At 72.1% G+C, this 53,735-nt stretch carries 61 protein-coding genes (1 of these 61 running past the window's edge); 42 read left to right on the top strand and 19 right to left on the bottom strand.

The features are described 5' to 3' along the window. From MFF56_RS26795 to MFF56_RS26770, 6 genes are all read left to right on the top strand, one after another. Positions 1-225 carry the final stretch of an acyl-CoA dehydrogenase family protein gene (locus MFF56_RS26795; protein WP_066923620.1) on the top strand. It extends 1,518 nt beyond the left edge of the window, so only the last 225 of its 1,743 coding nucleotides appear in the window; the start codon falls outside the window, past its left edge; the stop codon is at positions 223-225. Positions 226-268: 43 nt separating this feature from the next. Continuing rightward, positions 269-1,033: an enoyl-CoA hydratase-related protein gene (locus tag MFF56_RS26790; RefSeq protein WP_238231774.1), complete on the top strand. Its 765-nt coding sequence runs from the start codon at positions 269-271 to the stop codon at positions 1,031-1,033. Positions 1,034-1,041: 8 nt separating this feature from the next. Next, positions 1,042-1,893, top strand: coding sequence for an SDR family NAD(P)-dependent oxidoreductase (locus MFF56_RS26785; protein WP_066927228.1), 852 nt, complete (start codon positions 1,042-1,044; stop codon positions 1,891-1,893). A 272-nt stretch (positions 1,894-2,165) separates the two neighbouring features. Then, positions 2,166-3,026: an SDR family oxidoreductase gene (locus MFF56_RS26780; protein WP_066920291.1), complete on the top strand. Its 861-nt coding sequence runs from the start codon at positions 2,166-2,168 to the stop codon at positions 3,024-3,026. Between the two features lie 23 nt (positions 3,027-3,049). Further along, positions 3,050-4,054, top strand: a complete 1,005-nt coding sequence (locus MFF56_RS26775; protein WP_066920293.1) for a magnesium transporter CorA family protein — start codon at positions 3,050-3,052, stop codon at positions 4,052-4,054. Positions 4,055-4,058: 4 nt separating this feature from the next. Next, complete coding sequence (locus MFF56_RS26770) at positions 4,059-4,823, top strand: SOS response-associated peptidase (RefSeq protein WP_066920294.1); 765 nt, start codon at positions 4,059-4,061, stop codon at positions 4,821-4,823. Positions 4,824-4,850: 27 nt separating this feature from the next. Here MFF56_RS26770 and MFF56_RS26765 read toward each other — a convergent pair whose 3' ends face one another. Continuing rightward, positions 4,851-5,057 carry a translation initiation factor IF-2 gene (locus MFF56_RS26765; RefSeq protein ID WP_066920296.1) on the bottom strand — a complete coding sequence of 69 codons (207 nt, stop codon included), beginning with the start codon at positions 5,055-5,057 and terminating at the stop codon, positions 4,851-4,853. Positions 5,058-5,163: 106 nt separating this feature from the next. Here MFF56_RS26765 and MFF56_RS26760 point away from each other — a divergent pair, with 106 nt between their 5' ends. Both MFF56_RS26760 and MFF56_RS26755 read left to right on the top strand, forming a co-directional pair. Further along, positions 5,164-6,501, top strand: coding sequence for an aminotransferase-like domain-containing protein (locus MFF56_RS26760; RefSeq protein ID WP_066920298.1), 1,338 nt, complete (start codon positions 5,164-5,166; stop codon positions 6,499-6,501). A gap of 226 nt (positions 6,502-6,727) precedes the next feature. Then, positions 6,728-8,419: a methyl-accepting chemotaxis protein gene (locus MFF56_RS26755; RefSeq protein WP_238231773.1), complete on the top strand. Its 1,692-nt coding sequence runs from the start codon at positions 6,728-6,730 to the stop codon at positions 8,417-8,419. 38 nt (positions 8,420-8,457) lie between these two features. Here MFF56_RS26755 and MFF56_RS26750 read toward each other — a convergent pair whose 3' ends face one another. Next, positions 8,458-9,141 carry an HAD family hydrolase gene (locus tag MFF56_RS26750; RefSeq protein WP_082772908.1) on the bottom strand — a complete coding sequence of 228 codons (684 nt, stop codon included), beginning with the start codon at positions 9,139-9,141 and terminating at the stop codon, positions 8,458-8,460. A 160-nt stretch (positions 9,142-9,301) separates the two neighbouring features. Between MFF56_RS26750 and MFF56_RS26745 the strand changes: the two genes are divergently transcribed. From MFF56_RS26745 to MFF56_RS26710, 8 genes are all read left to right on the top strand, one after another. Then, positions 9,302-9,769: a hypothetical protein gene (locus MFF56_RS26745; RefSeq protein WP_066919826.1), complete on the top strand. Its 468-nt coding sequence runs from the start codon at positions 9,302-9,304 to the stop codon at positions 9,767-9,769. 140 nt (positions 9,770-9,909) lie between these two features. Beyond that, positions 9,910-10,623, top strand: a complete 714-nt coding sequence (rpiA, locus tag MFF56_RS26740) for a ribose-5-phosphate isomerase RpiA (RefSeq protein ID WP_238231771.1) — start codon at positions 9,910-9,912, stop codon at positions 10,621-10,623. A 44-nt stretch (positions 10,624-10,667) separates the two neighbouring features. Further along, complete coding sequence (locus MFF56_RS26735) at positions 10,668-11,207, top strand: DUF2059 domain-containing protein (protein WP_066927478.1); 540 nt, start codon at positions 10,668-10,670, stop codon at positions 11,205-11,207. A 78-nt stretch (positions 11,208-11,285) separates the two neighbouring features. Then, on the top strand, positions 11,286-12,422 hold the full coding sequence (locus MFF56_RS26730) for an O-antigen ligase family protein (RefSeq protein WP_066927480.1): 1,137 nt from the start codon (positions 11,286-11,288) through the stop codon (positions 12,420-12,422). Beyond that, entirely contained in the window at positions 12,419-13,801 is a 1,383-nt protein-coding gene (gor, locus tag MFF56_RS26725; RefSeq protein WP_066927473.1) for a glutathione-disulfide reductase, read from the top strand. Before MFF56_RS26730 ends, gor begins: the two co-directional genes overlap by 4 nt. 54 nt (positions 13,802-13,855) lie before the next feature. Next, positions 13,856-14,179, top strand: coding sequence for an RNA polymerase sigma factor region1.1 domain-containing protein (locus tag MFF56_RS26720; RefSeq protein WP_066927476.1), 324 nt, complete (start codon positions 13,856-13,858; stop codon positions 14,177-14,179). Between the two features lie 954 nt (positions 14,180-15,133). Continuing rightward, positions 15,134-15,832, top strand: coding sequence for a YidB family protein (locus MFF56_RS26715; RefSeq protein ID WP_238231769.1), 699 nt, complete (start codon positions 15,134-15,136; stop codon positions 15,830-15,832). 272 nt (positions 15,833-16,104) lie between these two features. Next, complete coding sequence (locus tag MFF56_RS26710; protein ID WP_238231767.1) at positions 16,105-17,595, top strand: RNA-directed DNA polymerase; 1,491 nt, start codon at positions 16,105-16,107, stop codon at positions 17,593-17,595. An 8-nt stretch (positions 17,596-17,603) separates the two neighbouring features. Here MFF56_RS26710 and fabF read toward each other — a convergent pair whose 3' ends face one another. The 4 genes from fabF to fabD all read right to left on the bottom strand — a co-directional run bounded on the left by fabF (position 17,604) and on the right by fabD (position 21,229). Beyond that, complete coding sequence (gene fabF / locus MFF56_RS26705; protein ID WP_238231765.1) at positions 17,604-18,863, bottom strand: beta-ketoacyl-ACP synthase II; 1,260 nt, start codon at positions 18,861-18,863, stop codon at positions 17,604-17,606. A gap of 94 nt (positions 18,864-18,957) precedes the next feature. Continuing rightward, complete coding sequence (locus MFF56_RS26700; protein ID WP_066926221.1) at positions 18,958-19,197, bottom strand: acyl carrier protein; 240 nt, start codon at positions 19,195-19,197, stop codon at positions 18,958-18,960. Between the two features lie 347 nt (positions 19,198-19,544). Next, positions 19,545-20,282 carry a 3-oxoacyl-[acyl-carrier-protein] reductase gene (gene fabG / locus MFF56_RS26695; RefSeq protein ID WP_066926224.1) on the bottom strand — a complete coding sequence of 246 codons (738 nt, stop codon included), beginning with the start codon at positions 20,280-20,282 and terminating at the stop codon, positions 19,545-19,547. 11 nt (positions 20,283-20,293) lie between these two features. Then, positions 20,294-21,229, bottom strand: coding sequence for an ACP S-malonyltransferase (gene fabD / locus MFF56_RS26690; RefSeq protein ID WP_066926227.1), 936 nt, complete (start codon positions 21,227-21,229; stop codon positions 20,294-20,296). Between the two features lie 251 nt (positions 21,230-21,480). Between fabD and rpoZ the strand changes: the two genes are divergently transcribed. The 6 genes from rpoZ (at position 21,481) to MFF56_RS26660 (ending at position 28,813) form a co-directional block, all read left to right on the top strand. Beyond that, on the top strand, positions 21,481-21,894 hold the full coding sequence (gene rpoZ, locus MFF56_RS26685) for a DNA-directed RNA polymerase subunit omega (protein WP_066926230.1): 414 nt from the start codon (positions 21,481-21,483) through the stop codon (positions 21,892-21,894). Positions 21,895-22,018: 124 nt separating this feature from the next. Beyond that, a complete protein-coding gene (locus MFF56_RS26680) occupies positions 22,019-23,101 on the top strand; it encodes an acyltransferase family protein (RefSeq protein WP_066926233.1) in 1,083 nt (360 codons plus the stop codon). A gap of 128 nt (positions 23,102-23,229) precedes the next feature. Then, entirely contained in the window at positions 23,230-25,461 is a 2,232-nt protein-coding gene (locus tag MFF56_RS26675) for a RelA/SpoT family protein (RefSeq protein ID WP_066926236.1), read from the top strand. Positions 25,462-25,777: 316 nt separating this feature from the next. Beyond that, the gene (locus MFF56_RS26670; protein WP_066926270.1) at positions 25,778-26,497 is read left to right on the top strand and encodes a response regulator; all 720 of its coding nucleotides are present in this window, start codon (positions 25,778-25,780) and stop codon (positions 26,495-26,497) included. Then, complete coding sequence (locus tag MFF56_RS26665; RefSeq protein WP_066926239.1) at positions 26,494-27,891, top strand: ATP-binding protein; 1,398 nt, start codon at positions 26,494-26,496, stop codon at positions 27,889-27,891. The genes MFF56_RS26670 and MFF56_RS26665 overlap by 4 nt, the downstream gene beginning before the upstream one ends. 52 nt (positions 27,892-27,943) lie before the next feature. After that, on the top strand, positions 27,944-28,813 hold the full coding sequence (locus MFF56_RS26660) for an NAD(P)-dependent oxidoreductase (RefSeq protein WP_066926242.1): 870 nt from the start codon (positions 27,944-27,946) through the stop codon (positions 28,811-28,813). A 7-nt stretch (positions 28,814-28,820) separates the two neighbouring features. Here the strand turns inward: MFF56_RS26660 and MFF56_RS26655 are convergent, their stop codons facing one another. The 4 genes from MFF56_RS26655 to MFF56_RS26640 all read right to left on the bottom strand — a co-directional run bounded on the left by MFF56_RS26655 (position 28,821) and on the right by MFF56_RS26640 (position 30,650). Then, positions 28,821-29,078 carry a YlcI/YnfO family protein gene (locus MFF56_RS26655; RefSeq protein WP_066926245.1) on the bottom strand — a complete coding sequence of 86 codons (258 nt, stop codon included), beginning with the start codon at positions 29,076-29,078 and terminating at the stop codon, positions 28,821-28,823. Further along, a complete protein-coding gene (locus MFF56_RS26650) occupies positions 29,078-29,485 on the bottom strand; it encodes a putative toxin-antitoxin system toxin component, PIN family (RefSeq protein ID WP_238231780.1) in 408 nt (135 codons plus the stop codon). Before MFF56_RS26650 ends, MFF56_RS26655 begins: the two co-directional genes overlap by 1 nt. 66 nt (positions 29,486-29,551) lie before the next feature. Then, entirely contained in the window at positions 29,552-30,058 is a 507-nt protein-coding gene (locus MFF56_RS26645) for an MmcB family DNA repair protein (protein WP_066926252.1), read from the bottom strand. 70 nt (positions 30,059-30,128) lie between these two features. Further along, positions 30,129-30,650, bottom strand: coding sequence for a DedA family protein (locus tag MFF56_RS26640; RefSeq protein WP_066926256.1), 522 nt, complete (start codon positions 30,648-30,650; stop codon positions 30,129-30,131). Between the two features lie 138 nt (positions 30,651-30,788). On the opposite strand from MFF56_RS26640, the gene pdxY reads away from it, so the two are divergent. The 4 genes from pdxY (at position 30,789) to MFF56_RS26620 (ending at position 34,207) form a co-directional block, all read left to right on the top strand. Continuing rightward, positions 30,789-31,637 (top strand): pyridoxal kinase PdxY, encoded by an 849-nt coding sequence (gene pdxY, locus MFF56_RS26635; RefSeq protein ID WP_066926273.1) that lies wholly within the window; start codon positions 30,789-30,791, stop codon positions 31,635-31,637. A 48-nt stretch (positions 31,638-31,685) separates the two neighbouring features. Further along, positions 31,686-32,573 carry a PhzF family phenazine biosynthesis protein gene (locus tag MFF56_RS26630; RefSeq protein ID WP_197430718.1) on the top strand — a complete coding sequence of 296 codons (888 nt, stop codon included), beginning with the start codon at positions 31,686-31,688 and terminating at the stop codon, positions 32,571-32,573. Further along, the gene (locus tag MFF56_RS26625; protein ID WP_066926262.1) at positions 32,566-33,318 is read left to right on the top strand and encodes an NUDIX hydrolase; all 753 of its coding nucleotides are present in this window, start codon (positions 32,566-32,568) and stop codon (positions 33,316-33,318) included. Before MFF56_RS26630 ends, MFF56_RS26625 begins: the two co-directional genes overlap by 8 nt. A gap of 91 nt (positions 33,319-33,409) precedes the next feature. Further along, positions 33,410-34,207 carry a 3-hydroxybutyrate dehydrogenase gene (locus tag MFF56_RS26620; protein ID WP_066926265.1) on the top strand — a complete coding sequence of 266 codons (798 nt, stop codon included), beginning with the start codon at positions 33,410-33,412 and terminating at the stop codon, positions 34,205-34,207. A gap of 72 nt (positions 34,208-34,279) precedes the next feature. On the opposite strand, the gene MFF56_RS26615 is transcribed toward MFF56_RS26620, so the two are convergent. The 3 genes from MFF56_RS26615 to meaB form a co-directional block, all read right to left on the bottom strand. After that, the gene (locus tag MFF56_RS26615; RefSeq protein WP_238231762.1) at positions 34,280-34,624 is read right to left on the bottom strand and encodes a CsbD family protein; all 345 of its coding nucleotides are present in this window, start codon (positions 34,622-34,624) and stop codon (positions 34,280-34,282) included. Between the two features lie 130 nt (positions 34,625-34,754). Then, positions 34,755-35,384 (bottom strand): pyroglutamyl-peptidase I family protein, encoded by a 630-nt coding sequence (locus MFF56_RS26610; RefSeq protein WP_066921278.1) that lies wholly within the window; start codon positions 35,382-35,384, stop codon positions 34,755-34,757. Next, positions 35,381-36,370, bottom strand: coding sequence for a methylmalonyl Co-A mutase-associated GTPase MeaB (gene meaB / locus MFF56_RS26605; protein ID WP_066921276.1), 990 nt, complete (start codon positions 36,368-36,370; stop codon positions 35,381-35,383). The genes MFF56_RS26610 and meaB overlap by 4 nt, the downstream gene beginning before the upstream one ends. Before the next feature lie 204 nt (positions 36,371-36,574). Between meaB and MFF56_RS26600 the strand changes: the two genes are divergently transcribed. The 3 genes from MFF56_RS26600 (at position 36,575) to MFF56_RS26590 (ending at position 38,725) form a co-directional block, all read left to right on the top strand. After that, entirely contained in the window at positions 36,575-37,609 is a 1,035-nt protein-coding gene (locus tag MFF56_RS26600) for an alpha/beta hydrolase (protein ID WP_066921274.1), read from the top strand. Between the two features lie 166 nt (positions 37,610-37,775). Continuing rightward, positions 37,776-38,126 carry a glutamine amidotransferase gene (locus tag MFF56_RS26595; protein WP_066921272.1) on the top strand — a complete coding sequence of 117 codons (351 nt, stop codon included), beginning with the start codon at positions 37,776-37,778 and terminating at the stop codon, positions 38,124-38,126. A gap of 86 nt (positions 38,127-38,212) precedes the next feature. Beyond that, positions 38,213-38,725 carry a DUF533 domain-containing protein gene (locus MFF56_RS26590; protein ID WP_066921270.1) on the top strand — a complete coding sequence of 171 codons (513 nt, stop codon included), beginning with the start codon at positions 38,213-38,215 and terminating at the stop codon, positions 38,723-38,725. A 14-nt stretch (positions 38,726-38,739) separates the two neighbouring features. On the opposite strand, the gene MFF56_RS26585 is transcribed toward MFF56_RS26590, so the two are convergent. The 3 genes from MFF56_RS26585 to MFF56_RS26575 all read right to left on the bottom strand — a co-directional run bounded on the left by MFF56_RS26585 (position 38,740) and on the right by MFF56_RS26575 (position 42,140). Further along, on the bottom strand, positions 38,740-39,921 hold the full coding sequence (locus tag MFF56_RS26585; protein ID WP_066921268.1) for a pyridoxal phosphate-dependent aminotransferase: 1,182 nt from the start codon (positions 39,919-39,921) through the stop codon (positions 38,740-38,742). A 50-nt stretch (positions 39,922-39,971) separates the two neighbouring features. Then, the gene (locus tag MFF56_RS26580) at positions 39,972-40,163 is read right to left on the bottom strand and encodes a hypothetical protein (RefSeq protein WP_066921266.1); all 192 of its coding nucleotides are present in this window, start codon (positions 40,161-40,163) and stop codon (positions 39,972-39,974) included. A gap of 567 nt (positions 40,164-40,730) precedes the next feature. Further along, complete coding sequence (locus tag MFF56_RS26575; protein WP_066922114.1) at positions 40,731-42,140, bottom strand: ATP-binding protein; 1,410 nt, start codon at positions 42,138-42,140, stop codon at positions 40,731-40,733. 293 nt (positions 42,141-42,433) lie between these two features. Between MFF56_RS26575 and ribH the strand changes: the two genes are divergently transcribed. The 3 genes from ribH to thiL all read left to right on the top strand — a co-directional run bounded on the left by ribH (position 42,434) and on the right by thiL (position 44,389). Beyond that, positions 42,434-42,922: a 6,7-dimethyl-8-ribityllumazine synthase gene (gene ribH, locus MFF56_RS26570; protein WP_066922112.1), complete on the top strand. Its 489-nt coding sequence runs from the start codon at positions 42,434-42,436 to the stop codon at positions 42,920-42,922. 64 nt (positions 42,923-42,986) lie between these two features. Continuing rightward, positions 42,987-43,397 carry a transcription antitermination factor NusB gene (gene nusB, locus MFF56_RS26565; protein ID WP_066922118.1) on the top strand — a complete coding sequence of 137 codons (411 nt, stop codon included), beginning with the start codon at positions 42,987-42,989 and terminating at the stop codon, positions 43,395-43,397. Next, positions 43,394-44,389, top strand: a complete 996-nt coding sequence (thiL, locus tag MFF56_RS26560; RefSeq protein ID WP_066922110.1) for a thiamine-phosphate kinase — start codon at positions 43,394-43,396, stop codon at positions 44,387-44,389. The genes nusB and thiL overlap by 4 nt, the downstream gene beginning before the upstream one ends. Positions 44,390-44,496: 107 nt before the next feature. Here the strand turns inward: thiL and MFF56_RS26555 are convergent, their stop codons facing one another. Further along, a complete protein-coding gene (locus MFF56_RS26555; RefSeq protein ID WP_066922109.1) occupies positions 44,497-44,994 on the bottom strand; it encodes an outer membrane protein assembly factor BamE in 498 nt (165 codons plus the stop codon). A gap of 169 nt (positions 44,995-45,163) precedes the next feature. Between MFF56_RS26555 and MFF56_RS26550 the strand changes: the two genes are divergently transcribed. From MFF56_RS26550 to MFF56_RS26530, 5 genes are all read left to right on the top strand, one after another. Further along, positions 45,164-45,733: a ubiquinol-cytochrome C chaperone family protein gene (locus MFF56_RS26550; protein WP_066922107.1), complete on the top strand. Its 570-nt coding sequence runs from the start codon at positions 45,164-45,166 to the stop codon at positions 45,731-45,733. After that, on the top strand, positions 45,730-46,239 hold the full coding sequence (locus MFF56_RS26545) for a YceD family protein (RefSeq protein WP_066922105.1): 510 nt from the start codon (positions 45,730-45,732) through the stop codon (positions 46,237-46,239). The genes MFF56_RS26550 and MFF56_RS26545 overlap by 4 nt, the downstream gene beginning before the upstream one ends. A gap of 229 nt (positions 46,240-46,468) precedes the next feature. Further along, on the top strand, positions 46,469-47,506 hold the full coding sequence (gene plsX / locus MFF56_RS26540; RefSeq protein WP_066922103.1) for a phosphate acyltransferase PlsX: 1,038 nt from the start codon (positions 46,469-46,471) through the stop codon (positions 47,504-47,506). 160 nt (positions 47,507-47,666) lie between these two features. Then, positions 47,667-48,641, top strand: a complete 975-nt coding sequence (locus MFF56_RS26535; RefSeq protein ID WP_066922101.1) for a beta-ketoacyl-ACP synthase III — start codon at positions 47,667-47,669, stop codon at positions 48,639-48,641. A 129-nt stretch (positions 48,642-48,770) separates the two neighbouring features. Continuing rightward, positions 48,771-49,100, top strand: coding sequence for an integration host factor subunit alpha (locus tag MFF56_RS26530; RefSeq protein ID WP_066922099.1), 330 nt, complete (start codon positions 48,771-48,773; stop codon positions 49,098-49,100). A 20-nt stretch (positions 49,101-49,120) separates the two neighbouring features. Here the strand turns inward: MFF56_RS26530 and MFF56_RS26525 are convergent, their stop codons facing one another. Then, the gene (locus MFF56_RS26525; protein WP_066922097.1) at positions 49,121-49,408 is read right to left on the bottom strand and encodes a hypothetical protein; all 288 of its coding nucleotides are present in this window, start codon (positions 49,406-49,408) and stop codon (positions 49,121-49,123) included. 147 nt (positions 49,409-49,555) lie between these two features. Between MFF56_RS26525 and MFF56_RS26520 the strand changes: the two genes are divergently transcribed. The 5 genes from MFF56_RS26520 (at position 49,556) to MFF56_RS26500 (ending at position 53,302) form a co-directional block, all read left to right on the top strand. Continuing rightward, positions 49,556-49,879: a DUF2293 domain-containing protein gene (locus tag MFF56_RS26520; RefSeq protein WP_238231760.1), complete on the top strand. Its 324-nt coding sequence runs from the start codon at positions 49,556-49,558 to the stop codon at positions 49,877-49,879. A gap of 66 nt (positions 49,880-49,945) precedes the next feature. Then, entirely contained in the window at positions 49,946-50,155 is a 210-nt protein-coding gene (locus MFF56_RS26515; RefSeq protein ID WP_066922095.1) for a TOBE domain-containing protein, read from the top strand. A gap of 92 nt (positions 50,156-50,247) precedes the next feature. Continuing rightward, a complete protein-coding gene (gene tsaD, locus MFF56_RS26510) occupies positions 50,248-51,300 on the top strand; it encodes a tRNA (adenosine(37)-N6)-threonylcarbamoyltransferase complex transferase subunit TsaD (protein WP_066922093.1) in 1,053 nt (350 codons plus the stop codon). Positions 51,301-51,368: 68 nt separating this feature from the next. Continuing rightward, on the top strand, positions 51,369-52,310 hold the full coding sequence (locus MFF56_RS26505) for a GNAT family N-acetyltransferase (RefSeq protein ID WP_238231779.1): 942 nt from the start codon (positions 51,369-51,371) through the stop codon (positions 52,308-52,310). Continuing rightward, on the top strand, positions 52,307-53,302 hold the full coding sequence (locus MFF56_RS26500; protein ID WP_238231758.1) for an NAD(P)H-dependent glycerol-3-phosphate dehydrogenase: 996 nt from the start codon (positions 52,307-52,309) through the stop codon (positions 53,300-53,302). The genes MFF56_RS26505 and MFF56_RS26500 overlap by 4 nt, the downstream gene beginning before the upstream one ends. Positions 53,303-53,395: 93 nt before the next feature. On the opposite strand, the gene MFF56_RS26495 is transcribed toward MFF56_RS26500, so the two are convergent. Beyond that, positions 53,396-53,735, bottom strand: a 340-nt coding sequence (locus tag MFF56_RS26495; protein WP_283207446.1) for a transketolase C-terminal domain-containing protein, incomplete at its 5' end; no start/stop codon positions are given.

The raw sequence follows: 53,735 nt of genomic DNA, 5'->3' as shown, positions 1-53,735 counted from the left end.
CTGCGCCTGTTCGGCCTCGTCCAGGGCGCGGCCTGCCTCGCCACGGCCGCGCTCGCGGCCCGCTCAGGCCTGGCCTCCGGCGAGACCGATCCGGCCCACCGGGCGCGCATCGCGCTCGCCCGCTTCTTCGCCGAGAACCTGCTGCCGGCGGCCTCCGGCCTCGAGGTCGAGGTGATCGACGGCGGCGCCTTCGTGGACGAGGCCGCCCTGGTCCTGTCCCAGTGAAGTCCTGTCCCAGTGATGTCCCGGCGCAGCGAGTGAGGGTGCGATGACCGATCATGTCCGCATCGAGGATCTGGAGGGCGGCGTCCGCCTCGTCACCCTGGACCGGCCCGAGAAGAAGAACGCGCTGACCGGCGCCATGTACGACGCGATGCGCGGCGCGCTGGAAGAGGCGGACGCCTCCGAGGCCGTCGGCGCGGTGGTCTTCGCCGGCCAGCCCGGCGCCTTCACGGCCGGCAACGACATCGCCGACTTCGTCGCCCGCGCGCAACAGACCTCCGGCGAGGCGCCCGCGCTCCGCTTTATCCGGCACCTCGCCCGCACCCGGACGCCGATGGTCGCGGCGGTGGACGGCGTCGCGGTCGGCATCGGCACGACCCTGACGCTGCACTGCGACCTCGTCTACGCGAGCCCGGCGGCGCGCTTCCGCACACCCTTCGTGGAGCTCGGCCTCGTGCCGGAGGCGGCCTCGAGCTACCTGCTGCCGCGTCGGGTCGGGCGGCTCAAGGCCACCGAGATCCTCCTGCTGTCCGAGATGTTCGGGGCCGATCAGGCCGAGGCTCTGGGCCTGGTCAACGCCGTGATGCCCTCCGACATGCTGGTTGAGCACGCGCTCGCCCAGGCTGCCCGCCTCGCCGCCCTGCCGCGCGGCGCGCTCCAGGCGGCCCGGGCGCTGATCCGAGGTGATCAGGCCGAGGTCGACGCCGCGCTCCAGGCCGAGGCCGAGGCCTTCGGCCGTCAGCTGCGCTCGGAGGAGGCGCAGGCCGCCTTCCGGGCCTTCCTCGACCGCGCCAAGCCCGCCTCCACGTGAGCGGGCGCGTGAGCGGGCCGGACCTCACGGGGCGGGTCTGCCTCGTCGCGGGCGCCTCGCGGGGCGTCGGGCGGGGCATCGCGCGCGGGCTCGGCGAGGCCGGGGCGACCGTGATCGTCACGGCGCGCTCCAGCGAGACCGGGCCGCGCACCGAGATGCGCCCGGAGGCGATCGAGGACACCGCCCGAGAGGTGGACGCGGCGGGCGGCGAGGGCCACCACTATCTCTGCGATCACCAGAGCGAGCGTGCCGTGGACGAGCTGGTGCGCTGGACGCTGCGCCGCTTCGGCCGGATCGACGTGGCGGTGTCGAGCGTCTGGGGCGGCAACGAGGGCTACGACGGCGCGCGCTACCCCGACGGGGCGGGCTGGGGCACGCCGTTCTGGCGCCGCTCGGCGGAACCCTATCTGGGATTCCTGCAGACCGGACCGCTGGCGGCGCTGCTCCTCGCTCGCGCGGTCGCACCCGCGATGGTCTCGGCCCGCTCCGGCCTGCTCGCGCTGGTCTCGTTCGACACGGCGGACGGTTACCTCGGCGACGTGTTCTACGATTCGGCCAAGGCGGCCACCAATCGGCTCGCGCTGGCCTTCGCGGCGGAACTTGCGCCCCACGGCGTCACCGTCCTCGGCCTGTCGCCGGGTTTCGTGGCGACGGAGCGGGTGCGCGACCTCGGGCAGGCGGGGCTGGCGACGGAGAGCCCGCTCTACGCGGGTCGCGCGCTCGCGGCGCTGGCCGCCGATCCGGAGGTCGCCGCGCACCGGGGCGCAGTGCTGCACGCGGCCGACCTCGCTCGCCGCTACGGCTTCACCGACGCGGACGGCACGCAGCCGGAGCGGTTTAGGATCGGTGAGGGGGGGTGATGGCAGTGGAGACGAGCGCGACGCCCTCCCTCCCCTCTCTGCGGGGGAGGGTGGCCCCCGAAGGGGGTCGGTCGGGACAAAGTCCCGCAGAGAGGGGACCCCAGTTTCCGGCACGGGGGCGGCCCGCATGAAGGGCACCGCCCAATCCTGCACCGTCGCTCCCCTCTCCCGACCCGGCCTGACGGCCGGCCCACCCTTCCCCGCAGAGGGGGGAGCTTCGTGCTTTGCCGTGTTGAGCCCCGTACACGAGAACACCTGACCCGGAGGATACGATGAGCGGCACGCTTGGCGGTAAAACCCTGTTCATCACCGGCGCCTCGCGCGGCATCGGCCTCGCCATCGGCCTGCGGGCCGCGTGCGACGGCGCGAACGTGGCGATCGCCGCCAAGACGGCCGAGCCGCACCCGAAGCTGGAGGGCACGATCTACAGCGCCGCCGACGCCATCGAGCGGGCCGGCGGCCGGGCGCTCCCGCTCGTCGTGGACGTGCGCGACGAGGAGGCGGTGCAGGGCGCCCTCGAGCGGACGGCGCAGCATTTCGGCGGCCTCGACATCGTGGTCAACAATGCCAGCGCGATCTCGCTGACCCCGACGCCGCAGACGGAGATGAAGCGCTTCGACCTGATGCACCAGATCAACACGCGCGGGACCTACATGGTCTCGAAATACGCGATCGCCCATCTGGAGAAGTCCGAGAACCCCCACATCCTGATGCTGTCGCCGCCCCTCGACATGGCGGAGCAGTGGTTTGCCCCCCACCTCGCCTACACGATGGCGAAGTTCGGCATGTCGCTCTGCGTGCTCGGCCTCGCGGGCGAGCTGCGCCGGAAAGGCATCGCGGTGAACGCGCTCTGGCCGCGCACCACCATCGCGACCGCCGCGATCGAGAACCTGCTCGGCGGCGAGGCGATCATGCGGGCGAGCCGCACGCCCGAGATCATGGCGGACGCCGCCCACGCCTTGTTCCTGAAGGACGCGCGGGCGCATACCGGGCAGTTCCTGATCGACGACACCTTCCTGGCGGGCGAGGGCGTCACGGACTTTTCAAAATACCGCGTCACACCCGGGATACCCCTTGCGCCGGACTTCTTCGTGCCGGATGCGAGCCCACCCCCTCCCGGCGCGCTCGACTGAGCCGCCCGACCCCTGAGCCCCGCGTGATCTTCATCCACCAGCCGGTCACCGGTACCGGCCAGACGCAGCTCGAGCGCCGCGCCCTCGAACTCCAGGACCCCATCCCCGACGACACGGTCTGGCTCGATCTCGTCCGCCCGAGCCGCGAGGAGGAGCTGAAGGTCGAGGGGTTCTCCGGGATCGAGGTTCCGACCCGCGAGGAGATGAAGGACATCGAGCCCTCCGAACTGCTCTACGTGGAGGACGGGGCGCGCTACATGACGGGCCGCGTGCTCTCGAAGGTGAGCGATTCCGACGAGCCGGGGCTTGCCGGCATCACCTTCGTGCTGCGCGGCAACCGGCTCGTCACCGTGCGCTACGAGGAGCCGCAGGCCTTCCGGATGTACACGCAGCGCGCCGGCCGGGCGACCGGCAACGGGCCGACGAGCGTGGTCTCGGGCGAGTCGATCCTGGCCGGGCTGATCGAGGCGGTGATCGACCGGGCGGCGGACGTGCTCCAGCTCCAGGGCGAGCGCATCGACCGGCTCTCCCGCAAGATCTTCGAGGAGCAGGATGACCCCTCCGCCCGCAACACGGCCCTGCAGGAGACCCTGCGGGCGCTCGGGCGCCACAACGACCTGATCTCGAAGCAGCGCGAGAGCCTCGTCTCGATGGAGCGCATCCTGCTCTCGCTGTCGGCGACCTACCGCACCAACAAGGCGCCCCGGGAACTCCGCGAGGACGTGCGCTCGACCCTGCGCGACCTGCAGTCGCTCGAGGAGCACGCCACCTTCCTGTCGACCAAGATCAACTTCCTGCTCGACGCCACCCTCGGACTCGTGAACCTCGAGCAGAACAACATCATCAAGCTGTTCTCGGTCATGGCGGTGGTGTTCATGCCCCCGACCCTGATCGCCTCGATCTACGGCATGAACTTCAAGACGATGCCGGAGCTCGACCTGCCCTTCGGCTACCCGATGGCGGTGGTGATGATGATCGTGGCTGCCGTCCTGCCCTACGCCTTCTTCCGCTGGAAGCGCTGGCTCTAGGCCGATGTGCGGGCGCTTCTTCATCGCGCAGGCGCCGGAGGTGTTCGCCGAGGCCTACGGCTACCCGGAGCGCCCGAATTTCCCGGCCCGCTACAACGTGGCGCCGACCCAGCCCGTGCCGGTGGTGCTGCACGAGAACGGCGGGCGCCACTTCCGGCTGGTGCGCTGGGGGTTCTGGCCGGGCTGGCTGAAGGACCCGAAGGGCTTCCCGCTCGTCATCAACGCCCGGGTCGAGACCGTGCTGGAGAAGGCGACCTTCCGCGGCGCGATCCGGCATCGGCGGTGCGTCTTCCTGGCCGACGGCTTCTACGAGTGGCGCCGTGAGGGCACGGGCCGCGCGGCCACCAAGACGCCCTTCCTGATCCGCCGGGCCGACGGGGCGCCGATGGCCTTGGCCGGCCTCTGGGAGGCCTGGATGGGCGCCGACGGCTCCGAGATCGACACCGCCGCCATCGTCACCACGGGCGCGAACGGCACGCTCGCGGCGATCCACGACCGGATGCCGGCGATCCTGGCGCCCGATCAGGTGGAAGGCTGGCTCGACGCGCGCACGACCGACGCGGGCGGCGCCGCCGCGCTCTGCCGCCCCTGCCCGGACGCGTGGCTGCGGATGGACCCGGTGAGTCCGCGGGTCAACGACGCGCGCAACGACGATGCCGGACTGATCGAGCCCGTGGCGCGGCCGCGGGCGGGGACGCCCGAGCCCGGCGGGCCCTCCGCTTCGAGGCCGCGCTCCTCCGACGAGGACGGGCAGGGGAGCCTGTTCTGAGAGCGGATCACGGTCGCCGGTGGGGCGTCAGCCCTGCCAGAACGGCTTGATCATCTCGGCGCGCAGGCGGAACGGGTCGAGGCCGGCCTCGCGGACCTGATCCGGGTGCAGTGCGGCGAGCGCCCGCCGGGCGCGGATGCGGCCGAGCCAGAGGCGCAGCAGCCCGGCGCGGGCGGATTCCGCGCGCTCGGGACGGGTTCGCGCGCAGGACGGGGACAGGGACGTGACGGCCATGGCCGATACTCCGTTCGGGGGTCAGGGCAGTCCGGCCGGGATTGCGCGGGCAGGATTGATCCGATACGCATATCGGATCAATCGAAACATTGACCTCGGAGCAATTATGGGGGCGGCCGATTTCCGGGACGTGGCCGACGCCGTGGCGGCGGAGATCGCCGCGGGCGCCCTCAGACCCGGCGACCGCCTGCCGCCGCAGCGGGACTTCGCCTACCGGCGCGGCATCGCGGTCTCCACGGCGAGCCGCGTCTACGCGGAACTCGCCCGGCGCGGCCTGGTGACGGGCGAGGTCGGGCGCGGCACCTACGTGCGCTCCGACCTGAACGGCCCGGGACCGATCCAGCCGGAGCCGCCGCCCGCCGCGATCGATCTCCAGCGCACGCATTCCCGTCTGCCCGAGCAGGAGGCAATGCTGGTCGAGACCTTGGCGGCGTTGGCACGCGCGGGCGCGGCTGAGGCGGCCTTGACGCATTTCGGCCCGGCCGGCACGCCCGTCGCCCGCCGGATCGCTGCCGCCTTCCTGGCGCGGGACGGCTACGCGCCGGACCCGGAGGGCCTGCTCTTCACCGGCAACGGGCGGCAGGCGCTGGCCGCCGCGCTCGCCGCGCTGGCGCCGCCCGGCGAGCGCATCGGCTGCGAGCCGCTGACCTACCCGGTCGCGAAGGGCATCGCCGCCCGCCTCGGCATCGCGCTGGTGCCGTTGGCGATGGATTCGGAGGGCGTGCGGCCCGAGTCGATCCTGCAGGTGCACCGCGCAACGCCGCTCTCCGGACTCTACCTGCAGCCGACGCTGCAGAACCCGCTCGGCGCCACCATGGGGCCGGGCCGGCGCGCCGAGATCGCCGCGGTGCTGGCCCGGACCGGGCTCACGGCGATCGAGGACACGGTCTACGGCTTTCTCTCCGACGCCCGGCCGATCGCGGGGCTCGCGCCCGCCCGCACGATCCTGATCGACAGCCTCTCGAAGCGGGTGATGCCGGGGCTGACGATCGGGCTCGTCGCGAGCCCGCCCGACCTCGTGGACCGGCTCGCGGCCTCGGTCCGGCAGGGGGGCTGGTCTGCCATGGGCCTGCCGCTCGCCGCGGGCGTGCGGTGGATGGGCGACGGATCGGCCGCGCGCCTCGTCGCGGCCAAGCGGGCGGACGCGGCGGCGCGGCAGGTGATCGCCCGCGCGAGCCTCGCGGGCCTCGCGGTCGCCGGAGATGCATCGGCCTACCATCTCTGGCTGGAACTGCCCGAGACGTGGCGGGCCGAGGCCTTCGCGGCGGCTGCGCTCCGCCGCGGCATCGCGCTGATCCCGGCCGCGTCCTTCGCGGTCAATCCGGGGCATGCCCCGAACGCGGTGCGGCTCGCCCTGGCGGTCCCGCCGCGCGAGGCCCTGGCGCGCGCCCTCGACGACCTGCGCCGCCTCGCGCTCGCCGGGGACGACCACGCGGTCGAATAGAGTTCGGTACTGGATCCGGGGTCGCGAGAGGTTGGCGGGATCAGGATCGCAAGAGCATTTTTTGTCCAGCCGGAGAAGTCCGGAGGAATTGACATGAAATCGGCGGCGAACCGAATGAATCCGCGTCCGGATCTCGGTATTTGCTCGTCGTCTGTCCAGTAGGTCTTAAGATGTCATTAAGTCCGGATCGGCCAGAAACATCCGGTACGAACCGGAATCCACGCTCATGCCGCGCCTGTCAAACATCAAGATCCTGCCCAAGCTCGCCAGCGTCATCGTTCTCATCGGCGTGATCGTGGGAGGATGCGTCTGGTACGCGCAGTCGCGCATGAGCCAGATCGACGACGCCTACAGCCTGTTCATCGTTCGCGAGGCCAAGGCGGTGGCCACCTCGCGCCGGGTCAACCGGTACGTGTTCGAGCTCAACTACTGGGTCTACCGCGTCATCGCCGAGACCGACGCGGCGCAAATGCAGGCCGCCAACCGGGGCTTCGATGCGGCCCTGCCCGCGCTGAAGACCGCTCTCGCCGAACTCCCCGAGCAGGCGCCGACCTTCGCCCGGCGGGTCGCCGAGCAGACGGGCCGCATCGAGCGGTTCGTGACGGAGGTGAGCGAGGTGCGCCGCCTCGGCACCCTCAACCGGAACGCCGAGGCGCTCGATCTCGTGCACGGCGCCATCGATCCGACCTTCTCCGCCCTGGTGCAGGAAGGTGCCAAGCTGACCGACGACATCGCGACATACATGGAGAACGGCTCGAACGGCCTGACCGATCAGACCAACGCCACCCGCCTGACCCTGATGATGTTCAGCGCGCTCGGCATGGTGATCGGTCTCCTCGCCGCGGCTCTGGTGGCGATGAACGGAATCACGCGCCCGCTCGGCAACCTGGTCTCCGTGCTCCAGCGGATGGCGCGAGGCGAGACCGAGGCGGAGATCCGCGAGGCCGCGCGCGGGGACGAGATCGGCGCGGTGGGCCGGGCGGTCGAGGGGATCAAGGCGATGGTGGCGCGCAAGGCCGCCGAGGAGGCCGAGGTCAGGCAGCGCGCCGACGAGGTCGCGGCGGCCGAGCGCCGCCGCACGATGATCGAGCTGGCCGACGGCTTCGAGCGCGCGGTCGGCGGCATCGTCGGCACCGTTTCCTCCTCCGCGACCGAGCTGCAGGCCACCGCCCAGCAGATGACGGCGACCGCGGCCGAGACGGCCTCGCAGTCCACCACCGTCGCGGCCGCGGCCGAGGAGGCCGCCTCGAACGTCGGCACGGTGGCGGCGGCGGCCGAGGAACTCGGCGCCTCGGTGCAGGAGATCGGCCGCCAGGTGCGGGGCTCGGCGGATCTCGCCCAGGGCGCCGTCGGCGAGGCCGACCAGACCGCCGCCCTCGTCCAGGCGCTGCGGGCGACCTCGGCCCGGATCGGCGACATGGTCGGCCTGATCTCCAACATTGCCTCGCAGACGAACCTCCTGGCGCTCAACGCGACCATCGAGGCGGCGCGCGCCGGCGAGGCCGGCCGCGGCTTCGCGGTGGTGGCCGCCGAGGTGAAGGCGCTGGCCTCCCAGACGGCCAGGGCGACCGACGAGATCGCCGGCCAGATCGGCGAGATCCAGGGCGTGACGGATCGGGCGGTCTCGGCCATCGGCGCGATCACCGGGCGCATCCGCGAGATCAGCGGTGTCGCCGCGAGCATCGCGGCGGCTGTCGAGCAGCAGGGGGCGGCGACGCAGGAGATCGTGCGCAACGTGGCGCAGGCCGCGGGCGGAACGGATGAGGTGACGCGCAACGTCGCGGGCGTGGCGCAGGCCTCGGAGGAGACGGGCGCGGCGGCCAGCCAGGTGCTCTCGGCGGCCTCCGAGCTGTCGCGCCAGTCCGAGCATCTAGGCGCCGAGGTCGGACGCTTCCTCGCCACCGTGCGGGCCGCTTGAGGGCGGCGGGCGGGGGGCCGCCCGGGGGATCGCGCCCGTCAGGCGGCCTTGCGCGGCAGCAGCGCCTCGACGGCGCCGACGAGGTCGGCGAAGTGCGAGATGACCCGGTCCGGGCCGAGCTCCTCGACCGGCGTGTCGGTGTAGCCGAAGGTCACGGCCACCACCGGCACGCCCGCGGCCTTCGCGGCGTCGATGTCGGCGCGCGAATCGCCCACCATCACGGCGCGTGCGGGGTCGCCCCCGGCCCGCTCGATGGTGAGCGTGATGTGGCGCGGATCGGGCTTGTGGAACGGGAAGGTCTCGCGTCCGCAGATCGCCGCGAAGCGCTCCGCGATGCCGAGCTTTTCCAGGAGATCGACCGCCAGGCCCTCGACCTTGTTGGTGCACACGGCCAGCCGGAAGCCGTCCGCCTCCAGCCGGTCGAGCGTCTCGACGAGGCCCGGATAGAGGTAGGATTCCCGGCAGATGTTCCGGCCGTAATGCTCGATGAAGTCGAGGAAGAGCTGGTCGTGCCGCTCGGGCGCGAGGGGCGCGCCGGCCGCCGCGAAGCCGCGCGCGATCAGCGCCTTGGCGCCCGCGCCGATCAGGTCGCGCGCGCCGTCGAGCGGCAGCTCCGGCAGGCCCTCGCGGGTGAGGAGCGCGTTCAGGGTGCCGATCAGGTCGCCGGCCGTCTCGGCGAGCGTTCCGTCGAGGTCGAACACGGCGATCGGGGGAAGGGACATGGGCGCTCTCGGGCTTCGCGGGTGCGCCATCGCTAGCGGCGCGGCGCTCCGGCGGCAACCTGGAGACGGGCCGACCCGCGCCAGGCCTCCGCGCCGCGGGCGCCCCACTCGTGCCCGAAATCCCCACGACACGAGGTCTCCCGTCTCGAGATCCGGCTCCATGACCCGTCGCGTCCCGCTCGCCCTCCTCCTCTGCCTCTCCGCCATCGGCCTCTCGACGCGGGCCTCGGCCGCCGCCTACGAGTTCGTCCCGGCGCCCCAGGCCGACCTCAACCGGATGTACCGGGTCGACAAGGTCACGGGCGAGGTTACCTCCTGCCAGTACGGCCTGCAGGAGAGCGGCGGCGGCATCGGCCTCACCGTCTGCTTCGCGGCCGGCGAGGGTGCAGGGCCGCAGGTGCCCTCCGAGTACGGGCTCGTGGCCACCCGCCACACCCGCGAGGCCGGCGTGTTCCGGGTCAACTACCGCACCGGCGAGATGAGCATCTGCTTCGTGCTGGTGAAGAAGGAGCAGGTGGTCTGCACCCAGCAGGCCAACCCGCCGGCCGAGTCCGCCGGGGATGCGGCCCCCGCCGCCCCGGGGCGCGCGGGCGCGGGCGCTACGCCGCCGCAGGGCGGACGTCCCTGACGCCGCCGCCCGGACGAAGCCCGAGACGTGTCGTTCGACGGCCGTTCCGATCCCGGCGCGGCCGTGCTAGGGCCCCGGCGACTCGAACCGTGCCTGGGATTGCCGCCGATGACCCGCCCCCGCCCCGCCGGAGCCCGACGTTGAGCGGGCCGGACCTGCGCCGCGCCGCCGCCGCGCGCGCCCTCGACCTCGTCGAGCCGGGCATGAAGCTCGGGCTCGGCACCGGCTCGACGGCCGCCGCCTTCGTCGCCCTGCTCGGCGCGCGCGTGCGCGACGGGCTCGACGTGGTCGGCGTGCCGACCTCGGAGGCGACCCGGATCCAGGCCGAGGCCGAGGGCATCCCGCTCGCCACCCTCGACGAGATCCCGCAGCTCGATCTCACGATCGACGGCGCCGACGAGGTCGATGGGCAGCTCCGCCTGATCAAGGGCGGCGGCGCGGCGCTGCTGCGCGAGAAGATCGTGGCCTTCGCCAGCACCCGCATGGTGGTGATCGCGGACGCCGCCAAGCGCGTCGCCACGCTCGGCGCCTTCCCGCTGCCGATCGAGGTGAACCCCTTCGGCCGCACCGCCACCCGCGTCGCCGTCGAGGCGGCGATCGCCCGGACCGGATGCACCGGTGAGGTGCGGCTCCGCCTCGCCCCCGATGGCGCGCCGCTCGTCACCGACGGCGGCCACCACATCCTCGACGCCCATCTCGGCGCGATCCACGATCCCGAGGCGCTGTCGGCGGCCCTCTGGGCGGTGCCGGGGGTGGTCGAGCACGGCCTGTTCCTCGGTCTCGCCACCGCCGCGATCCTCGCCGAGGACCGGGCGGGCCAGGCGCACGTCACCGTGCTGGGCCGGATCGGCTGAGCGCGCCCCCGGCCATGCACGCGATTCTCTTCCGGAAGGCTCCCATGACACGCCGCCTCGCCGCCGCCCTGGCGTTCCTTGCCGTCGCTCTGCCGAGTGCTGCCCCTGCCCAGGCGCAGAAGCCCGCCGCGCCCGCGGCGAAGCCGGCCGCGGCCCAGCCCGCCCCGAACGCCAACCACCTCGCGCTCGCCCGCGAGGTGATGCTCTCGTCGGGCATCGCGCGCTCGTTCGATTCGATCATCCCGGCCTTCGCGGACCAGATCCGCCAGCAGGCGGTCACCCGGCCGGAACTCGCCAAGGACCTCGACGAGGTGCTGGCCGCGCTCCAGCCCGAGATGGAGCTTCAGAAGCAGCGCATGGTCGACACGGCGGCCAAGATCTACGCCGACAAGCTCACCGAGGCGGAGTTGAAGGACATCGCGGCCTTCTTCCGCTCGCCCGCCGGCAAGCGCTACGTCGAGTCCCAGCCCGCCGTGCTCGACGAGATGGTGCAGGCCATGCAGAACTGGACCCAGGAGGTCTCCGAGTACGTGATGGTGCGGGTGCGCGCGGAGCTGGGCAAGCGCGGCCACCAGCTCCAGTAGCCGGTGACGCCTCCCGGTCCGCTCGCGGCCCGCCTCTACGGCGCGGGCGGCGCCGCGCTCGCGCTCGTTCCGCTGGCGATGGCGCTGGCCAACCGCTCCAGCCCGGTCCTCGTCGCGGTGGCGGCGCTTCTCTTCCTGGCCGGCCGGCTCGCCGAGGATGCGGCGGGCACGGCGCGCGACCTCGTGGCGGCCCTGCGCGCGGCGCCGGGCCTCGCCGTGCTGGCGCTGCTGGCCTGGGCGCTCGCCTCCTTCGCCTGGACGCCGTTCCCGGCCGTCTCGCTGCGCGCCCTCTCCGAGTTCGCGCCGACGCTTTTGGCCGCCTTCCTGCTCGCGCGGCTCGCGCCCGGACGGATCCCGGCCTTCGCCGGCCCGCTCGCCTGCCTGTCGCTCGCCCTGGCGGCGCTGATCATCGGGGCCAGCCTCGCCACCGATCTGCGCGTCCAGGCCTGGCTCGGGCAGCGCGACGCCGCCTTCGTGTTCAACCGCCCGGCCATGACCCTGGTGCTGCTCGCCGGCCCCGTCGCGCTGGTTCTGTGGCGGCGCGGGCGGCGCGTCCTCGCGGCTCTGGCGCTCGCCCTCGCGATGGTCGGCGCGCTGCGCTCGATCAGCGGCGCCGCCGCGATGGGTCTCTTCGCCGGCCTCGCCATGGCGGCGCTCGCCGCCGCGCTGCCCCGGCGGGTGGCGATGGGCCTCGCCGGCCTCGGCCTCGGGCTCGCCGTGGCCCTGGCCCCCGTCGAGGGCGATCTCTTGGAGCGGCTGATGCCGGAGGCGGCCCACGCGCGGCTGGTGCAATCCTCCTCCCGCGCCCGCGTCGCCATCGCGCGGAGCTTCGGGGCGGCGGTCGCCGCCGATCCGTGGCGCGGGGCGGGCTTCGGCGTGGCGCCGCGCTTCGCCGAGACGCCCGTCGCCGCGCGCATCGAGCCGGAGCTTCGGCCGATGCTGGCGGTCGGCCACCCGCACAACACGTTCCTCCAAGTCTGGGCCGAACTCGGGCTCGTCGGCGCGGTGTTGCTGGCGCTGGCCCTCTTCCTGTCCCTGCGCCCGGTCGTGGCCCTCTCCCGGCCCGAGGCGGCGGCCGCGCTCGGCCTCGCGGCGGCGGCGGCGGCGATCGCCTTCGTGGAGCACAACGCCTGGGCGGCGTGGTGGACGGCGTCGCTCGGCGCTGCCATCACGTGGCTGCGCGAGGCCACGAGAACCCGGAGCGGACCCGCATGAGCGACTTCGACTGCGACCTCTTCGTCATCGGCGGCGGCTCGGGCGGGGTGCGGGCGGCGCGGATCGCGGCCGGCTACGGCGCCCGGGTGCGGCTCGCCGAGGAGTACCGGGTCGGCGGCACCTGCGTGATCCGCGGCTGCGTGCCCAAGAAGCTGATGGTCTATGCGGGCCGCTTCGCGGACGAGTTCGAGGACGCGGCGGGCTTCGGCTGGAGCGTGGAGAAACCCCGCTTCGACTGGTCGGTGCTCAAACAGCGCCGCGACGCCGAGGTGACGCGGCTGGAGGGCATCTACGACGCCAACCTCATCCGCGCCGGGGTCGAGATCCACCCCGAGCGCGCCGTGATCGAGGACCCGCACACGGTCCGCCTCGTCGGCTCGGACCGGCGCGTCACGGCGGGCCACATCCTCGTGGCGGTGGGCGCCCACCCGGTGAAGGAGCCGGCGATCCCCGGGGGCGAGCTCGGCATCACCTCGAACGAAGTGTTCGAGCTGGAATCGTTGCCCGAGCGCATCCTCGTCGTCGGCGGCGGCTACATCGCGGTGGAGTTCGCGGGCGTCTTCGCGGCCCTCGGCTCGCGGACCACCCTGCTGCACCGGGGCGCCAAGCTGCTGCGCGGCTTCGACGAGGAGGTGCGCGACGCGCTCGGCGAAGCCTACGCCCAGCGCATGGACCTGCGCCTCGGCCGCACGCTCCAGCGACTGGAGCGGGCGGAGGGCGGCATCCGCGCCACCCTCGACGACGGCGCGAGCCTCGTGGTCGATCAGGTGCTCGTTGCTACGGGGCGCCGCCCGAACGTCGCCGGGCTCGGGCTGGAGCGGGTCGGCATCGACCTCGACGCGGCCGGCGCGATCCCGGTCGATGCGTGGTCGCAGACCCGCGTGCCCTCGATCTACGCGGTCGGCGACGTCACCAACCGGGCGAACCTCACCCCGATCGCGATCCGCGAGGGCCACGCCTTCGCCGACACGGTGTTCGGGGCCAAGCCCTCGTGCGTCGATCACCGCCTGATCCCGACCGCGGTGTTCTCCACGCCCGAGATCGGCGTGGTCGGCCACAACGAGGACACGGCGCGGGCCTGCTACGGCGCCATCGACGTCTACCGCGCCGCCTTCCGGCCCATGAAGGCGACGCTGTCGGGCCGGCAGGAGCGCGTCCTGATGAAGGTGCTGGTCGAGCCCGAGAGCGACCGGGTGGTCGGCGTCCACGTCGTCGGGCACGATGCGGGCGAGATCATCCAGGCGGTCGGCATCGCGGTCACGATGGGGGCGACCAAGGCCGATTTCGACCGCACCGTCGCGGTCCACCCCACGGCGTCGGAGGAACTCGTCACCATGCGGGTGCCCGCGGTGACGAAGCGCCCGGTCGGCGTCGGCTAGCCGGCGTCGCGCGCGGGACTCGACGCGGGGCGGGCGCGGTCTAGATCAGCCCGCATGGGCAAGCGGCCGACCAAGAAGGACCAGCCGGATCGGGACGACGCGCACGCGCGTCGCCAGGCGATCATCGACGGCCTGCTCGAATCGGCGCTCCGCCCCGCCTTCACCTACCGCCTGCCGAGCCTCGACGCGCTGCCCGCCGACATCCGCCGGGCGGTGGACGCGCTGCTCGCCAAGGCCGAGCGCCAGCGCAGCCGCGCCCTGACCTACGAGGATCTGGAGGAGGCGCTGCCCCCGCGCGACGTCTCGGCGGAGGACCTCGAGGCGATCTTCTGGATTCTGGCCGAGCACGGCATCGAGGTCGAGGACGGCGAGGGCTGAGGGCCCACGCGGGTTCGGCCCCGCGCGCGGTGAGCGCCGGAGGCATGGCCGAGAGGGAGACGCGGGACGCCGCGGAACCCAAGACGATGTGCGTACGGATACCGAGTTCCCCGGCGTCCCGCGGATGCGGGGGGCGACGGGCGCCCGGTCGCATCCGGCTTTGCGTCGCGGTTTCTTGTCTACCCGCCTGCATCGACCCCGATCTCGGTGGCCCCGGTATCGCGGTTCGCGCCCCGATCCGGAATCCGCCTCGGCAGACTTCACGCGTCCTGCACCGGACCTCGTAGTGGGCCCGGCATCGGTTCCTACGACCTGTGCAGGCCGGACTATCGGCGCCGTCCCGTTGTGGTCCGGGCTACGCGCCGAGAACGGCCCTGAGTCGCGCAGAGGCGCCCGGGGCACCGGCTGACCGGCCGGTGACGCGGGAACCGCCGCGCTGCCCTGCGGCCCCCTCCGGCGGTCATCCGGACGAGGCTCCCTGCTGCGGCACCGCGGCGGGAGGCAGGACCCGCCGCGATGCCGGGGCAGCGCGCGGGGAGGTGTGTACGCGGTTTGTTCTTGCGTGTCAAGACTTTTGTCTTAAATGAGGCGCGCGGTCCCCGCCCCCTCTCCGGCTCCCTCTCCCATAGGGAGAGGGTTGGGGTGAGGGGTATGACCTCACAGACTTGAGCACGACATCGACGCGCGTTCAGAGCAGCGCTTCGTCCTGAAGCCTCATACCCCTCACCCGGCTTTCTGCGAAAGCAGACCTCTCCCTATGGGAGAGGGGACCCGCGCCTCAGGCGGCAGCGAGGCGCAGACCGCCCTCTGCGATTCCCCTGCGCAGAGCGGGGAGGGGGGAGCCGCGCGGGTGCCACGCAACCCCGCGCCCGACCGGGCCGTTAACCAGCCCGAAGCCCGGCGGCGCTCTCGCCCCGGACGCGCCCGGCACGCAAACGTCCGCAGGAGAACGCCATGGGTCTGCTCGATACGGTGATCGGCGGGGTGCTGGGTCAGGTGCTCGGCGGCGGCAGAAGCGGTCAGTCCGGCGGGTCCGCCGGGTCGGCGATGTCGCCGATCGTGAAGGCGCTGCTGATGCTGCTGCTGGCCAAGGGCGCGAGCGGCGGCTTCGGCGACATCTTCGGGCGCGGGCACCAGGGCGAGCCCGGGCCGGAGGCCGACCGTAGCGGCGGCGCCGGTCCCTACGGGCGCGACGGCGACAGGGGCGGCTCCGGCTCCGGCGGCTGGGACCAGGAGGGCGGCCGCCGCGACGCGCCGCTGCCGCCCGGCGATTTCAGCGACCTCTCCGGCATGCTGGACGGCCCCGGCGGGTCCCCGGATCGCGCGCCCGGCGCCGGCCCCTACGCCCATCTCGACCGCGAGCCCGGCGACCGGCCCGATCTCGGCGGCCTCGACGGCCTGATCGAGGGGTTCCGCCGCGGCGGCCTCGGCGACGTGATCGAGTCGTGGATCGGCCACGGCCAGAACCGCCCCGTCCAGCCCAACCAGCTCGCCGACGCGCTCGGCCCCGACACGCTCGGCACCCTGGAGCGCGCCACGGGGATGAACCGCGACACGCTGCTCACCCAACTCGCCCAGGTTCTCCCCGAGGTGATCAACGGCCTCACGCCGCAGGGGCGGGTGCCGGGGGAGGGGGAGCGTCGGGGGTGGTGAACCCAGGCATTCGGGCCGCAGCCACCGGAACACCTAGGAGTATACCCCGCGCTTGATCATAATTGTTGAAAAGTCAGACTTGTGAGTCCTATCGCCTTGGATCGCCAGTGGCCGCAGCATACGATATCTAAGGTTGTGTTTGTGCTGGTTTCCTAATGTCGCCTCGAAGTGCGGTTCGCGTTCTACGTCATATCACAAAGAACGGATTAGACGACGTCTTTATTTCTCCAGCATTCTCGTCAAATGCTGAGACGAGTATGCTAAAGGATAAAGTGTTCCGCAAGCGTTTAGTTCAATGTTGCAGACAAACAATCGAATCGCCCAGGCTTTGGCAGGTTGGGTCTTCTTATAAGTTCTCCATCCCCAAGACGCCATATTCATATCGGAATGTCGATTGGATAGACTTCGAAGATATAGTCCGGTATACTGGGCTGGTTTTTGAAATAGCTCCTACGATTGAAGCTCAGCGAATTCCTGCAGCGTCTGACGTAGTTTTTTCTTACCGCTTCTCAAAGCATGGATACGTAATAGATAAGCGCTACAATTACAAATCATTTCGAGAAAAATCTAGTATTCTGAGCAAACAAAGCCCGTTCAGAGTAAAAATAAACACTGACATTTCCAATTTCTACGATAGATTAAACCTCCATAGGCTGGAGAGTAGTCTGGCAAGCTTGGGCTGTGGAAGCAAGTATGTTTCCTGCCTGAATGAACTTCTTTTCTTTTGGGCGGATCGCAATTCATTCGGCTTACCTGTTGGATGCGACGCGAGCCGCTTCTTGGCTGAAGCTGCTTTGATTCCTGTAGATAGAGCTCTTCAGCGAGAGGGTATAAAATTTGTTAGATTTGTCGACGATTATCGGATTTTTGCGAAGTCGTTTTCTCAAGCGCACGCGTATTTAAATATATTGATTCAAGAATTAGATAAAGAGTCTTTGTTTATCAATACATCAAAGACGACTTTTATCGACTTGGAACAGCATCGTACTGAACCATCTGAGGAGCCGCAGAAGGCTGCTTTCGATCCAGAGGATGAAGATGCTCGGGTTGAAGAAAAAACCTTCGTGACTGTCGGATATATTTCCAAGCTAATAAAAACTTATCGATATCCTGGCAGAGAGCAAATAAAAAGGTATAAGAACGAAGTCTTGACGGACCTTAAGAACAAAACCTTAAATTCTCGTCCGGACAATCTCGAAGAAAATATCAGATATTTTGTGCGGTGTTTTATTTACAATGATAGCCGAGAGATTATCGATCTCATTGATGTGATCGATCGCTATGTGCACTCACTCACGTACATTGTCGATGCATTGATAAAAGAGGAGGGCCGCTTCAGCGATAGCGAAGTCGAGCTCTTATCTAAAGCATTCTGCGAAATGTATGAAAAATATGCTAGATCTCCGTTTTTTGATTTGGCAATATTGAGACTTCTCTGCCACGGCCGCTATCAAAGTTTGGACTTTGTTAGGAGAACTTTTGATGGACTTAAGTTGAGCACGAACCCTATATTTTTGAGAGAATTTATACTTAGAACGAGAGATATAGCGGATAGAGAAATGTTGTTATCTTTTCGCCGTCTTTACTCAAAAGTGAGTCTTCCGGTCCGCCGAGCGATATTTCACGTCATCGAAAAAAGCGATAAGCTTCTAGACGGCGAAAAATATGCATGGTTCAAGCAGGTTCATAAATCGGAGGCCGACCATTACTTGAAAGTGATGGCCGGTGTTAGATTGGGTTCCCGCTCCAAACAAAAAGCATAAATTGACAATCAAACCCGCCGCATCACCAGCGAAGCATTCGTCCCACCAAACCCAAACGAGTTCGACAGCGCCACATCCACCCGCTTCCGCTTCGCCTCGTGCGGCACGAGGTCGATCTGCGTCTCGACGCTCGGGTTGTCGAGGTTGAGCGTCGGCGGGAGCACGCCGTCGCGGATGGTGAGGATCGAAAAAATCGCCTCGACCGCGCCGGCGGCGCCGAGCAGGTGGCCGATGGCCGACTTGGTGGAGGACATCGAGGCCTTGGCCGCGGCATCGCCGAGCAGCCGCTCGACGGCCTTCAGCTCTAGCTCGTCGCCCATCGGCGTCGAGGTGCCGTGGGCGTTGATGTAGTCGATCTCTCCGGGCGCGATGCCGGCCCGCTTCACTGCCGCCGTCATGCAGCGGAAGGCGCCGTCGCCGTCCGGCGAGGGCGAGGTGATGTGGTAGGCGTCGCCCGAGAGGCCGTAGCCGACGATCTCGGCGTAGATCTTGGCGCCGCGCGCACGCGCGTGCTCGTACTCCTCCAGCACGACGACGCCCGCGCCCTCGCCCATGACGAAGCCGTCGCGGCCGCTGTCGTAGGGGCGGGACGCCCGGGTCGGCTCGTCGTTGTAGCCGGTGGAGAGCGCCCGGCAGGCGGCGAAGCCCGCGAGCGAGAGGCGGTTGACCGGCGATTCGGCGCCGCCCGCCACCATCACGTCGGCGTCGCCGAAGGCGATCAGCCGGGCCGCGTCGCCGATGGCGTGCGCGCCCGTGGAGCAGGCGGTGACGACCGCGTGGTTCGGGCCCTTGAGGCCGTGGGCGATCGAGATCTGGCCCGAGGCCAGGTTGATGATGCGGCCCGGGATGAAGAACGGGGAGACCCGGCGCGGGCCCTTCTCGTGCAGCGTGATCGAGGCGTCGTAGATGCCGCCGATGCCGCCGATGCCCGAGCCGACGAGCACGCCGGTGGCGCACTGGTCCTCGTGCGAGGTCGGGTGCCAGTCGGCGTCGTCGAGCGCCTGGTGGGCGGCGGCGATCGCGTAGACGATGAACGGATCGACCTTCCGCTGCTCCTTCACCTCCATGTAGGCGTCGGGGTTGAAGGTGCCGTCCGTGCCGTCGCCGAGCGGGATCTGGCAGGCGATCTTGCAGGCGAGATCCTCGGTCTCGAAGGAGGTGACCTTGGCCGCCCCGCTGTCGCCCGCGATCAGACGGCTCCAGACGTGCTCGACACCGCTGCCGAGCGGCGTGACCATGCCCAGACCCGTGACGACCACCCGCCGCATCGCACTATCCCGTTTGCCACACTCAGAAACGAATAACGGCGCGCGGGGCGTTTGGCCCCGTCCGCGCCGCGTTTTTTGGGTCGAGCCCGGCGCCTCAGGCGGCCGAGTTCTTCTCCAGGAACTTCACCGCGTCGCCGACCGTCTGGATGGTCTCGGCGGCGTCGTCCGGGATCTCGACGTTGAACTCCTCCTCGAAGGCCATGACCAGCTCGACGGTGTCGAGGCTGTCGGCGCCGAGGTCGTCGATGAAGTTGGCACCCTCGACCACCTTCTCGGGCTCGACGCCCAGGTGCTCGACGACGATCTTCTTCACGCGCTCAGCGATATCGCTCATCGTTTCCGGTCCTCGTCTTCTTGATCTGATCGTCGTGTTGCTGGTGAAGGCGTTTCGGGCCGTAACCGACCCTACCGAACCGGTCGAGCGTTGCGCGAGCCGCCCCAAGCCGGTCGCGCGCCGTCCCGTCGCTCGCGGGGTTTGTCTTGGACTGTTAACCCGCGGAGCCGTCAACCCCCCATGCCCGGCGGACGGGGTGTTAACACAGCGTTCCCGCCCTGGCGAGGGGCGGTTCAGCAGGCGTTCATCTCCCCAATATCCACAAGGGGGACAAGGCGTTGCGGGGATGCATCACACCCGCGCCGTCACACCATCGCCGTCACACCATCGCCGTCACACCATCGCCGTCACACCATCGCCATGCCGCCGTTGACGTGGAGATTGTGCCCCGTGACGTAGGCCGCCTCGTCGGAGGCGAGATAGACCACCGCCGCGCCGATCTCCTGGCCCGTGCCGAGCCGGCCCGCGGGCACGCGGCCGAGGATGCCCTCGCGCTGCTTGTCGTTGAGCACGTCGGTCATCGGCGAGGTGATGAAGCCGGGGCTGACGCAGTTCACCGTGACGTTGCGGGAGGCGACTTCCGCGGCCAGCGCCTTGGTGAGGCCCACCAAGCCGGCCTTCGCCGCCGCGTAGTTGGCCTGGCCCGGATTGCCCGTGGTGCCCACCACCGAGCCGATGTTGACGATGCGGCCCGCTCTCCGGCGCATCATGCCCTTCAGCGCCGCGCGCGAGAGCCGGAAGGCCGCCGTCAGGTTCACGGTGAGGACCTGCTCCCACTCCTCGTCCTTCATCCGCATGGAGAGGTTGTCGCGGGTGATGCCGGCATTGTTGACCAGGATGTCGAGCGGGCCCATTGCGGCCTCCGCGGCCGGGACCAGCGCCTCGACGGAGTCCGCTTCGGCGAGGTTTGCCGGGACGATGTGGGCGCGCGCGCCGAGTTCGGCGGCCAGCGCCTCCAGCGCCTCCGCCCGGGTGCCGGAGAGCGCCACGCTCGCCCCTTGCGCGTGCAGCGCCCGGGCGATGGCGTTACCGAGGCCGCCGGTGGCGCCGGTGACGAGGGCCTTGCGGCCGGTGAGATCGAACATGCTCGGATTCCTCAGAGGCTGAAGGCCGCGACGTCGTCGGGCGTGCCGATCGCCGTGGCCGTGGCGCCCGCCGCGATGCGCTTGACGAGGCCGGAGAGCACCTTGCCGGAGCCGACCTCGTAGAACCGGTCGACGCCCGCCTCCGCCATCGCCGCGACGCTCTCGCGCCAGCGCACCGTGCCGGTGACCTGGGCGACGAGGTTGCGCCGGATCGCGTCGGGGTCGGATTCGGGGGCCGCCGTCACGTTGGCGTAGAGCGGCACGCTCGGCGCCCGGAGCGCGACTTCGGCGAGCGCCGCCCGCATCGCCTCGGCGGCGGGCGCCATCAGCCGGCAGTGGAAGGGCGCCGAAACGTTGAGGAGCACCGCGCGCTTGATCCCGCGGGCCTGCGCTCCCGCCACCGCGCGCTCGACCGCGGCCCGGTGGCCCGAGAGCACGACCTGCCCCCCGCCGTTGTCGTTGGCGACGTCGCAGGCCTCCTCGTCCGCGGCCTCGGCGGCGATGGCCTTGGCGGCCTCCAGGTCCGTGCCGATCAGCGCCGCCATGGCGCCGGCCCCGGGGGCGACCGCCCGCTGCATGGCGTCGCCCCGGACGCGCAGGAGGCGGGCGGCGTCCGCGACCGTGAGGCTGCCCGCGGCGGCGAGCGCCGCGTACTCGCCGAGCGAGTGGCCGGCGACGCATCGAACGTCCCGGGCGAGGTCGAGCCCGCGCTCGGCCTCCAGCACGCGGACGCCTGCGAGGCTCGCGGCCATCAGGGCGGGCTGGGCGTTGGCGGTCAGCGTCAGTTCGTCGGCCGGGCCCTCGAACATCAGGGCGGAGAGCTTTTGCCCCAGCGCGTCGTCGACCTCATCGAAGACCGCGCGGGCCTGCGGAAAGGCCTCGGCGAGCGCCTTGCCCATGCCGACCGCCTGGCTGCCCTGTCCGGGAAAGATGAGTGCGCGCGCCATGGTTGAGATTGCGGCTCCGCTTGTCGAATCAACGCCTTGGGTGGGGCGGCGCAGTCGCACCGCGCCTGCCCCAAGTCAATCGTGCGGTGCGCAAATCCGTGCGGACCCGCCGAGCCCTGTCAGCGCCCGAACGGGAAAACCGCCCTCCGTCAAGCCCCGGCCAAGCCGTTGCGCTTGTTGGCAGACCGCATCGGGTGTAAGAGGCCCCCCACAATCCGACATCCCGCACGCGTATAAAGGAGCCGCCCCGCATGGCTCGCGTCACCGTTGAAGACTGCATCGAGAAGGTCGAGAACCGCTTCGAGCTGGTTCTGCTGGCGAGCCACCGGGCCCGCCTGATCGCCGCGGGCGCGCCGCTCACCATCGACCGCGACCGCGACAAGAACCCGGTCGTGGCGCTGCGCGAGATCGGCGACGAGACCATCACCGCCGACGACCTCAAGGAGCAGCTGATCCACTCGCTGCAGAAGTACGTCGAGGTGGACGAGCCCGAGGCCGAGACGGTGCCGCTGCTCTCCAGCTCCCCCGCCGCCGCGGCGGTCGCGCCCCAGTCGTCCTCGGACGACAGCGCGGTGCAGTTCGACCGCATGAGCGAGGACGACCTGCTGCGCGGCCTCGAGAACCTCGCGCCCCCGGTCGAGACCGAGGAAGACACCGGCGAGTGAGCCCATCCGCGCCCCGGCGCGCGCGTCGGCCCGGCGGCAACGCCGGGCCTTTTTCGTATGGCGATACCGCGCGCGGGTCCCGCCCGCCCTGGCGCCGGGCCGTAAAGCGCCTCAGAACGGGCCCATGACCATCGCGCGCATCGCGGGAAACGCCGGCGCCCGGAACGCCGCCCTCGACGGCCTGCGCGGGCTGGCCGCCCTCGCGGTCGCGGTCGGGCACTGCAACCTCGCGGTGACCGGGCTCGACCTCTGGGGCCGCACGGTCCGCGACTTGGCCGGGATGTCGGCGGAGGCGGTCGGCCTGCGCCTGCTCTACCTCGTCGCCCCGAGCGACGCGGCCGTCACGCTCTTCTTCGTGCTGAGCGGGCACGTGCTCTGGGAATCCTTCCTGCGGGGCCGCCCGGGTCCCGCCGAGGGGCCGGACTACCTCGTCGGGCGCGCCTACCGGCTGCTGCCGGTGGCCATCGCCAGCGCGCTGCCGCTCGGGCTGATCCTCAACGCCTCGGCGGGCGAACTCGTCGCCAACATGCTGCTCCTCAGCACCAGCATGAACGGCGTGCTCTGGTCCCTGCAGACCGAGGTTTTGTGCAGCCTCGCGCTCTTCGGCGCGTGGCTGCTGGCGGGCGATTCGCGCGCCCGCCTCGTCGCGTTGCTGCTCTCCGTCCTCGTTGCCGCGCCGGCCTTCCGGGGCAGCAACCTCTTCCTGTTCTTCCCGGCCTTCCTGCTCGGCGCGCTGGTCGGCGCCTGTCCCGGCCGGATCTGGGCACGGCGCTCCACCCTGGTCGCCGGCCTCGCGCTGCTGACGCTCGCGAGCTTCGTGCTCTCGCACGGCGCGGTGGCGCGGCCCTTCGAGATGCTCGGCGCGGCCGTCGTCATCGCCTGCCTGCGCGCCCGGCCGCCCGCTCTCCTCTGCGCGCGGCCGATCCTGTTCCTCGGCGCGGTCAGCTACCCGTTCTACCTCTGCCACACGACGGGGCTCGAACTCGCCGTGCGGCTGGAGCCCGCCCTGGGCCTCGCCGACCCCGTCGCCCGCGTCGCGGTGCTGGCCCTGCTGTCGATCCCCGTCGCGCTGGCGCTGGCGTGGTTCCTCCACGTCGCGGTCGAGCGGCCCGCCATGCGGGTGCGCCCGCGCCTCCGGCAAGGCCGCGCCGCGGCACCGCCGTCCTACGAGCACGCCCCCGACCGCGCCCCCGTTGCGGAGACCTGAGCGGCCCGCGCGGGAATCCGACCTGATGCGACCGCGTGCATCTGGCGTCCGCGCGTGCGATGCGGGAGACTGCGCCGTACGGCCGAGTGGGCCGGGATCGGACTGAGGGCAAGGGTCTGTCTCGCGTTATGATGCGCCAGTACGAACTCGTGGAGCGGGTGAAGCGCTACAACCCGGCCGCGAACGAAGCCCTGCTCAACCGTGCCTACGTCTACGCGATGCGCGCCCACGGCACGCAGAAGCGCGCCTCGGGCGACCCGTTCTTCGCCCACCCCCTCGAAGTCGCGGCGATCCTCACCGACCTCAGGCTCGACGACGCCACCATCGTGGCGGCGGTGCTCCACGACACCGTGGAGGACACCGCCGCCACGCTCGACGAGATCCGCGAGCTGTTCTCGCCGGAGATCGGCGCGCTCGTCGACGGCCTGACCAAGCTGAAGCGGCTCGACCTCGTCTCCAAGCAGGCGGCGCAGGGCGAGAACTTCCGCAAGCTGCTGCTCGCGGTGGCGGCGGACGTGCGGGTGCTCCTCGTCAAGCTCGCCGACCGGCTGCACAACATGCGCACGCTCGGCCACATGCCGGCCGAGAAGCGCGCCCGCATCGCCCAGGAGACGCTCGACATCTACGCGCCGCTCGCCGGCCGCATGGGCATGCAGGAACTGCGCGACGAGCTGGAAGACCTCTCGCTGCGCAACCTCAAGCCCGACGTCTACGAGACGATCACGCAGAGGCTGAGCGCGCTCTCGCAGAAATCGGAGCGGATGGTCGAGACCATCGAGCAGGACCTCACCGCCAAGCTCGCCGCGCAGGGCATCCGGGCCTCGGTGACAGGGCGGCTGAAGAAGCCGTTCTCGATCTGGTCGAAGATGGAGCGCAAGTCCGTCGCCTTCGAGCAGCTGTCCGACATCTTCGGCTTCCGCGTGGTCGTGGACACGCTGCCCGAGTGCTACGCGGCGCTCGGCGTGGTGCACACCGCCTGGCCGATGGTGCCGGGCCGCTACAAGGACTACATCTCGACGCCGAAGCAGAACGACTACCGCTCGATCCACACCACGGTGATCGGGCCGCGCTCCCAGCGCGTCGAGCTCCAGATCCGCACGGAGGCGATGGACGAGATCGCCGAGTACGGCATCGCGGCGCACGCGCACTACAAGGAGGCGGCCGCGCGGGGGGAGGCGGGCGTGCACCCGAAGCTCGCCACTGAGAGCGGCGCCTACCAGTGGCTGCGCCGCACCATCGAACTCCTGGCGGAGGGCGATTCGCCCGAGGAGTTTCTCGAGCACACGAAGCTCGAGCTCTTCCAGGACCAGGTCTTCTGCTTCACCCCGAAGGGCCGGCTGATCGCCCTGCCGCGCGGGGCCACGCCGATCGATTTCGCCTACGCGGTGCACACGGACGTCGGCAACACCGCCGTCGGCGCCAAGATCAACGGGCGGATCGTGCCGCTGCTGCACGAACTGACCAACGGCGACGAGGTCGAGATCGCCCGCTCCGACGGCGCCGCGCCGCCCGCCGCCTGGGAATCCCTCGTCGTGACCGGCAAGGCGCGGGCCGCGATCCGCCGGGCGACGCGCTCGGCCGTGCGGCGGCAATATGCCGGGCTCGGTCGCCAGATCCTCGACCGCGCCTTCGAGCGGGCCGGCAAGAGCTTCTCCGAGGACAAGCTGCGCGGGGCGCTGCCCCGTCTCGCCCGGGGCTCGACCGAGGACGTGTTCGCGGCGGTGGGCCGGGGCGAGATGTTCTCCGGCGACGTCGTGCGGGCGGTCTACCCCGACTACAAGGACGAGCGCCGCGCGGCGGCCTCCAGCGCGCCGCAGCTGCCCGTGAACGGGGCGGGCCGGCTCACCCGCTCGAAGGACCAGACCATCCGCCTCACCCTGCCGGAGGGCGACGGCCGTGCCGACCCGAACGCCATCCCGATCCGCGGCCTCGACGGCGACCTGCCGGTGAGCTTCGCGCCGAACGGCGGCGCGGTGCCGGGCGACCGCATCGTCGGCATCCTGACGCCGGGGCAGGGGGTGACGATCTACCCGATCCAGTCGGCCGCGCTCGCCGCCTTCGACAACGAGCCCGACCGCTGGATCGACGTGCGCTGGGACATCGAGGGCCCGGCCACCGAGCGCTTCCCGGCCCGGATCGCCCTGCAATCGATCAACGAGCCCGGCACCTTCGCGCAGATCGCCCAGGTCATCGCCGACCACGACGGCAACATCGACAACATCTCGATGAAGCGGCGCACGCAGGACTTCACCGACATCACCATCGACATGTCGGTCTGGGACCTGCAGCACCTCAACGCGATCGTGGCGGAGCTGCGCGGCAAGCGCGCGGTGAGCCGGGTGGAGCGGGTGAACGGGTAGGACGCGCGCTCCTTCGGGCAAAGCGGAAGGCTGATCGACCAAGTCCTGTCTCGGGTAGCACGAGTCCCCTCTCCCATAGGGAGAGGGGGCGCGGCGCGGTTCGGGCGCGATCCGGAACGAGGTGGCCGCCCTGTGCGATAGGGCTGTTCGGGGGGACGGAAGCTATCCCGACGAAAGGAATCCGTCCCGGACCGTTGCCGAACGTATCCGCCGCCCGTCCGGAAACGCGCGGTTACAAATTTGCACCGGCCCGCCCGCTTCGATATCCAGAAAACCCAGGCATAACAGCGGCATGATCGCCGTCGAACACGCGCCGATGTCCGCACCCGCCAGCCCCCACATCCTCGTCGTCGAGGACGACCGGGAGATCTCCGCCCTCGTGGCGCGCTACCTGCGCGGCAACGAGTGCCGCGTGACGGTCGCGGGCGACGGGCGCGAGATGGACCGGGCGCTGGGCGACGCCCGGGTCGATCTCATCGTGCTCGACATCATGCTGCCGGGCGAGGACGGGCTCGCCCTGTGCCGGCGCCTGCGCGCCACCTCGGCGATCCCGATCCTGATGCTGACCGCCAAGACCGAGGAGATCGACCGGATCGTCGGGCTCGAACTCGGCGCCGACGACTACCTCGCCAAGCCCTTCAACCCGCGCGAGCTGCTGGCCCGGATCCGCGCGATCCTGCGGCGGAGCACGGCGAGCGCGCCCGACGACGACGGCGTGCGCAAGCTCCACTTCGCCGGCTGGACCCTCGACGTGGCGCTCCGGCAGGTGCTGAGCCCGGAGGGCGCGCGCGTGGCGGTGACGGGCGCCGAGTTCGACCTGCTCCACGCGCTCTGCCTGCGCCCCGGCCGCGTCCTCTCCCGCGACCAACTCCTCGACCTGACGCAGGGGCGCGCCGCCGGCCCGTTCGAGCGCAGCATCGACGTGCTGATCAGCCGGATCCGCCAGAAGATCGAGCGCGACACGCGCAACCCCGAGATCATCCGCACGATCCGCTCGGGCGGCTACCTGTTCACCCCGGAGGTCACCCGGTCATGACGTTCGCGGGACTTCGCGCGCGGCTGCGCCCGCGCAGCATCGCCGGGCAGATCGTCCTGCTGATCGTGGCGGCGATCGCGGTGGCCCATGTCGTGGCGACGCTGGCCTTCGTGATCCTGCGCGAGCCCTGGCGGCCGGACGACCGGCCCGGCGTGATGGTCGGGCGCGCCGCGACCGTGGCGCGGCTGCTCGACGCCTCCGAGCCCGGGAGCCGGGACGCGCTCATCGCCGCCTCGGCCCGGAGCCTGCCCACCCTCGAGATCGCGCCCTGGGACGGCCAGGACGGCCGGGCCGAGTTTGACCACGCGGTGATCCGGCGGCTCCGCGACGGCTTCGGGCGCGCGCTCGCCATCACCGATCTCGGCTCCGAGACGCGTCGCGGCGACCCGGTGCTGCGCCTCGGCATCCGGACGCCGGCCGGCGCCAGCTTCCAGGTCGTGGTGCCCGACGACCCGCTCACCCCGCCGCGGCAGGGCGCCATCATCTTCACCTTCGTGTTCCTCGGGCTGACGCTCGCGCTGCTCTCGCTCTGGGCGACGCGGGCGCTCACCGCGCCGCTCGCGCGCCTCGAGGCCGCCGCCGAGGCCTTCGGCACCCGCGACGACCACGCCGCCGTGCCCCAGGCGGGGCCGCGCGAGGTGCTGGCGGTCTCGCGCGCGCTGGACCGGATGCGCGCCCGCGTGCGCCGCCTGATCGACGACCGCACGCAGATGCTCGCCGCGATCAGCCACGACCTGCGCACGCCGATCACGCGGCTGCGCCTGCGCGCCGAGTTCATCGAGGACGAGCACGCCCGTGCCGCGACCTTGCGCGACCTCGACCAGATGAACGGCCTCGTGGAGGCCGCGCTCTCCTTCGTGCGCGACGGGCAGGCCCGCGACACCGGCAGCCACACCCTGGTCGATCTCGCCTCGGTGGTGCAGACGGTCTGCGACGGGTTCGCCGACATCGGCGCCCGTGCCGCGGTGGAGCGCAGCCGCCACGTGCTGGTGCGGGGCCGGGCCGACGACCTGCAGCGGGCGATCACCAACCTCATCGACAACGCCGTGAAGTACGGGGGCGAGGCCCGCGTGCTGATGGAGACGACGCCCCGCGGGGTGCGGGTGGAGGTGCGCGATTCCGGCCCCGGCATCGCCGAGGCCGAGCGCGAGGCGATGCTCCAGCCCTTCGTGCGCGGCGATCGGGCCCGCAACCTCAACGACGCGACGGGCTTCGGCCTCGGCCTCTCGATCGTGCAGGCGATCGTCGAGGCGCATGCGGGCCGGCTCGTGCTCGAGAACAGGCCAGAGGGCGGCCTCGCGGCTTCGATCGAGCTGCCGCTCGCCGCGCGGCAGCCGCCCGAGCACGAGCCTGAGCCTTTGCGGGCCCCGGAGACCCTCGGCCGCGCCGCCTGAGCCTTCTCGCGCCCTCCCGCGTTGTCGGGATATCGACAGAGGAGGAACGCGGATGGATGTCGGCTTCATCGGGCTCGGGCGCATGGGCCGCGCGATGGTGGGCAGGCTGGTCGCGGCGGGCCACACGGTCCGGGTCTGGAACCGCTCGCCCGGCGCCTCCGAGGGTCTGGCGGGGGTGATCCCGGTCGCGAGCCCGGCCGAGGCCTTCCGGGGCGACGCCGCGCTCACGATGCTCGCCGACGACGCGGCTTTGCGCGCCGTGATCGTCGAGGGCGGCCTGCTCGATCAGCCCGATCGCCCGGGCCTGCATCTCGGCATGAGCACGATCTCGGTGGCGCTGGCCCGCGACCTCGCGGCGATCCACGAGCGGGCCGGCGTGCCCTACGTCTCGGCCCCGGTCTTCGGGCGGCCGGACGCGGCCGAGCGCGGCGCCCTCAACATCGTGGCCGCCGGGCCCGAGGCGGAGATCGTCCGCGCCGCGCCCCTCCTCGACGCGATGGGCGCCAAGACCTGGCGCTTCGGCACCGAGCCGGCGCGGGCCAACGCCGTGAAGCTCGCCGGCAACTTCATGCTGATCTCGGCGATCGAGGCGATGGGCGAGGCCTGCGCCTTCACGGAGGCGCACGGCGTCCCGGGCGCGGACCTGCTCGACCTCCTCACCAGCACGCTCTTCGCCGCGCCCGCCTACAAGAATTACGGCGCGCTGATCGCGGAGGAGCGCTACGAGCCGGCGGGCTTCGCGCTCCGCCTCGGCGCCAAGGACGTGCGCCTCGCCCTCCAGGCCGCCGAGGTGGCGGGCGTGCCGATGCCCTTCGCGAGCGCGGTCCGCGACGGCCTGATCGAGGCGATCGCCCACGGCGACGGCGAGAAGGACTGGTCGGCGCTGGCGCGCGTCTCGGCGCGGCGCAGCGGGCGCGCCTGAAGGACGCTCAGCCGGTCGGATCCCATAGATCGTCCGGAGCCGGCGGCTGACCGCCCTCCCTGTTCATGAAGCGGTCGAAGGCGGCCGGGTCACCCTGCTTCGACCGCTCCGAGAAGTAGTCGGCCGTCTTCAGGGCGGCGAGCTTCTCGGCGACCGCCGTCACGATGAATTGGTTCAGGGTCGTGCCGTCCGCGCGCGCCACCGTCTCGGCAGCTTGTTTCAGGGAAACGGGAAGGCGGAGAGCGTAGTTGCCGCCGGCTGCCATCAGGATCTCCTCAGAACATCCGCGGGCCCGAGCAGCGCGATGCCGAAATCTGCCGGGACGGTGCCGAAATCGGCCCGGTTGAACGTCACTATGGCATCCGCTCGACCGTTGACGGCAACTTCCAGCACCATGTCGTCGCCCGGGTCACGCAGCCGCGGTCGCCACAGATAGTGGATCTCGATCGGCTCGATGCAACCGGCGAGAACGTCGAGCACGTTCATCACGTCGGATCGTGAGGCGCCTGCGGCCGCCAGATGCTCGGCTCGCGTCACCACGGCCTCGTACTCGATGAAGAGCGGCACGCTCGCGAGCATCCGATATCGCCCTGCCTTCACGCGTCGGACAAGTTCGGCGGATCCACCCTGTGGGCTGCGCAGGGAGGCGACGACGATGTTCGTGTCGAGCACCAAGCGCATATCGCCGATGATATGAGCTTCTCGGGCCCCGTCAATCGAGCGCGCCGATGGCCGGTGTTACAGCGCGCCTTCCCGCACCGCTCCGGGATCGGCCAGCGCGTGCAGCAGGCGGGCGGCGCTGTGGGCGAAGCGCAGCGTCACCGCCTTGCGGCGCGCGCCGCTCAGCGCGTGCTCCGGCGCCTCGCGCACGATGCCGGCCCCGAAGGCGTCCGCGACGATGAGGCCGCATTCCTCCGGGATCAGGGATTCGGGCACGCTGTCGGGGATCGCGAAGAAGAACCGGTCGCAGAAGTCGCGGTAGTCCGGCCATTTCCGGTCGGCCCGGAAGTCGGCCACGCTCGACTTGATCTCCACGATGGTGAGCCGGCCCGCCCCGCACAGCGCGATCACGTCGGCCCGGCGGCCGTTGACCAGCGAGAACTCGGGCAGCGTCGCGCAGCCCATCTCCGAGAACAGGCGGCGCACGCCGCGCTGGAGCCGCAGCGCGGTCGGCGACTGGCGCCCGTCGGGGGGCAGAACGAGGTCGGGCGAAGGGTCGAGCTTGCGGGCGGCGAGGGCGGGCATCGGCACTGTTCCGTTTCGGAACACTCTGCCAAGACCGCACCCGGTCTGTCACCTGCGGCAGGTCGGCGCCTCAGCCCCGGAACCACGTCAGCAGACCCGCCCCCGGCGCGAGCAGCACGAAGGCCCAGACGTAGCCCGAGGTCCAGTTGGCGACCTGGAAGGGCAGCGGGCGCACGCCGAACGTGCCGGCGATCAGCGGCACCACGGCGCGGGCCGGGCCGACGAAGCGCCCGAGCGCGACCGAGGCCGCGCCCCAGCGGGCGAGGAAGGCCTCGCCGCGGGCCACCATGTCCGGATAGTTGCGCATCGGCCACATCCGGCGCACGCTGTCGCCGTAGTGCCGTCCGAACGCGTAGGAGAGCCAGTCGCCGAGGCCCGCACCCGTGCCGGCCGCCAGCACCACCGGCCAGAGCGCGATGTCGGCCGCGCCCACGATCGCCCCGATGCCGACGAGGATCACGGTGGCCGGCACCAGCAGCGACAGGAAGGCGATCGACTCGCAGAAGGCGCAGACACCCGCGAAGAGCGGCGCCCACGCCTTGTGTGTCTCCACGAAGCCGAGGGCCGTGGTCCGCAGGGCTTCGAGATCCATCGGGCATCCGTCACGGCGAGGGTGAGCCGCGATCTGGGGCGGGTCGCGCCGTGGTGCAAGCTCCGCCGTGCGCGCGGGTGCGGCGCCCGCGCAAAGGCGCTAACAGGCAGGGTCCGTCGCGAGAGAGGTTTGCGGCCCGTGAAGGTCCTGTCGATCCAGTCCCACGTCGCCTACGGCCATGTCGGCAACGCCTCCGCGGTGTTCCCGATGCAGCGGCTCGGCGTCGAGGTCTGGCCGATCCACACCGTGCAGTTCTCCAACCACACCGGCTACGGCGCGTGGCGCGGGCGCGTCTTCGACGGGCCCTCCATCGAGGAACTGGTCGCCGGCATCGGCGAGCGCGGCGTGCTCGGCACCTGCGACGGCGTGCTCTCCGGCTACATGGGCTCGGCCGATATCGGCACCGCGATCCTGGGCGCGGTCGCGGCGGTGCGCGCGGCCAACCCCGCGGCGCTCTACTGCTGCGATCCGGTGATGGGCGACATCGGCCGGGGCGTCTATGTCCGGCCCGGCATCCCCGAGTTCATGCGCGAGCAGGCCGTCCCCGCCGCCGACATCGTGACCCCGAACCAGTTCGAGCTGGAGGCGCTGACGGGCCTCGCGACGCACACGCTCGCGGGCGCCAAGGCGGGTGTCGAGGCGCTTCGGGCGATGGGGCCGCGCGTGGTGCTCGTTACCTCGCTGATCACGGAGGCCACGCCCGCCGGGTCGATCGACCTGCTGGCCGGGGAGGGCGGCCAGTTCTGGTGCCTGCGCACGCCCCGCCTCGGCCTCGACGTCAACGGCGCGGGCGACTGCATCGCCGCCCTGTTCTTCGTGCACTACGCCCGTACCGGCTCGGCGGCGCTGGCGCTGGGCATGGCGGGCGCCTCCGTCTACGGTCTCCTGAAGCGCACGATGGAGGCCGGCTCGCGCGAGATCCTCACGGTCGCCGCGCAGGAGGAGTTCGTCGCCCCGAGCGAGACGTTTCCGGTCGCGCCCGTCTGAGCCCCGTCCTTCGAAGCCCTCCCGACGCCACGACCAGGGATGCCCGTCATGAGCCGCCGCTTCGCCACCCTCGACGTGTTCACCGACGCGCCGCTCGCGGGCAACCCGCTCGCCGTGGTGCTCGACGCGGAGGGGCTCGACACGGCGGCGATGCAGGCGATCGCCCGCGAGTTCAACCTGTCGGAGACGGTCTTCGTCTTCCCTCCGGCCGAGCCGCGGCACCGGGCACGGCTGCGCATCTTCACGCCGACGCGCGAATTGCCCTTCGCCGGCCATCCCACCGTCGGCACCGCCGTCCTGCTCGCCCTGCGGGACGCCCGGGCGGAGGCCGCCGACGCGGTCGCCTTCGGCCTGGAGGAGGCGATCGGCGTGGTGCCCTGCGTGGTCGAGACGGGCGCGGGCCGGGGCCGGGCGCGCTTCAGGCTGCCGGTCCTGCCGAGCTATCTCGGCGAGCCGGAGGCGGCGGAGGCGCTCGCCGCCGCGCTGGGCCTTGCCGCCGACGAGATCGGCTTCGGCCGTCACCGGCCGAGCCGGCACGGGGCGGGCCCGGCCTTCACCTTCCTGCCCGTCGCCTCGCTCGAGCGGCTCGACGCGCTGAGCCCGCTCGGCGTGCCGGCGGGCTTCGCGGAAGGGCTCTACGCCTACGCGCCCGATCCGGAAGGGCTCGGCCGGCGCTACCGCGCCCGCATGTTCGCCCCGCGCCTCGGCATGCCGGAGGACCCGGCCACCGGCTCGGCCGCCGCCGCCTTCGCGGGCGTGCTGATGCAGTTCGAGACGCTCGGCGACGGCACGCACGACGTGGCGATCCGCCAGGGCGAGGCCATGGGCCGCCCGAGCGGGATCGACCTGCAGGTGGTGGTCGAGGCCGGCGCCCTGCGCGCGGTCGAGATCGGCGGCGGCGCGGTCCTCGTCTCGGAGGGCGCCCTGCATGTCTGAGGGCCGGCCCTACGGGTTCGAGGTGGTGCGCCTCGCCCATATCGAGGCGCGGCTGGTGGCCTACGACTGGGCCTGGGCGCGCGACAACGCGGAGCGCATCGCCGAGAACTGGCGCCGCCGGCTCGCTCTGCAGCCCGGATTGTTCGACGGGCCGGTGCTGCTCGCCTGCCTCTGCGCCATCGCGGACGGCGCCTGCCGGGTGGATTTCTTCGAGACCCGCTACGCGGCCTTCCTCGCCTACCGGGACGGGGGCTCGCCGGACGGCCACGTCGCCAACGCCTTCGCGGCGGTGGTGCCCTGGAGCGCCGACGGCGCCGTGCTCCTCGGCGAGATGGGCGCGCACACCGCCAATGCGGGACAGATCTACTTCCCCTGCGGCACGCCGGACCGGGACGACGTGCGCGGGGCGGTCGTCGATCTCGCGGGCAGCGCCGTGCGCGAGCTGCGCGAGGAGACCGGCCTCGCCCTGCCGGGCGGGGTCGCGGACGCGATGGCGGGGGAGTGGGCGCTGCTGCGCGGCGACGGGCAGCTCGCCTTCCTGTACCCGGCCCGCTTTCCGGAGAGCGCCGCGGCGCTCGCGGCCCGGATGGAGCGGCACCGGCTGGCCGAGACCGAGCCCGAGCTGGAACGCGTCGTCACCGTGCGGGCCGCCCGCGAGATCGACGCGGGCCGGATGCCGCCCTTCGTGCGGGCCTATCTGGCGAGCGCCTTCACGGATGCCGCGGTGGCGGACGTGACGCCCTGAGCCGGCCGTCGCGCGGCCGGCCTTGTCCTCGGCGCCGCGCGGCGACAGGTTGCCCCCGGAGAAGTGCGCCCGCGCGAGCCCCGGAGATCCCATGTCGTCCACCGCCCCGCTCACCTCGAAGACCGCGATCGTCACCGGCTCGACCAGCGGTATCGGGCTCGCGATCGCCCGCGGCCTCGCGCAGGCGGGCGCCGACGTGGTGCTCAACGGATTCGGCAAGCCGGAGGAGATCGAGCAGGCACGCGCCGGCATCGCGTCCGCGTTCGGCGTGCGGGCGCACTATTCCGACGCCGACATGACCAAGCCCGACCAGATCGCCGCCATGGTGCGCGACGCCGAGGAGCGTTTCGGCACGGTCGATATCCTGGTGAACAACGCCGGCATCCAGTTCGTCTCGGCGATCGAGGAGTTCCCGGGCGAGAAGTGGGAGCAGATCATCGCGATCAACCTCTCCTCGGCCTTCTACGCCATGCAGGCCGCGATCCCCGGCATGAAGCGGCGGGAATGGGGGCGCATCATCAACACGGCCTCGGCGCACTCGCTCGTCGCCTCGCCCTACAAGTCGGCCTACGTGGCGGCCAAGCACGGCATCGCGGGGCTCACCAAGACGGCGGCACTCGAACTCGCCCCCCACAAGGTCACGGCGAACTGCATCTCGCCCGGCTACGTCTGGACGCCGCTCGTCGAGGCGCAGATCCCCGACACGATGAAGGCCCGCGGGCTGACGAAGGAGCAGGTGATCGACGACGTGCTCCTGAAGGCGCAGCCGACGAAGGCGTTCGTCACGGTCGATCAGGTCGCGGCGCTGGCGGTGTTCCTGTGCTCGGACGCGGCGAGCCAGATCACGGGGGCGAACATGACGATGGATGGGGGCTGGACGGCGCAGTAGCGCAGCCGCGTTCTCCGCGGATCCCCTCTCCCCGCGTGCGGGGAGAGGGGAGGCAAATCCGTCGACCTCGGCTCAGCGGCGGCCGTGCAGCAGCAGCGCGAGGCCGTAACCCACGGCGCCCGCCAGCACGAGGGCGATCAGCGGGTTCTCCTCGACGCGCGAGCCCACCGCCTCGCGCCCCTCGCGCAGGTACGAGCCGCCGCGGTCGTAGGCGTCGCGAGCGTAGCTGCCGGCGTTGTCGGCCACGTCGCGGACGGTGTCCTTGGCCTGGCCGTAGAGGTTCTGCGCGGTGCCCTGGGCCTCGCGGTAGCGGCCCTCGACCGAGTCCCGGTTCGAGCCGACGAAGTCGCCCGCCGCGCCCTGCGCGCGGCCCGCGAACTCCTTCGCGCCGCCGACGATCCGATCCGTGTCAACCATGGTGGTCTCTCCCATTCGGTTGCGGGGCGCCGCTCGGGTCAAGGAAGACCTCGGGTCCGGGAGACCTGGGCGCCGTCCGTCGAGCACTGAACGTGCGAGACGCGGATTCGCCCCGTCCGAGCGCGACTTTTCACGCCGGCCCCGCCGCGGGCGCGGGGCGTCCGGGCAGGCGGGCGAGCCGGCGCGCGACCTCCGCGAGCGCAGCTGCCTGACAGCCGCCCGAGACCCCGCCGTCGCCCGGGCGCCGCGGCCGGCGGGTGCGCGGGACCGGGGGAATGTGCACGAACAGAACGGGCAGGCCGGTGGCGAGCGCCGCGAAGTAGCTCGCGTTGCAGAGGTAGCGCCCGGCATCGTTCGAGGGGCGGGCGTCGAGCCCCTGGCGGCGCAGGATCGCGAGCGCCTGGGCCGCTGCCGCGCCGCCGCGCGCGGCCGGCGCCCCCGGGTCGAGGACGAGCCGGGCGGCGGGCCGGCCCGAGGCGTCGGGGTAGAGACGGCTCGCCCGGTTGCGGGCGCGGATCTCGACGCGGATCCGCCGCGCGCGCGTCGCCACGCCGAGCATCAGCACGGCGGCGGGTCTCTCCGCCAGGGCCGGGAGCAGCGCGTCGGCGATCGCCGCGTAGGCGGTGCGCAGCACCAGAACCCGGGCCGCGCCGCCGGGCGCCCGGCGCAGGCGCTGTCCGACCGCCCGCGCCAGCGCGGCGCTGGGGTTGGCGGGCATGCCCGGGAAGGGCCCGAACCCGGTGACGAGGATCGGGCTCACAGCCCGATCAGCTCGGCGATCCGTGCCGCGCCGGCCGCCGGGGAGTGCTCGCCGCGGGAGACCGCCGCCTCGGCCTCGGCCGTCCGCTCCCGCACCTCCGCGGTGCCCACGAGGCGCTGGTGCAGGCGCTCGTGCACCAGGGCCCACATCCACTTCACGTCCTGCTCGCGACGCTTGCCCGCGATCTCGCCGGTCGCGGTGAGGCGCTGGCGGTGATCGACGATCTTCTCCCAGAGCGCGTCGAGGCGCAGGTTGTGGAAGCCGGAGATCGTCACCACCGGCGGCGTCCAGGTGGCGGAGGCCGGCGTCAGGATGTGGAGCGCCGCCCGGTACTCCGAGGCCGCGGCGTTCGCCCGCCGCTCGGCCTCGCCCTCGTCCGCCTTGTTGACCGCGATCATGTCGGCGAGTTCGAGGATGCCCTTCTTGATGCCCTGCAGCTCGTCGCCTGCGCCCGGCAGCATCAGCACGAGGAAGAAGTCGGTGAGGTCGGCCACCGCCGTCTCCGACTGGCCGACGCCGACCGTCTCGACCAGGATCACGTCGAAGCCCGCCGCCTCGCAGAGCAGCATGGTCTCGCGCGTCTTGGCCGCGACGCCGCCGAGCGTGCCCGAGGAGGGCGAGGGCCGGATGAAGGCGTTGGGGTCGAGCGCGAGGCGCGCCATCCGGGTCTTGTCGCCGAGGATCGAGCCGCCGGTTCGCGTGGAGGAGGGATCGACGGCGAGCACCGCCACCTTGTGGCCGGCGGCCGTCAGGTTGGAGCCGAGCGCGTCGATCGTGGTGGACTTGCCCACCCCCGGCACCCCCGTGATGCCGACCCGGATCGCCCGGCCGGTATGGGGCAGCACGGCGTCGATCAGGTCGCGCGCCGCCGCCCGGTGGTCGGCCCGCTTCGATTCCGCCAGCGTGATCGCGCGCGCGAGCGCCGCGCGTTCGCCGGCGAGCAGCCGGTCTCGGAGGGCGTCGAGGTCGAGGGCGGGAGCGGCCATGCTCACTTCATGACCGCAGCCGCGGCGTTCGTCGAGAGTGGTCGTCGCTCCGCCTGTGCCCCCCGCACCACAGGCCGCCCGCTGCCCGCAATCCACACCGGGCACGGTCACGCTTGTGCCCCGCCATGGTCACGATCCTCGGCCAGAGGCTAGAGGGTCGACGGGGGCTCGGAGCCTCCAGCGCCACGGATGCGACCCCGGATCATGCTGCGCCAGCCCCTCACCCGACGCGCCCTCGTCCGCCTCGGCGGATTCGCGGGCGTCGCCGCGCTAAGCCCCGCCCTCGGCGGCTGCATCACGGACGGGCTCACCACCGGCACCGCGATTCCCGAGAAGCAATCGGCCCTCGACGTGATGCCGGTGCTGCTCGTCGCTACCACGCGCAAGCCCGTCGCGAACGGCCCGCGCGCGCCCTATTTCGGCTCGGAGCGCGGCAAGGGGCTGAGCTTCGCTGAAGTGCGCCTCTCGCCCCCCGACCGCTCGCTGATCGGCAAGGTCTCCTCCGTCGTCACGGGGGACTGGACCATCGGCGAGGTGCCGAAGATCGAGACCGGCGCGGGCGCCGCCGACGCCTTCGCGCAGGCCGCGCTCGGGCGCGACGTGCTGATCTACGTGCACGGCTACCGCGAGTCCTTCGAGTCGGCGACCATCAGCGCCGCGCGGCTCTCGGACGGCATCCGCTTCCGCGGCGTCTCGGGCCTGTTCACCTGGCCGTCGGCGGCCGCGACCTTCGACTACGGCTACGACCGCGAGAGCGCGCTCTACTCCCGCGACGCCTTCGAGGACCTCCTCAAGACGCTGGCCTCCTCGCCGAGCGGGGGCCGCATCAACATCGTCGCCCACTCGATGGGCACCCTGCTGACGCTCGAGACCCTGCGCATGCTGCGCGCCGAGGCCGGCGAGGCCGCGATGGCGCGCATCGGCGCCGTGGTGCTGGCCGCGCCCGACATCGACTTCGACCTCTTCGCCAACGGCGTGAAGCGGCTCGGGCCCGACGTGAGCAAGATCACGGTGATCTCCTCCACGAACGACCGGGCGCTGGAACTGTCGAGCACCATCGCGGGCGGCGTCGTGCGGGCGGGCGCGGCCGACCGCGCCCGGCTCGAGGAACTCGGCGTGCGGGTGGCCGACGCCTCCGATTACGGCGGCGGCCTGATCAACCACGACCTGTTCCTGTCGAACAAGGAGGTCCAGGGCGTGGTCAAGCGCGCCGTCTCGCGGGCGGGCGGCGGGGTCTGACGGCGGCGTCCGATCGCCGCGAGGTCGCACCGAGCGGGACAGGCGCGGGGCGGGCGCCGAAACTGGGCTTGGCGCGCGGGGCGCGCCCGCCTACTGAGGCGGCGCGGCGGAGGCGGCCAGAATCGCGAAGCGCCCCCGCGACGCACCTGACAGAAGGATGCCGGCCATGTTCACCCTCGAGATCGACGGCACCGCCGTGGCTGTGATCAACGGCGACGAGGAGACCGCGCGCGACCTCTTCACCTGCGACGGCTTCAAGTCCGACATCCGCGAACTGACCAGCGCCGGCAAGCCGCTCTGGAACGGCACCTCGGAGCTGAAGGTCCGCCCGGCGACCGAGGACGAGGTCGAGATGTTCGAGGACGCGCTGGCCGACGACGACGGCTCGGGCGATTTCGAGCCGGTCGAGGCCCACGCCGATTCCGAGGAGGACGAGGACGAGGCCGACATCGTCTTCCTGGTCGATATCGACGAGGAGGACGAGGACGACGAGGACGGGCAGAAGCTCGACGCCTGAGGCGCCCGGAGCGCCTGCCGCCCGGGCGTGAACCCGGGCGGCCCTCCGGCCGTTTCCGCTCCGTGTTTCCAACGGAGTTCTCGGGAATGGCCGACAGCAAACGGATCGTCGATGCGCTGGTGCGCGCCCGCCGCGGCGGCCTCGCCGCCGGCGCCGCGCTCGGCGGCCTCGCCCTCGTCGGCAGCATCGCCTGGCACGCCCTGCGGGGCTCCGCCGCCTCGGGCACGGCGACGCCGGACTTTCGCGATGTCGACGAGGACGAGGCGCGGCTGATGCTGCGCGCCATGGTGGCCGCAACCCTCGCCGACGGGGTGATCGACGCGGGCGAGCGCCGGCGCCTGGACGGGGCGGTGGCGGAAGCCGGCATCGACCGGGACGGCCGCGCCTGGCTGGAGCGCGAGTTGGAGAACCCCGCCGAGATCGACGAGATCGCCGACGCCGTGGACGCCCCCGAGGCCGCGGCCCGGATCTACGCCGCCGCCCGCCTCGCGATCGATCTCGACACGGTGCAGGAGCGGCAGTTCCTCAAGATGCTGGGCGAGGCGCTCGACGTGCCGCGGGAGGCGGCCGAGCGCATCGAGCGGGAACTGGCCGCCTGAATCTCGGCGTGGGCTCAGCCCGGCTTCCGCTCCTCCAGGAAGCCGCGCATCCGCGCCAGCGCCCGGCGGATGTTGTCCATCGAATTCGCGTAGGACAGGCGGATGTAGCCCTCGCCGTGCACGCCGAAATCCGGGCCGCCGATCGTCGCGACGCCGGCTTCCTCCAAGAGGGCCGAGGCCAGTGCCTTGGCCCGCCAGCCCGTGCCGGACACGTTCGGGAAGGCGTAGAACGCCCCCTTCGGCGTGCGGCAACTCACCCCCGGCAGGGCGTTCAGCCCCGAGACCACGATCGCCCGCCGCCGGTCGAACGCGGCCATCATCTCGGCGACGCAATCCTGCGGCCCGTCGAGCGCCGCGATGCCGGCGTACTGCGTCGCCGCGTTCACGCAGGAATGGGAATTCACCGCGAGCTTGCGCGCCGCGTCGTAGAGCGGCTGCGGCCAGACCGACCAGCCGAGGCGCCAGCCCGTCATCGCGTAGGTCTTGGAGGCTCCGTCGAGGTAGATCAGCCGGTCGCGGATCTCCGGATAGGCCAGCAGCGAGGTGTGCGCCTCTCCGTCATAGGTCATCGTGCCGTAGATCTCGTCCGAGAGCACGGCCACGTCCGGATGCGCGGCGAGGCCCGCCACCAGCGCGTCGATCTCGGCCTTGGGCGTCACGCCGCCCGTGGGGTTGGCCGGCGAGTTCAGGATGAGGAGCCGCGTGCGCGGTGTGATCAGCGCCAGCGTCTCCGCGGCCGAGAAGGCGAAGCCGTTGCCCTCGCGGATCGGCACCGGCACCGGCGTGGCGCCCGTGAACTCGATCATCGAGCGATAGATCGGGAAGCCCGGGTCCGGGTACAGGATCTCGGCGCCGGGCTCGCCGAACATCAGGATCGCCATGAACATGGTGACCTTGCCGCCCGGCACGACCAGCACGGAATCGGGCGAGACCTCGACCCGGTGGCGGCGCAGGATGTCGCGGGCGACCGCCTCGCGCAGGCCCGGGATGCCGACCGCCGGCGTGTAGCCGTGGTGGCCGTCGCGCAACGCCCGGATGCCCGCCTCCACGATGTGGGGCGGCGTCGGCATGTCGGGCTGGCCGATGCCGAGGTTGACGATGTCGCGCCCCTGCGCGGCGAGCGCGCCCGCGCGGGCCAGAACCGAGAAGGCGTTCTCCTCCCCGATACGGCCGAAGGCCGGAACGATCTGGAGCATCAGGCCCTCTCGGTGTCGTACGGCGGCGGCGCGGGTCCCGCGCCGCGTCCTCAGGCCTTGCTGCGCTCGGCGAGGCGGCTGGCGCCGAAGGAGAGCGCGCCCGCGACGAGGCCGAGGATCACGAAGGTCTTCACCGTCGCCCAGACCAGGGCCGGCTCGATGCCGGTATCGGTGTAGAGCACGAGGCTGATCGCCGCGATCGGCAGGCTGACGAGGACGAAGAGCGGGACCAGCGGGTTCATGTCGGCACTCGCATCGAGCGGGGAACGGGAACGGGCGTCGGGACGGCCCTTACGCCTGAAGAGCGCCCGTGCATAGCACCGGCTTGGCCGCATGGGGAGGGCGTCTGCACAATGGTTCTGCCGCCGTACCGCGTTCGGGCGAGAGCGGGGCTGTCGCAGGGAAGGCTCCAGATCAAGCTTGTACGAACCTCTGTCGTCGGGCCGGAGACGGAGTTTCAGTCGGGCGATAACCGCGCCGCGCCCCCTCTTCCTATGGTCAGGGCGATTGCATTTAGCCGGGGCCGTCTCCCGGACCGCCACTGGAACCGCGCCCTACCCCCTCTCCCATAGGGAGAGGGTTGGGGTGAGGGGTATGACCTCTCAGACCCGAGCACGCCATCGACGCGCGTTCAGCGCCACGCCCTACCCAGAAACCTCATACCCCTCACCCGGCTTTCTGCGAAAGCAGACCTCTCCCTATGGGAGAGGGGACCCGCGCCTCATCCGGGGTCTCTCGAAGAGTGTCCGAGGCGGTCTCGCCGGACCTCCCTCGGTTCGATCGCCCCGCGGGCGAGAGCGCCGCTCCAATCAGGCCGGAACCCGCACGGTCGCCCGCAGGCCGCCGAGCGGGCTGTCGTGGAGCGTGACGTCGCCGCCATGCGCCCGGGCGATGTCGCGCGCGATGGCGAGGCCGAGGCCCGAGCCGCCCGCGTCCTGGCGCGCGTCGTCGAGCCGCACGAAGGGCTTGAACACCTCCTCGCGGCTCTCGGGCGGGATGCCCGGCCCGTCGTCGTCGATCGAGACGAGGACGCTGCGCCCCTCGCGCCGGCCCGAGATTGCCACGCTCTCGCCGTAGCGCGCGGCGTTGGCCGCGAGGTTGAACAGGCAGCGCCGGAAGGCGTCCGGGCGCACCGTCACGGTCGGGGGGCCGTCGAGGTCCACCGCGTCCACGTGGGCGCCGAGGCGCTCCACGTCGGTGCGCAGGTCCTCGAGCATCGCCCGCATGTCGGTGGGTGCTGCGGCCTCGGCCGAGTCGCCGCGCGCGAAGGCGAGGTAGCCCTCCAGCATCCGGCTCATCTCGTCCACGTCCCGCTGCAGGTCCTCGATCTCGGGCGTCTGCTCGATCAGCGCCAGCGAGAGCCGGAAGCGGGTGATGATGGTGCGCAGGTCGTGGCTGACCCCGTTCAGCATCGTGGTGCGCTGCTCCATCGCCCGCTCGATGCGCCGCCTCATCTCGATGAAGGCGTGGCCGGCCTGCCGGACCTCGCGCGCCCCGCGGGGCCGGAACTCGATCTCGCGGCCCTTGCCGAAGCCCTCCGCCACCGCGGCGAGCCGGAGGATCGGCTTGATCTGGTTGCGCAGGAACAGGATCGCGACCCCGAGCAGAACCATGGAGGAGCCGGTCATCCAGACCAGGAAGATGTGCGAGTTCGAGGCGTAGGCCTGGCTGCGCCGGGCCGTGATCCGCATCACCCCCTCGGGGATCGCCACGCGGATCTCGATGAGGTTCGAGCGCCCCACCGTGTCGATCCAGAAGGGCCGCCCGATCTGCCGCTTGATCTCGTCGGAGAGCGCCTCGTCGAGGATCGAGAAGAAGGGCCGCGGCCCGGCCGGCGGGAGCTTTGCCCCCTTGAGGATGTCGAGGTCGAGGCTCAGGCGCTCGCCCGCGATCCGGGCCAGCGTCTCGGCGTCCCGGTCCTGCGGGTAGCTCTCGTAGATGTCGATCAGCGCCGCGACGTCGGAGGTGACCGCCGAGGACAGCCGCTTCGTCACGAGCTGCCAGTGGCGCTCCATGAAGGTGTAGGCGATCACCGATTGCAGCAGCACCACGGGCGCGATGATGATGATCAGCGAGCGCGCGTAGAGGCCCTTCGGCAGGACGTCGCCGATCGCGCGGGACACCCGCTTCCAGAGGCGGCGCGGCCGGCCCAGCAATCCGCTGCGCGGCGCGGTCGGGGCACCGCGATCCGTCTCGTTTGCCGTGAGGGTCGGTTCCATGGCGCGGACTCGCCGCCGGATCATCGCACGCGTCGGGGATGGGCCCTTATGGCACCGCGGGTCGGCGTCACCAACTGTCGCCGCGCCGAGGGGCGCTCCCCGGCTTCCGGCTCGAGCGCTGAGGTCCGGCGGGTTCGAGCCCGGAGGGGTGGCGGGCGGCCGGTCCGCCCCGGCCGCGCTTGTCGGCGCGCCCGCTTCGGTCTAACGCTCGCGGCCCCGAACACCGGTCGGCGCGGGCCGCCGGTGACGGCGCGGCGCTCACGCCCCATCTCACCGCTTCGGGTCCTAGCGACATGGTTGCACACAGCCGGGGGGCCTCTGCCCCCATCAAGATTCCGGGCGCGCGGGTCCTCGTGATCGAGGCGCGCTTCTACGACGCCCTCGCCGACCAGCTGCTCGCGGGCGCCGAGGGCGCGATCGCGGCCGCCGGGGCCGAGGCCACGGTCGTCACGGTGCCGGGGGCGCTGGAGATCCCCGCGACCGCCGCGATCCTGCTCGACGCCGCCGAGCGGCGCGGCACGCCCTACGACGCCGTGGTGGCGCTCGGCTGCGTCATCCGCGGCGAGACCGGGCACTACGACATCGTGGCGGGCGAGAGTTCGCGCGGGCTGATGGATCTCGCGGTCGCGCGCGCGCTGCCGCTCGGCAACGGCATCCTCACCGTCGAGAACGAGGCGCAGGCCTGGGCCCGCGCCCGCGTCTCCGAGATGAACAAGGGCGGTGGCGCGGCCGAGGCCGCGCTCGCCGTCCTCGCCCTGAAACGCGCAGCCGAGGGAGTGTGAGGCCGTGACGAAGATCGAAGGGCGCGCCGGCGCGCGGCTCGCCGTGGTGCAGGCCCTCTACGACATGGACATCTCCGGCAAGGGCGTCCTCGACGCGCTGGCCGAGTTCGAGGCCCACTGGATCGGCCGCGAGATCGACGGCGTCGCCCATCCGCCGGCCGAGACCGCCTTCTTCCGCGACCTCCTGCGCGGCGCGGTCGAGGAGCAGCGCGCCATCGACCCGCAGATCGACCAGGCGCTGACGCAGGGCTGGCCGCTGCGCCGGATCGAGGCCGTGCTGCGGGCGATCCTGCGGGCGGGCGCCTACGAGCTGATGTTCCGCCGCGACGTGCCGGCGCGTGCCGCGATCTCGCAGTACGTGGACGTGGCCCACAGCTTCTACACCGGCGACGAGCCGGGCCTCGTCAACGCGGTGCTCGACCGGATCGCCCGCCAGACCCGGGCCGACGAGCTGGCCCAGCAGAAGCGCGGGTGAGCGGGAAGGCCCCGCGCCTCTCCGAGGAGGGGCTGATCGCGCGCCACTTCGCGCCGCTCGCCGGCCCCGGCGCGGACGGGTTGCGGGACGACGCCGCGAGCCTCGCGCCCACGCCCGGCCACGACCTCGTCCTCACGGTCGATGCCGTGGTGGCGGGCGTGCACTACTTCCCCGACGACCCGCCGGCCTCGGTCGCCGCGAAGGCGCTCGCGGTCAATCTCTCGGACCTCGCCGCCAAGGGCGCCGCGCCGCGCGGCTTCCTGCTGACCCTGGCGCTCAGCCCGGACTGGACGGAGGACTGGCTCGCCGCCTTCGCGGGCGGGCTCGGCGCGGCCGCGGCGCGGCACGGCTGCCCGCTGCTCGGCGGCGACACCGTGCGGGCGGCGGGGCCGACGCTCGTCAGCGTCACCGCCTTCGGCGAGGTGCCGGCGGGCGGCATCGTCCGGCGCGGCACGGCCCGGCCCGGCGACGTGATCTGCGTGAGCGGCACGATCGGCGACGCGGCGCTCGGACTCCGGCTGCGGCTCGAACCGGAGGCGGCGTGGGCCCGCGCGCTCACGCCCGAGGACCGCGCGCATCTCGCCGACCGCTACCTGCACCCGCGTCCGCGCCTCGCCCTGGCACCCGCGATCCGGCGCTGCGCCACCGCCGCCATGGACGTCTCGGACGGGCTCGTGGGCGACCTCGCCAAGATGCTGCCGGGGCGGGGCGCCACGGTCGAGATCGCCGCCGTGCCGCTCTCGCCGGCCGCCGCCGCCGCGATCCGCCTCGCCCCGGACCTCATCGACGCGGCGCTCTCCGGCGGGGACGATTACGAGATCCTCTGCACGGTGGCGCCGCGGGACCTCGACGCCTTCCGGGCCGCCGCCGCCGAGGCGGGCGTGCCGGTCGCGGCGATCGGAACGGTCGCGGCGGGGGAGGGGGCTCCGCTGTTCCGTGAGCCGGACGGCGGCGTGCGCCGCTTCGCCCGCGGCGCGTTCAGCCACTTCTGAGAGCGGGCCGGTCGAGCGGCCGGAACGCGCAGGATCCGTCCCCCCGCGCGGCGGGCCGAGGACTTGCGGGACACGGGGACGGGGAGGCGCAAGCCTCCCCCGCCGGCTCACATGCCGCGGTTGGCGCCCGGGACGATGCTGGTGCCGGAGCCGCTGCCGAAGGGCTCGTAGCGCGTCAGGCCGCGGAAGAGCTGGCTGAGGAAGGCCCGGTCCTGGCCGCTCGTCGGCGTGGTGCGCTCGATGAAGTCGAACACCTTGCCGTCCTGCAGGCCGTAGAGAGCCACGCGCTCGACCTTGAAGGCGGGGGTGAAGTACACCGCCGTCACCTTCTGATCGTCCACCCGCTCGCCGAGGAACATCACCGTGCGGCTGGTGTTCTGCGAGATGTAGTACCAGGACTTGTTGCCGACCGTGGACACCGTCGAGGGCGTGCCGAGGGTCTGCAGCACCTGCTCGGCGCTCATGCCGGGCTTGACCGCCGCGAGCGCGGCCTGGTCGAGCTGGTAGCCGTGGCGGATTTCCTCGCCGATGCAGCCCGAGAGGGCGACGCCGAGGCCGCCGAGGAGGGCGACACGCGCCAGTGACGAGACGAGACGGCGCCGCATCGGCCCCCCTTGCAGTCGCTGTGTTGGAAGGCGTGGGCGCGCCCGGAAACGGCACCCGCCACGCTTGCACCTTGACGGTGGGTTGCCGTACCGCGGGGTTATGGCTTTGACAAGGCAAGCTCGGCCACACGGCCGGGGAGAAGCCGGCCGGCACCGGCGAGGACCTGAGATGATCGCCCGATTCTTCCGCCGCGAGGATGCGCGGCGGCGCCTGATCGAGACGCTGCACCTGCGCATCAACGAGGCATCCCGCGCGCCGGCCCTCTACACGGGGCTCGGCGTGCCCGACAGCGTCGAGGGGCGGTTCGAGGCCTTGTGCCTCCACGTCATCCTCGTGCTGCGCCGGATGCGGGCGCTGCCCGAGCCCGCCGCGGACGTGGCGCAGGATCTCGTCAACGCGGTCTTCCTCCAGCTCGACGCGGCGCTGCGCGAACTCGGCGTCGGCGATTTCGGCGTGCCCAAGCGCATGAAGAAGCTCGGCGCGGCCTTCTACGGCCGGGCCGAGGGCTACGACGCGGCCCTCGACGCGGGCGACGTGGCGGCCCTGCAGGCGGCGCTCGCCCGCAACGTGCTCGGCCAGGACGGCGCGGAGCACGCGCCCGCGGAGGCGGCCGGGCTCGCCGCCTACGTGCGGGCGGCGGCCGCGGCGCTGGAGGGCAGCGACCTCGACGGGCTGCTGGAGGCCGGGCCGCGCTTCCCCGAGCCGGCCGGGTTCATCGATTCAGGAGTCAGCGCATGAAGCCCACGGACAAGCCCGGCCCGCTCTCGCGGGTGGTCAACGTCGATCGGCTGCCGCAGGGGCGCGGCAGCGTCACCGTCGAGGCGAGCCCGGCGGAGGCCGAGGCGCTGGCCCGGGACTTCAAGATCCCGGCGATCCGCGACCTCGTCGGCCGCTTCGACATCGCGGGCTCGCTGAACCGCCTGCGGGTGACCGGCACGGTCGAGGCCGCGGTCACGCAGGTCTGCAGCGTGACGCTGGAGCCGTTCGAATCGCGGGTCAGCGAGCCCGTCGAGGTGGAGTTCACCGACACCGACCAGCTCGCCGGCACCGACGCCGAGGAGGCGGACGTGCCCGACCCGATCGTCGGCGGGCGCGTCGATTTCGGGGCGCTCACCGCCGAGTTCCTGGCCCTCGGCCTCGATCCGTACCCGCGGAAACCCGGCGTCAGCTTCGAGCCGGTCCAGGCCGGCGAGGACCCGAACCCCTTCGCGGCCCTGCAGCGCTTGCGCGACGAGAAGGGGTGAGGCCGCGGGGGCTGCAACCCGCGGCCCGCAGAAATCGTTTGCCCGCCGGGGCTGGATCGCTATTTTCCGCCGCGCCGGGCAAGGCTCGCCGCGTCGGCCGATGGCGGGAGGGACCCGCCGCCGGAGCGGTCGCGCGTCGCCCGCTCCACACCTGCTCCCGTCCGCGCGAACGGCCCGGCGTCCAACGCCCCGTCCGACGCCGCTGCAAAGGCCGCGATCGCCAGAGACCATGTCAGAACGCGTGCGCATCTCGCTCGACGCCATGGGCGGCGATCACGGGCCGTCGACGGTCGTCCCGGGCGCAGCCATCGCCCGCGAGCGGCATCCCGGGACGACCTTCATCATGTTCGGCGACGAGGCCGTGGTCGGCCCGCTGATCGAGGCCGAGCCGCGCCTCAAGGGCGCGGTGGAGCTGCGCCACACCACGGTCGCCGTCGCGATGGACGACAAGCCGAGCCAGGCCGTCCGCCAGGGCCGGGGCAAGTCCTCGATGTGGCGCGCCATCCAGGCCGTGCGCGACGGCGAGGCGGACGCCGCCGTCTCGGCCGGCAACACCGGCGCGCTCATGGCGATGTCGAAGATCTGCCTAAAGACCATGGCGGGCATCGAGCGCCCCGCCATCGCCTGCCTCTGGCCGACCGTCCGCGGCGAGAGCGTGGTGCTCGATGTCGGCGCCACGATCGGGACGGATGCCGAGCACCTCGTCGAGATGGCCGTGATGGGCTCGGCCATGGCCCGCATCGTGTTCGACCTGGAGCGCCCGACCGTGGGGCTCCTCAACGTCGGCACCGAGGAGATGAAGGGCAACGAGGCCGTGAAGGAGGCCGCCCGCCTCCTGCGCGAGCACGATGCCGCCAACTTCTCGTATCACGGGTTCGTCGAGGGCACCGATCTCGGCCGCGGCACCGTGGACGTGGTGGTGACCGAGGGCTTCACCGGCAACATCGCGCTCAAGACCGCCGAGGGCACCGCCAAGCAGATCTCGACCTACCTGCGCTCGGCCATGACCCGCACGCTCTCGGCCAAGATCGGTGCGCTCTTCGCCCGCCAGGCCTTCCGGGCGCTGAAGGACAAGATGAACCCGAGCCGAGCCAACGGCGGCGTCTTCCTGGGTCTCGAGGGCATCGTCATCAAGAGCCACGGCTCGGAGAACGCGGCGGGCTTCGCCTCGGCGGTGGACCTTGCCCACGACATGGCCCGCCACGACCTGATGCGCACGATCCGCGACATGCTGGACGAGACGCCGACCACGATGGCGCGGGTCTAGGACCCCGCCGAGCTTACGACACCGTCCGCCGACGCGGCGGGCCCGGAACCTGAGAGGCCGTTGTCCCGCCCGGAACCGGGTACGGCCTCGGACGTGTTCCGAAGGATGAGGGAAGGGGCGCGACGGGCCGGACGGTCCGGGCGCTCCGGGAAGGAACACGATGACAAGCCTGCGTTCCGTCGTGGTCGGCACCGGATCGAGCCTGCCCGCCCGGGCGGTGACCAATGCCGAGCTCACAGAGCGGGTCGACACGTCCGACGAATGGATCGTCCAGCGCACCGGCATCCGGCAGCGCTATCTCGCGGGCCCGGAGGAGACCACCTCGGTCCTCGGCACCCGCGCAGGCTTGGCGGCCCTCGACGATGCCGGGCTGGGGCCGGACGACATCGACCTCGTGATCTGTGCGACCTCGACGCCCGATCACACCTTTCCGTCCACCGCGACCCAGATCCAGGCGGCGCTCGGCATCCGGCAGGGCGCGGCCTTCGACCTGCAGGCGGTCTGCGCCGGCTTCGTCTTCGCGGTCACCACCGCCGACAAGTTCCTGGCCACCGGCGGGGCGCGGCGCGCCCTGGTGATCGGCGCCGAGACCTTCTCGCGCATCGTCGACTGGGAGGACCGCACCACCTGCGTGCTGTTCGGCGACGGCGCGGGCGCGGTCGTGCTGGAAGCCCGCGACGCCGAGACGGCGCAGGGCCGCGGCGTGCTCTCCGCGAGCCTGCGCTCGGACGGGCGGCACCGCGAGAAGCTCTACGTGGACGGCGGCCCGGGCTCGACCGGCACGACCGGCCACCTGCGCATGGAGGGCCGCGAGGTCTTCCGCTTCGCGGTGGGCTCGGTCACCGACGTGATCGTCGAGGCGCTGGAGCGGGCCGGGGCGAGCGCCTCCGACCTCGACTGGTTCGTGCCCCACCAGGCCAACCGCCGCATCATCGAGGCCTCGGCCGACAAGATCGGGATCGCCCGCGAGAAGATCGTCCTCACCGTCGATCGGCACGGCAACACTTCGGCCGCCTCGATCCCGCTGGCCCTCGACGTCGCCCGCCGGGACGGGCGCATCCGGGAGGGCGACCTCGTGATGATCGAGGCGATCGGCGGCGGCTTCAGCTGGGGCGCCGCCCTGATCCGCTGGTAGGCCGCCCCGATTTCGGCGAGCGAAGCGCGGACACGCGGTTGACCCCGGCCGGGGCGCCGATTAGCGTGCCGGATCATAGGGATACGCCGTAAACGGCCGTGTTCCGGACAATCTCCAGGGGGGTGAGGCATGACGGGCAAGACGGTCACACGCGCCGATCTGAGCGAGGCCGTCTACCAGCAGGTCGGTCTGTCGCGGGCCGAGTCCGCGGCGCTCGTCGAGACCGTGCTGACCGAGATCTGCACCTGCCTCGCCGAGGGCGAGACGGTGAAGCTCTCCTCGTTCGGCTCCTTCGTGGTGCGCAGCAAGGGGCGCCGGGTCGGCCGCAACCCGAAGACCGGGGTCGAGGTCGAGATCGAGCCGCGGCAGGTGATGGTGTTCAAGCCCTCGAACGTGCTGAAGGCCCGCATCAACGGCTCGCACGTCGCCAACGGTGCCGACGACACCGACGACGATTGAGGGCGGGCGCGGGACGCGCCTCAGCAGCCCCGGCAGATCGAGCCCAGCGTCGAGCGCATCCGGGAGTCCCAGGCCTTGTCGCGAGCCTCCGCGGCCTTCTGCGCCTTGACCATCGCGGCCTCGTTGATCGGCTTCATGGGCGCCCCGGCCCCTCCGCCGGGCGGCTTCGTCTGACCCGTCGCCGTCAGGCTGCGGGCCGCGCGGGGGGCGGCCGGATCGCCGGGCTGCGCCAGGGCCGGCGCGGCACCGATGGCCAGGGCCAGCGCGAGGGCCGCGCGCGGCAGGGGAGGGCACGTGATACGGCGCATGGACGAGGTCTCCCGGTGCCCGCGCGGGGCCGTGTTCCTGGACGCGCAGGATCGAACGCGCGCCGGTCGGGATTATGACAGCGTTGCGGTGCGGGGAAAGGCGGCAAAATGGGGATGCCCGTGAGACCTGCCCGGCCCGGACCCGCGATGGACCGGCGCGCGCGTGTCGCCGACGCCTTGCGGCGCCTCGCCCCCCGCCTGCCCGAATTCGAGAGCGAGGCCACGATCGACCGGGCGCTCCTGAGTCCCGGCCTGCGCAACGCCGCCCCCGAGACCGCGGCCCGGCTCGCCCTGCTCGCCTACGCGCGCCACGTCTTCACCGAGTACGACGACCTCCTGGCCGACGGCTACGACCGCGACAGCGCCCGGCACTTCGTCCTCGACGACCTGAACGCCGCCCTGGCCGGGTGGGGTGCCGCGCCGATCCCCGAGGATGCGCCGGAGGCGGGCGAGGATCCCGCCGATTTGTGAGGCGTCCCCCACGGGCGAGCCTGCTACAGACGCCTGCCGCTTCGGTGAGAGAGGGAACTGGATGCCATGAAGATCAGTGCGCGCAACGTGCTCAAGGGCAAGGTCGTCTCGGTCGAGAAGGGCGCCACCACGGCCCACGTCAAGATCGAGGTCGCGCCCGGCCAGGTCGTCACCGCGGCGATCACCAACGATTCGGTCGATGCGCTGAAGCTTGGCGTCGGCTCGGACGCCTACGCGGTGGTGAAGGCCTCCGACGTCATGGTGGCGGTGGACTGAGCGGACGCGGGAATAGCCGGCGCGGCGCGTTGCGACGGGCCGCGCCGCGCGGCTAGAAGGGACGCCCGAAGGCGCCCCCGGACGATCCATCGATGAAGATCCTCGGCATCGAGACCACCTGCGACGAGACCGCCGCCGCCATCGTCGCGCACGATGAGGAGGGCGGCGCCTCCATCCTCGCCAACGAGGTGCTGAGTCAGATCGCCGAGCACGCCGCCTATGGCGGCGTCGTGCCCGAGATCGCCGCGCGCGCGCATGTCGAGGTGCTCGACCGCCTGATCGACCGCGCCCTCGAACGGGCGGGCCTCGGGCTGCGCGACCTCGACGGCATCGCGGTGGCGGCCGGGCCGGGCCTGATCGGCGGCGTGCTGATCGGCCTCGTCACGGCCAAGACCCTGGCCCTCGTCACCCGCAAGCCGTTGCTCGCGGTGAACCATCTGGAGGCGCACGCCCTGACCGCCCGCCTCACGGACGGGCTCGCCTTCCCCTACCTGCTCCTGCTGGCCTCGGGCGGCCACACCCAGCTCGTCGCCGTGAAGGGCGTCGGGCAGTATGTCCGTCTCGGCGGCACCGTCGACGACGCGATCGGCGAGGCCTTCGACAAGGTCGCCAAGCTCCTGGGGCTCGGCTATCCGGGCGGTCCGGAGGTCGAGCGCATGGCCGAGTCCGGAGACCCGGAGCGCTTCGCCCTGCCGCGCCCGATGCTCGGGCGGCGCGAGGCGGATTTCTCGCTCTCCGGCCTGAAGACGGCGCTGCGGGTCGAGGCCGAGCGGATCGCGCCGCTGGCCGAGCGCGACGTCGCCGACCTCTGCGCCAGCTTCCAGGCGGCGATCACCGACGTGGTGGTGGACCGGGCACGCATGGCGCTGCGCGCCTTCTCGGGCGTGGCCGGCCATCCCACCGCCCTGGTGGCGGCCGGCGGCGTCTCGGCCAACGGCGCCATCCGGCGCGCGCTGGCCGCGCTCGCCGGCGAGGCGGGCCTCGCGTTCGTGGCGCCCCCGCTCCAGCTCTGCGGCGACAACGGCGCGATGATCGCCTGGGCTGGCCTGGAGCGCCTGCGCCTGGGGCTGACCGACGACCTCACCGTGCCGGCCCGGGCGCGCTGGCCCTTCGCCGAGAAGCCGGCCGCCGCGGTCGCCGGGTGAGGGCGCCCCGCCTCGTCCTGCCGCGCGGCAATTTTTCGGCGATCCGCGCCGCGGCGCCCCTCTCCGCCATCCCGGTCCCGGCCGCGGCGGATCCGCAGGCGCGCTGGCGCGACCTCATCGACCGGCGCCTGCCCGAGGCCGCCCGGGCCCGCCCGGACTGGCCGGTGCACCGCGATCACGGCTTCGCCCGCATCCTGCTCGACAATGCCTGCGGCGGCCCCTGGCGCGAGAGCGTGGGCGTGCCCGCCTGGGCCAACCTGCCGCCGGAGCGGCTCGCCCTGGCGATCGAGCTCGGCGAGGCGGTGCTCGCGGGCCACGCGGAGCTCGACCTGCTGAACCGCCGCTCGCTGCTCTGGCGCGGCAGGGGACGGGCGGCGCCCGCACCCGACGAACTCGTCGTGCCGGGCGGCCTCCTGCTGCGACGCTGGCGGCGGGGCGACGACGCGCCCTTCGCAGCCCTCAACGCCGACCCGGCCGTGATGGCGCATTTTCCGAGCGTGCGCGGCCGTGCCGAGAGCCTGAACGAGGCGCGCGCCTTCGACCGGCGCTTCGCGGCGGACGGGTTCGGCCCCTGGGCGGTCGAGGAGGCGGGCCGCTTCGTCGGCTTCGTCGGCGCCCTGCGGATGATGCGGCCGATGCCGTTCCCGGGCGGCGAGCGGCCCGGCGAGGGCGTCGAGATCGGCTGGCGTCTCGCCCGCGGCGCCTGGGGCCGGGGCATCGCGACGCGCGCGGCCCGCGCCGCCCTCGCGGACCTGTTCGGGCGCTGCGGCGTGGCCGCGGTCGTGGCCTACACGGCGGAGGGCAATGTCCCCTCGCGCCGGGTGATGGAGCGTCTGGGCATGCGCCCGGACGGGTCCTTCGCCCACCCGGCCATCGCGGCGAACCATCCGCTGAGCCGCCATATCCTGTACCGCCTGGGGGCGCGGGACTTGCCCAAGCAGGACTTGCCCAAGCAGGACTTGCCCGAGCAGGACTTGCCCGAGCGGGACTTGCCCGGAGAGAGCGCATGAGCGGGAACGGATCGATCGCGGTGGTCGGCGGCGGGGCCTGGGGAACGGCGCTCGCCAACGCGGTCGCGGGCCGCCATTCCGTGACGCTGTGGCTGCGCGACCCGGAGGCCGCCGCGCGGATCGAGGAGACCCGCGAGAACGCCCGCTACCTGCCGGGCGTGCCGCTCCATCCCGGCATCCGGGCGACCGCGGACGCGACCGCCCTGCGCGAGGCCGGCACGGTGCTCCTCGTCACCCCGGCCCAGACCGCGCGCGCGGTGCTCGTGCGGCTCGGTCCCGATCTGCGACCGGGCGCGCCGGTCGTGCTCTGCGCGAAGGGCATCGAGCGCGGCACGGACGCCTTCATGAGCGCGGTCGCGGCCGAGATGCTGCCCGCCGGCACGCCGGTCGCGGTGCTCTCCGGCCCGAGCTTCGCGGCGGACGTCGCCCGCAACCTGCCGACCGCCGTGACCCTCGCCGCCGCCGAGGCGGCGCTGGCTGCCGATCTCGCCCGCCGCCTCTCCGGTCCGACGCTGCGCCTCTACCACACCGACGACGTGCGCGGGGTCGAGATCGGCGGGGCCGGCAAGAACGTGCTGGCCATCGCCTGCGGGATCGTGGCCGGCCGCGGCCTCGGCGAGAGCGCCCGCGCCGCGCTGATCGCCCGGGCCTTCGCGGAGCTGATGCGCTTCGCCCGCCATTTCGGCGGGCGGCCCGAGACGCTGATGGGCCTGTCGGGTCTCGGCGATCTGGTGCTCACGGCCTCCTCGTCCCAGTCGCGCAACTTCGCGTTCGGCGAGCGGCTGGGCGCGGGCGCCACGCCCGAGGCGGCCGCGGGGGGCAAGCTCGCCGAGGGCGCCTTCACGGCGGCCGCCCTGGTGGCGCTCGCCCGGGCCCAGGGTATCGAGATGCCGGTCGCCGAGGCGGTCGCCGACATCGTCTCGGGCGCGGAGCGGGTCGATGCGGTGGTGGCGCGCCTGATGGCGCGCCCGCTCAGGGGCGAGGCGGAGTAGGACCTGCCCCGCGGCGCGGCTGCGCCGCGCGGGGCTCGGTGGGGAAGCTCCCCCTCACCGCCGGCGGGGAGAGGGAGGCGTTCCCGCCGCGGCTCAGCGCTGGCGGCGGGCGACGCTGACCACGTTGGAGGTCCGCGCCTTGCGCTCGGGCAGGACCTCGTTGACCTTGGCGACGATGGCGGCGGCGTCGAGCCCGGCTTCCGCGTACATCCGGTCGGGAGTGTCGTGGTCCTGATAGGCGTCCGGCAGCGTCATCGTGCGCACCCGGACCCGCATCGCGTCGAGCACGCCCCGCTCCGACAGCAGGTGCAGAACCATCGCGCCGAAGCCCCCGCGCGAGCCCTCCTCCAGCGTGATCAGAACCTCGTGGCTCGCCGCCAGATCCAGGATCATGCCCTCGTCCAGCGGCTTGGCGAAGCGCGCATCCGCAACC

This window comes from Methylobacterium hispanicum (assembly GCF_022179285.1).
Taxonomy (GTDB): Bacteria; Pseudomonadota; Alphaproteobacteria; order Rhizobiales; family Beijerinckiaceae; genus Methylobacterium; species Methylobacterium hispanicum.
This window is presented reverse-complemented; position numbering and strand designations above follow the sequence as displayed.

Bases quoted from the DNA above. Each gene is read 5' to 3' on its own strand.
- MFF56_RS26575 (WP_066922114.1), bottom strand. From the start codon at position 42,140: ATGGAACCGACCCTCACGGCAAACGAGACGGATCGCGGTGCCCCGACC.
- fabG (WP_066926224.1), bottom strand. From the start codon at position 20,282: ATGTTCGATCTCACCGGCCGCAAGGCCCTCGTCACCGGCGCCACCGGC.
- MFF56_RS26550 (WP_066922107.1), top strand. From the start codon at position 45,164: ATGATCGCCCGATTCTTCCGCCGCGAGGATGCGCGGCGGCGCCTGATC.
- MFF56_RS26555 (WP_066922109.1), bottom strand. From the start codon at position 44,994: ATGCGGCGCCGTCTCGTCTCGTCACTGGCGCGTGTCGCCCTCCTCGGC.
- plsX (WP_066922103.1), top strand. From the start codon at position 46,469: ATGTCAGAACGCGTGCGCATCTCGCTCGACGCCATGGGCGGCGATCAC.
- MFF56_RS26520 (WP_238231760.1), top strand. From the start codon at position 49,556: ATGGACCGGCGCGCGCGTGTCGCCGACGCCTTGCGGCGCCTCGCCCCC.
- MFF56_RS26530 (WP_066922099.1), top strand. From the start codon at position 48,771: ATGACGGGCAAGACGGTCACACGCGCCGATCTGAGCGAGGCCGTCTAC.
- MFF56_RS26545 (WP_066922105.1), top strand. From the start codon at position 45,730: ATGAAGCCCACGGACAAGCCCGGCCCGCTCTCGCGGGTGGTCAACGTC.
- MFF56_RS26735 (WP_066927478.1), top strand. From the start codon at position 10,668: ATGACACGCCGCCTCGCCGCCGCCCTGGCGTTCCTTGCCGTCGCTCTG.
- MFF56_RS26745 (WP_066919826.1), top strand. From the start codon at position 9,302: ATGACCCGTCGCGTCCCGCTCGCCCTCCTCCTCTGCCTCTCCGCCATC.
- MFF56_RS26750 (WP_082772908.1), bottom strand. From the start codon at position 9,141: ATGTCCCTTCCCCCGATCGCCGTGTTCGACCTCGACGGAACGCTCGCC.
- MFF56_RS26755 (WP_238231773.1), top strand. From the start codon at position 6,728: ATGCCGCGCCTGTCAAACATCAAGATCCTGCCCAAGCTCGCCAGCGTC.
- MFF56_RS26780 (WP_066920291.1), top strand. From the start codon at position 2,166: ATGAGCGGCACGCTTGGCGGTAAAACCCTGTTCATCACCGGCGCCTCG.
- tsaD (WP_066922093.1), top strand. From the start codon at position 50,248: ATGAAGATCCTCGGCATCGAGACCACCTGCGACGAGACCGCCGCCGCC.
- MFF56_RS26615 (WP_238231762.1), bottom strand. From the start codon at position 34,624: ATGGTTGACACGGATCGGATCGTCGGCGGCGCGAAGGAGTTCGCGGGC.
- MFF56_RS26700 (WP_066926221.1), bottom strand. From the start codon at position 19,197: ATGAGCGATATCGCTGAGCGCGTGAAGAAGATCGTCGTCGAGCACCTG.
- MFF56_RS26720 (WP_066927476.1), top strand. From the start codon at position 13,856: ATGGGCAAGCGGCCGACCAAGAAGGACCAGCCGGATCGGGACGACGCG.
- MFF56_RS26770 (WP_066920294.1), top strand. From the start codon at position 4,059: ATGTGCGGGCGCTTCTTCATCGCGCAGGCGCCGGAGGTGTTCGCCGAG.
- MFF56_RS26585 (WP_066921268.1), bottom strand. From the start codon at position 39,921: ATGCTCCAGATCGTTCCGGCCTTCGGCCGTATCGGGGAGGAGAACGCC.
- MFF56_RS26655 (WP_066926245.1), bottom strand. From the start codon at position 29,078: ATGGCAGCCGGCGGCAACTACGCTCTCCGCCTTCCCGTTTCCCTGAAA.
- MFF56_RS26595 (WP_066921272.1), top strand. From the start codon at position 37,776: ATGTTCACCCTCGAGATCGACGGCACCGCCGTGGCTGTGATCAACGGC.
- MFF56_RS26760 (WP_066920298.1), top strand. From the start codon at position 5,164: ATGGGGGCGGCCGATTTCCGGGACGTGGCCGACGCCGTGGCGGCGGAG.
- fabF (WP_238231765.1), bottom strand. From the start codon at position 18,863: ATGCGGCGGGTGGTCGTCACGGGTCTGGGCATGGTCACGCCGCTCGGC.
- MFF56_RS26660 (WP_066926242.1), top strand. From the start codon at position 27,944: ATGGATGTCGGCTTCATCGGGCTCGGGCGCATGGGCCGCGCGATGGTG.
- gor (WP_066927473.1), top strand. From the start codon at position 12,419: ATGAGCGACTTCGACTGCGACCTCTTCGTCATCGGCGGCGGCTCGGGC.
- MFF56_RS26580 (WP_066921266.1), bottom strand. From the start codon at position 40,163: ATGAACCCGCTGGTCCCGCTCTTCGTCCTCGTCAGCCTGCCGATCGCG.
- nusB (WP_066922118.1), top strand. From the start codon at position 42,987: ATGGACATCTCCGGCAAGGGCGTCCTCGACGCGCTGGCCGAGTTCGAG.
- MFF56_RS26675 (WP_066926236.1), top strand. From the start codon at position 23,230: ATGATGCGCCAGTACGAACTCGTGGAGCGGGTGAAGCGCTACAACCCG.
- MFF56_RS26790 (WP_238231774.1), top strand. From the start codon at position 269: ATGACCGATCATGTCCGCATCGAGGATCTGGAGGGCGGCGTCCGCCTC.
- MFF56_RS26600 (WP_066921274.1), top strand. From the start codon at position 36,575: ATGCTGCGCCAGCCCCTCACCCGACGCGCCCTCGTCCGCCTCGGCGGA.
- MFF56_RS26670 (WP_066926270.1), top strand. From the start codon at position 25,778: ATGTCCGCACCCGCCAGCCCCCACATCCTCGTCGTCGAGGACGACCGG.
- MFF56_RS26500 (WP_238231758.1), top strand. From the start codon at position 52,307: ATGAGCGGGAACGGATCGATCGCGGTGGTCGGCGGCGGGGCCTGGGGA.
- MFF56_RS26620 (WP_066926265.1), top strand. From the start codon at position 33,410: ATGTCGTCCACCGCCCCGCTCACCTCGAAGACCGCGATCGTCACCGGC.
- MFF56_RS26630 (WP_197430718.1), top strand. From the start codon at position 31,686: ATGAGCCGCCGCTTCGCCACCCTCGACGTGTTCACCGACGCGCCGCTC.
- ribH (WP_066922112.1), top strand. From the start codon at position 42,434: ATGGTTGCACACAGCCGGGGGGCCTCTGCCCCCATCAAGATTCCGGGC.
- MFF56_RS26515 (WP_066922095.1), top strand. From the start codon at position 49,946: ATGAAGATCAGTGCGCGCAACGTGCTCAAGGGCAAGGTCGTCTCGGTC.
- MFF56_RS26765 (WP_066920296.1), bottom strand. From the start codon at position 5,057: ATGGCCGTCACGTCCCTGTCCCCGTCCTGCGCGCGAACCCGTCCCGAG.
- MFF56_RS26640 (WP_066926256.1), bottom strand. From the start codon at position 30,650: ATGGATCTCGAAGCCCTGCGGACCACGGCCCTCGGCTTCGTGGAGACA.
- fabD (WP_066926227.1), bottom strand. From the start codon at position 21,229: ATGGCGCGCGCACTCATCTTTCCCGGACAGGGCAGCCAGGCGGTCGGC.
- MFF56_RS26665 (WP_066926239.1), top strand. From the start codon at position 26,494: ATGACGTTCGCGGGACTTCGCGCGCGGCTGCGCCCGCGCAGCATCGCC.
- MFF56_RS26730 (WP_066927480.1), top strand. From the start codon at position 11,286: ATGGCGCTGGCCAACCGCTCCAGCCCGGTCCTCGTCGCGGTGGCGGCG.
- MFF56_RS26535 (WP_066922101.1), top strand. From the start codon at position 47,667: ATGACAAGCCTGCGTTCCGTCGTGGTCGGCACCGGATCGAGCCTGCCC.
- meaB (WP_066921276.1), bottom strand. From the start codon at position 36,370: ATGGCCGCTCCCGCCCTCGACCTCGACGCCCTCCGAGACCGGCTGCTC.
- MFF56_RS26590 (WP_066921270.1), top strand. From the start codon at position 38,213: ATGGCCGACAGCAAACGGATCGTCGATGCGCTGGTGCGCGCCCGCCGC.
- MFF56_RS26525 (WP_066922097.1), bottom strand. From the start codon at position 49,408: ATGCGCCGTATCACGTGCCCTCCCCTGCCGCGCGCGGCCCTCGCGCTG.
- MFF56_RS26680 (WP_066926233.1), top strand. From the start codon at position 22,019: ATGACCATCGCGCGCATCGCGGGAAACGCCGGCGCCCGGAACGCCGCC.
- MFF56_RS26625 (WP_066926262.1), top strand. From the start codon at position 32,566: ATGTCTGAGGGCCGGCCCTACGGGTTCGAGGTGGTGCGCCTCGCCCAT.
- rpoZ (WP_066926230.1), top strand. From the start codon at position 21,481: ATGGCTCGCGTCACCGTTGAAGACTGCATCGAGAAGGTCGAGAACCGC.
- MFF56_RS26645 (WP_066926252.1), bottom strand. From the start codon at position 30,058: ATGCCCGCCCTCGCCGCCCGCAAGCTCGACCCTTCGCCCGACCTCGTT.
- MFF56_RS26715 (WP_238231769.1), top strand. From the start codon at position 15,134: ATGGGTCTGCTCGATACGGTGATCGGCGGGGTGCTGGGTCAGGTGCTC.